Annotated in this window: 54 protein-coding genes, 2 rRNA genes and 1 riboswitch (1 of these 57 running past the window's edge); of the genes, 50 read left to right on the forward strand and 6 right to left on the reverse strand. The window is 28.2% G+C overall.

Going from position 1 to position 57671, the window contains the following annotated elements; all coding sequences use genetic code 11:
• From I4U89_RS11335 to I4U89_RS11385, 11 genes are all read left to right on the forward strand, one after another.
• Nucleotides 1-79: ribosomal RNA gene (locus I4U89_RS11335) — 23S ribosomal RNA — on the forward strand; the annotation flags it as partial.
• A gap of 153 nt (nucleotides 80-232) precedes the next feature.
• Nucleotides 233-349: ribosomal RNA gene (rrf, locus tag I4U89_RS11340) — 5S ribosomal RNA — on the forward strand.
• Between the two features lie 347 nt (nucleotides 350-696).
• Complete coding sequence (locus tag I4U89_RS11345; protein ID WP_195940485.1) at nucleotides 697-1824, forward strand: aminopeptidase; 1128 nt, start codon at nucleotides 697-699, stop codon at nucleotides 1822-1824.
• Nucleotides 1825-2077: 253 nt separating this feature from the next.
• Entirely contained in the window at nucleotides 2078-3010 is a 933-nt protein-coding gene (locus I4U89_RS11350) for an AAA family ATPase (protein ID WP_195940486.1), read from the forward strand.
• A gap of 14 nt (nucleotides 3011-3024) precedes the next feature.
• Nucleotides 3025-4797 (forward strand): VWA domain-containing protein, encoded by a 1773-nt coding sequence (locus I4U89_RS11355; RefSeq protein ID WP_195940487.1) that lies wholly within the window; start codon nucleotides 3025-3027, stop codon nucleotides 4795-4797.
• Between the two features lie 136 nt (nucleotides 4798-4933).
• Nucleotides 4934-5114: riboswitch (cobalamin riboswitch) on the forward strand.
• A gap of 487 nt (nucleotides 5115-5601) precedes the next feature.
• The gene (locus I4U89_RS11360; protein WP_195940488.1) at nucleotides 5602-6624 is read left to right on the forward strand and encodes a BMP family lipoprotein; all 1023 of its coding nucleotides are present in this window, start codon (nucleotides 5602-5604) and stop codon (nucleotides 6622-6624) included.
• A 289-nt stretch (nucleotides 6625-6913) separates the two neighbouring features.
• A complete protein-coding gene (locus I4U89_RS11365) occupies nucleotides 6914-9136 on the forward strand; it encodes an ATP-dependent helicase (protein WP_195940489.1) in 2223 nt (740 codons plus the stop codon).
• A gap of 239 nt (nucleotides 9137-9375) precedes the next feature.
• Complete coding sequence (locus tag I4U89_RS11370; RefSeq protein WP_195940490.1) at nucleotides 9376-10674, forward strand: M18 family aminopeptidase; 1299 nt, start codon at nucleotides 9376-9378, stop codon at nucleotides 10672-10674.
• A 16-nt stretch (nucleotides 10675-10690) separates the two neighbouring features.
• The gene (locus I4U89_RS11375) at nucleotides 10691-11440 is read left to right on the forward strand and encodes a patatin-like phospholipase family protein (RefSeq protein ID WP_195940491.1); all 750 of its coding nucleotides are present in this window, start codon (nucleotides 10691-10693) and stop codon (nucleotides 11438-11440) included.
• Nucleotides 11441-11589: 149 nt separating this feature from the next.
• On the forward strand, nucleotides 11590-12183 hold the full coding sequence (locus I4U89_RS11380) for an AAA family ATPase (protein WP_195940492.1): 594 nt from the start codon (nucleotides 11590-11592) through the stop codon (nucleotides 12181-12183).
• Nucleotides 12184-12321: 138 nt separating this feature from the next.
• Nucleotides 12322-12846 (forward strand): peptidylprolyl isomerase, encoded by a 525-nt coding sequence (locus I4U89_RS11385; protein WP_195940493.1) that lies wholly within the window; start codon nucleotides 12322-12324, stop codon nucleotides 12844-12846.
• A 278-nt stretch (nucleotides 12847-13124) separates the two neighbouring features.
• On the opposite strand, the gene I4U89_RS11390 is transcribed toward I4U89_RS11385, so the two are convergent.
• A complete protein-coding gene (locus I4U89_RS11390) occupies nucleotides 13125-14039 on the reverse strand; it encodes a manganese-dependent inorganic pyrophosphatase (protein ID WP_195940494.1) in 915 nt (304 codons plus the stop codon).
• A 594-nt stretch (nucleotides 14040-14633) separates the two neighbouring features.
• On the opposite strand from I4U89_RS11390, the gene adhE reads away from it, so the two are divergent.
• On the forward strand, nucleotides 14634-17270 hold the full coding sequence (adhE, locus tag I4U89_RS11395) for a bifunctional acetaldehyde-CoA/alcohol dehydrogenase (RefSeq protein ID WP_195940495.1): 2637 nt from the start codon (nucleotides 14634-14636) through the stop codon (nucleotides 17268-17270).
• A gap of 94 nt (nucleotides 17271-17364) precedes the next feature.
• Here the strand turns inward: adhE and I4U89_RS11400 are convergent, their stop codons facing one another.
• Together I4U89_RS11400 and I4U89_RS11405 are read right to left on the reverse strand one after the other, a co-directional pair.
• Entirely contained in the window at nucleotides 17365-17700 is a 336-nt protein-coding gene (locus tag I4U89_RS11400) for a hypothetical protein (protein ID WP_195940496.1), read from the reverse strand.
• A gap of 213 nt (nucleotides 17701-17913) precedes the next feature.
• Complete coding sequence (locus I4U89_RS11405; RefSeq protein WP_092923359.1) at nucleotides 17914-18165, reverse strand: hypothetical protein; 252 nt, start codon at nucleotides 18163-18165, stop codon at nucleotides 17914-17916.
• Nucleotides 18166-18308: 143 nt separating this feature from the next.
• On the opposite strand from I4U89_RS11405, the gene I4U89_RS11410 reads away from it, so the two are divergent.
• The 7 genes from I4U89_RS11410 (at nucleotide 18309) to I4U89_RS11440 (ending at nucleotide 23731) form a co-directional block, all read left to right on the forward strand.
• Nucleotides 18309-19037, forward strand: coding sequence for a YkgJ family cysteine cluster protein (locus I4U89_RS11410; protein ID WP_195940497.1), 729 nt, complete (start codon nucleotides 18309-18311; stop codon nucleotides 19035-19037).
• 12 nt (nucleotides 19038-19049) lie between these two features.
• Nucleotides 19050-19961 carry an MBL fold metallo-hydrolase gene (locus I4U89_RS11415; protein ID WP_195940498.1) on the forward strand — a complete coding sequence of 304 codons (912 nt, stop codon included), beginning with the start codon at nucleotides 19050-19052 and terminating at the stop codon, nucleotides 19959-19961.
• Nucleotides 19962-20017: 56 nt separating this feature from the next.
• Nucleotides 20018-20818 (forward strand): GTP pyrophosphokinase, encoded by an 801-nt coding sequence (locus I4U89_RS11420; RefSeq protein ID WP_195940499.1) that lies wholly within the window; start codon nucleotides 20018-20020, stop codon nucleotides 20816-20818.
• A 121-nt stretch (nucleotides 20819-20939) separates the two neighbouring features.
• Nucleotides 20940-21632, forward strand: coding sequence for a metallophosphoesterase (locus I4U89_RS11425; RefSeq protein WP_195940500.1), 693 nt, complete (start codon nucleotides 20940-20942; stop codon nucleotides 21630-21632).
• Between the two features lie 92 nt (nucleotides 21633-21724).
• The gene (locus I4U89_RS11430; protein WP_195940501.1) at nucleotides 21725-22528 is read left to right on the forward strand and encodes a hypothetical protein; all 804 of its coding nucleotides are present in this window, start codon (nucleotides 21725-21727) and stop codon (nucleotides 22526-22528) included.
• 122 nt (nucleotides 22529-22650) lie between these two features.
• Nucleotides 22651-23214, forward strand: a complete 564-nt coding sequence (locus I4U89_RS11435; RefSeq protein ID WP_195940502.1) for a 5' nucleotidase, NT5C type — start codon at nucleotides 22651-22653, stop codon at nucleotides 23212-23214.
• Nucleotides 23215-23245: 31 nt separating this feature from the next.
• The gene (locus I4U89_RS11440; protein WP_195940503.1) at nucleotides 23246-23731 is read left to right on the forward strand and encodes a hypothetical protein; all 486 of its coding nucleotides are present in this window, start codon (nucleotides 23246-23248) and stop codon (nucleotides 23729-23731) included.
• A gap of 90 nt (nucleotides 23732-23821) precedes the next feature.
• Here I4U89_RS11440 and fba read toward each other — a convergent pair whose 3' ends face one another.
• Complete coding sequence (gene fba, locus I4U89_RS11445) at nucleotides 23822-24685, reverse strand: class II fructose-1,6-bisphosphate aldolase (protein WP_195940504.1); 864 nt, start codon at nucleotides 24683-24685, stop codon at nucleotides 23822-23824.
• A 175-nt stretch (nucleotides 24686-24860) separates the two neighbouring features.
• Here fba and I4U89_RS11450 point away from each other — a divergent pair, with 175 nt between their 5' ends.
• The 11 genes from I4U89_RS11450 (at nucleotide 24861) to I4U89_RS11500 (ending at nucleotide 34741) form a co-directional block, all read left to right on the forward strand.
• Nucleotides 24861-25190, forward strand: coding sequence for a DUF1904 domain-containing protein (locus tag I4U89_RS11450; RefSeq protein ID WP_195940505.1), 330 nt, complete (start codon nucleotides 24861-24863; stop codon nucleotides 25188-25190).
• A complete protein-coding gene (locus I4U89_RS11455; RefSeq protein ID WP_195940506.1) occupies nucleotides 25190-25912 on the forward strand; it encodes a pseudouridine synthase in 723 nt (240 codons plus the stop codon). Before I4U89_RS11450 ends, I4U89_RS11455 begins: the two co-directional genes overlap by 1 nt.
• Nucleotides 25913-25934: 22 nt before the next feature.
• A complete protein-coding gene (rlmD, locus tag I4U89_RS11460; protein ID WP_195940507.1) occupies nucleotides 25935-27290 on the forward strand; it encodes a 23S rRNA (uracil(1939)-C(5))-methyltransferase RlmD in 1356 nt (451 codons plus the stop codon).
• A 254-nt stretch (nucleotides 27291-27544) separates the two neighbouring features.
• Complete coding sequence (locus tag I4U89_RS11465) at nucleotides 27545-28249, forward strand: GntR family transcriptional regulator (RefSeq protein ID WP_195940508.1); 705 nt, start codon at nucleotides 27545-27547, stop codon at nucleotides 28247-28249.
• Nucleotides 28250-28358: 109 nt separating this feature from the next.
• Nucleotides 28359-28670, forward strand: coding sequence for a PTS sugar transporter subunit IIB (locus tag I4U89_RS11470; protein ID WP_195940509.1), 312 nt, complete (start codon nucleotides 28359-28361; stop codon nucleotides 28668-28670).
• A 22-nt stretch (nucleotides 28671-28692) separates the two neighbouring features.
• Nucleotides 28693-30009, forward strand: a complete 1317-nt coding sequence (locus I4U89_RS11475; protein WP_195940510.1) for a PTS sugar transporter subunit IIC — start codon at nucleotides 28693-28695, stop codon at nucleotides 30007-30009.
• 33 nt (nucleotides 30010-30042) lie between these two features.
• The gene (locus I4U89_RS11480) at nucleotides 30043-31353 is read left to right on the forward strand and encodes a 6-phospho-beta-glucosidase (protein WP_195940511.1); all 1311 of its coding nucleotides are present in this window, start codon (nucleotides 30043-30045) and stop codon (nucleotides 31351-31353) included.
• 9 nt (nucleotides 31354-31362) lie between these two features.
• Complete coding sequence (gene chbG, locus I4U89_RS11485; RefSeq protein ID WP_195940512.1) at nucleotides 31363-32088, forward strand: chitin disaccharide deacetylase; 726 nt, start codon at nucleotides 31363-31365, stop codon at nucleotides 32086-32088.
• A 12-nt stretch (nucleotides 32089-32100) separates the two neighbouring features.
• Entirely contained in the window at nucleotides 32101-32418 is a 318-nt protein-coding gene (locus I4U89_RS11490) for a PTS lactose/cellobiose transporter subunit IIA (RefSeq protein ID WP_195940513.1), read from the forward strand.
• Between the two features lie 233 nt (nucleotides 32419-32651).
• Nucleotides 32652-33308, forward strand: a complete 657-nt coding sequence (locus I4U89_RS11495; protein ID WP_195940514.1) for a hypothetical protein — start codon at nucleotides 32652-32654, stop codon at nucleotides 33306-33308.
• A gap of 62 nt (nucleotides 33309-33370) precedes the next feature.
• On the forward strand, nucleotides 33371-34741 hold the full coding sequence (locus I4U89_RS11500) for a DUF3298 and DUF4163 domain-containing protein (RefSeq protein WP_195940515.1): 1371 nt from the start codon (nucleotides 33371-33373) through the stop codon (nucleotides 34739-34741).
• A gap of 88 nt (nucleotides 34742-34829) precedes the next feature.
• Here the strand turns inward: I4U89_RS11500 and sleC are convergent, their stop codons facing one another.
• Nucleotides 34830-36104 (reverse strand): spore cortex-lytic germination protein SleC, encoded by a 1275-nt coding sequence (gene sleC, locus I4U89_RS11505; RefSeq protein WP_195940516.1) that lies wholly within the window; start codon nucleotides 36102-36104, stop codon nucleotides 34830-34832.
• Nucleotides 36105-36217: 113 nt separating this feature from the next.
• Here sleC and I4U89_RS11510 point away from each other — a divergent pair, with 113 nt between their 5' ends.
• The 10 genes from I4U89_RS11510 (at nucleotide 36218) to I4U89_RS11555 (ending at nucleotide 45894) form a co-directional block, all read left to right on the forward strand.
• The gene (locus I4U89_RS11510; RefSeq protein ID WP_195940517.1) at nucleotides 36218-36943 is read left to right on the forward strand and encodes a PrsW family intramembrane metalloprotease; all 726 of its coding nucleotides are present in this window, start codon (nucleotides 36218-36220) and stop codon (nucleotides 36941-36943) included.
• On the forward strand, nucleotides 36940-38238 hold the full coding sequence (locus I4U89_RS11515) for an RsmF rRNA methyltransferase first C-terminal domain-containing protein (protein WP_195940518.1): 1299 nt from the start codon (nucleotides 36940-36942) through the stop codon (nucleotides 38236-38238). Before I4U89_RS11510 ends, I4U89_RS11515 begins: the two co-directional genes overlap by 4 nt.
• A 218-nt stretch (nucleotides 38239-38456) precedes the next feature.
• On the forward strand, nucleotides 38457-39257 hold the full coding sequence (locus I4U89_RS11520; protein WP_195940519.1) for a hypothetical protein: 801 nt from the start codon (nucleotides 38457-38459) through the stop codon (nucleotides 39255-39257).
• A 31-nt stretch (nucleotides 39258-39288) separates the two neighbouring features.
• Nucleotides 39289-39822, forward strand: a complete 534-nt coding sequence (lepB, locus tag I4U89_RS11525; RefSeq protein WP_195940520.1) for a signal peptidase I — start codon at nucleotides 39289-39291, stop codon at nucleotides 39820-39822.
• A 9-nt stretch (nucleotides 39823-39831) separates the two neighbouring features.
• A complete protein-coding gene (locus I4U89_RS11530; RefSeq protein ID WP_195940521.1) occupies nucleotides 39832-40593 on the forward strand; it encodes a TIM barrel protein in 762 nt (253 codons plus the stop codon).
• A 36-nt stretch (nucleotides 40594-40629) separates the two neighbouring features.
• Complete coding sequence (locus tag I4U89_RS11535; RefSeq protein ID WP_195940522.1) at nucleotides 40630-42297, forward strand: nucleoside kinase; 1668 nt, start codon at nucleotides 40630-40632, stop codon at nucleotides 42295-42297.
• A gap of 95 nt (nucleotides 42298-42392) precedes the next feature.
• The gene (gene glsA, locus I4U89_RS11540; protein WP_166506030.1) at nucleotides 42393-43310 is read left to right on the forward strand and encodes a glutaminase A; all 918 of its coding nucleotides are present in this window, start codon (nucleotides 42393-42395) and stop codon (nucleotides 43308-43310) included.
• A gap of 82 nt (nucleotides 43311-43392) precedes the next feature.
• The gene (locus I4U89_RS11545) at nucleotides 43393-43944 is read left to right on the forward strand and encodes an ArsR/SmtB family transcription factor (protein ID WP_195940523.1); all 552 of its coding nucleotides are present in this window, start codon (nucleotides 43393-43395) and stop codon (nucleotides 43942-43944) included.
• A gap of 92 nt (nucleotides 43945-44036) precedes the next feature.
• Nucleotides 44037-44873 (forward strand): deoxyribonuclease IV, encoded by an 837-nt coding sequence (locus tag I4U89_RS11550; RefSeq protein WP_195940524.1) that lies wholly within the window; start codon nucleotides 44037-44039, stop codon nucleotides 44871-44873.
• Nucleotides 44874-44898: 25 nt separating this feature from the next.
• A complete protein-coding gene (locus tag I4U89_RS11555; RefSeq protein ID WP_195940525.1) occupies nucleotides 44899-45894 on the forward strand; it encodes an aldo/keto reductase in 996 nt (331 codons plus the stop codon).
• A gap of 106 nt (nucleotides 45895-46000) precedes the next feature.
• Here the strand turns inward: I4U89_RS11555 and I4U89_RS11560 are convergent, their stop codons facing one another.
• On the reverse strand, nucleotides 46001-46411 hold the full coding sequence (locus I4U89_RS11560; protein WP_195940526.1) for a RusA family crossover junction endodeoxyribonuclease: 411 nt from the start codon (nucleotides 46409-46411) through the stop codon (nucleotides 46001-46003).
• Between the two features lie 64 nt (nucleotides 46412-46475).
• On the opposite strand from I4U89_RS11560, the gene queG reads away from it, so the two are divergent.
• The 10 genes from queG to I4U89_RS11610 all read left to right on the forward strand — a co-directional run.
• On the forward strand, nucleotides 46476-47375 hold the full coding sequence (queG, locus tag I4U89_RS11565) for a tRNA epoxyqueuosine(34) reductase QueG (RefSeq protein WP_195940527.1): 900 nt from the start codon (nucleotides 46476-46478) through the stop codon (nucleotides 47373-47375).
• Nucleotides 47376-47469: 94 nt separating this feature from the next.
• Entirely contained in the window at nucleotides 47470-49704 is a 2235-nt protein-coding gene (locus I4U89_RS11570) for a Lon protease family protein (protein WP_195940528.1), read from the forward strand.
• A 209-nt stretch (nucleotides 49705-49913) separates the two neighbouring features.
• Nucleotides 49914-50540, forward strand: coding sequence for an endonuclease III (gene nth, locus I4U89_RS11575; protein ID WP_195940529.1), 627 nt, complete (start codon nucleotides 49914-49916; stop codon nucleotides 50538-50540).
• 199 nt (nucleotides 50541-50739) lie between these two features.
• Nucleotides 50740-51210: a tRNA (uridine(34)/cytosine(34)/5-carboxymethylaminomethyluridine(34)-2'-O)-methyltransferase TrmL gene (gene trmL, locus I4U89_RS11580; RefSeq protein ID WP_092923453.1), complete on the forward strand. Its 471-nt coding sequence runs from the start codon at nucleotides 50740-50742 to the stop codon at nucleotides 51208-51210.
• A gap of 38 nt (nucleotides 51211-51248) precedes the next feature.
• Nucleotides 51249-52097: a DegV family protein gene (locus I4U89_RS11585; protein WP_195940530.1), complete on the forward strand. Its 849-nt coding sequence runs from the start codon at nucleotides 51249-51251 to the stop codon at nucleotides 52095-52097.
• A 318-nt stretch (nucleotides 52098-52415) separates the two neighbouring features.
• Nucleotides 52416-53465: a BMP family lipoprotein gene (locus tag I4U89_RS11590; protein ID WP_195940531.1), complete on the forward strand. Its 1050-nt coding sequence runs from the start codon at nucleotides 52416-52418 to the stop codon at nucleotides 53463-53465.
• Between the two features lie 276 nt (nucleotides 53466-53741).
• Entirely contained in the window at nucleotides 53742-55310 is a 1569-nt protein-coding gene (locus I4U89_RS11595) for an ABC transporter ATP-binding protein (protein WP_195940532.1), read from the forward strand.
• Nucleotides 55303-56394 (forward strand): ABC transporter permease, encoded by a 1092-nt coding sequence (locus tag I4U89_RS11600; protein ID WP_195940533.1) that lies wholly within the window; start codon nucleotides 55303-55305, stop codon nucleotides 56392-56394. The genes I4U89_RS11595 and I4U89_RS11600 overlap by 8 nt, the downstream gene beginning before the upstream one ends.
• Nucleotides 56394-57329: an ABC transporter permease gene (locus I4U89_RS11605; protein WP_195940534.1), complete on the forward strand. Its 936-nt coding sequence runs from the start codon at nucleotides 56394-56396 to the stop codon at nucleotides 57327-57329. Before I4U89_RS11600 ends, I4U89_RS11605 begins: the two co-directional genes overlap by 1 nt.
• Nucleotides 57330-57498: 169 nt before the next feature.
• On the forward strand, nucleotides 57499-57671 hold the start of the coding sequence (locus I4U89_RS11610; protein WP_195940535.1) for a putative sporulation protein YtxC. 601 nt of this gene lie beyond the right edge of the window; the window shows 173 of its 774 coding nt (coding positions 1-173); it begins with the start codon at nucleotides 57499-57501; its stop codon lies off the right edge, out of view.

A 57671-nucleotide genomic window follows, 5' to 3' on the forward strand; every position in this document is an offset into this window, starting at 1 on the left:
TACCTGGTTGATAGGTCGAAGGTGTAAGTGCAGTAATGTATTTAGCTTATCGATACTAATAGGTCGAGGACTTGACCAAAATAAACCTAAAGGTTTATATCGCCAACCAAATCATTATTAAATTTTAATAAGGAAGATTTCGGTTGCTAAAAATAAATGAGTAGCTCTAAATGATATACAGTTTTCAGAGTATTAACTCTAAAACTTAATATATAAGTTAATCGAAAGATTATGTGGTTATTATAGCAAAGAGGATACACCTGTTCCCATACCGAACACAGAAGTTAAGCTCTTTAGCGCTGATGGTACTTGGAGGGCGACCTCCTGGGAGAGTAAGACGTAGCCACGTAATCTTTTTTTATTGTATAAAATATTAGACATATAGAGAGATAGCTATTTGAAGCTATCTATTTTTTGCGCTTAAGGAAATTATGATATTTCAAAAACTATGGATAACTATTGTAGTTAAGTAATGCCAATTAGTTTAGCGAGCGTAAAAAGATACTTTTAGCAAAGGACTAAGTTGTTAAAGACATGAAGTGTAGCGCCCACGCATTGGCTTAAACGAAGCGAATTTTTTTATTTAATAGATTTATTGTCGTGATATTTAAAAAGGTATTTAATTTAAATAAGAGAATATTATTTAAGATATATAAAAATGAAGGTTATGTAAATACATAAGTGGGGGTGTAAACGATGGCAGATAAAAGACTAAATAAATTAGCTAAGTTATTAGTAAACTATTCAGCAGAAGTAAAAGAGGGAGATTTTGTATTTATATGTGCTGATGAAGTAGCAACACCTTGGGCTATAGAAGTATTCAAAGAAGCTACTAAGGCAGGCGCACATGTGGAGTATAGATTAGAATCTGATGAAATTAATGAAGTTAGACTTAAATATAGTAGCGAAGAGCAACTTAAAGAAGAAAACTTTTTATATAAGAATCTATTAAGTAAAGCAGATGTATGGTTAACTGCATGGGGAAGTAGGAATACAAGAATATTATCTAATATAGATCCAGAGAGAATTAAAATAGCTCAGCAAGGAAGTTCATCATGGAGGAAAGTATATTCTGAGAGATGTGGAGATGGAAGTTTAAGATGGTGTGGAACTCAATACCCAACTCATGCAGATGCTCAAGAGGCATGTATGAGTCTAAGTGAGTATGAAGACTTTGTATATGGCGCTGGACTTTTAGATAGTGAAGACCCTGTGGCAGAGTGGAAAAGAATAAGTAAAGAACAAGAGAGATGGATAAGATATCTTGATACTAAGGGTGAATTACATATATTATCAGAGGGTACAGATATAAAGGTAGGTGTGAAAGGTAGAAAATGGATAAATTGTGATGGGAAAGTTAACTTTCCTGATGGAGAAATATTCACATCACCAGTTGAAAATGATATAAATGGTCATATAACATTCTCATTCCCTGGAATATTTGGAGGAAGGCAAATAGAAGGAATAAAATTAGAAGTAAAAAATGGTAAGGTAGTAAATGCAAGTGCTAAAAAAGGAGAAGAGCTATTAAAGCAATTACTAGAAACTGATGAAGGGTCTAGTTTCTTTGGAGAAGTGGCTATAGGTACAAATTATGGTATAAAAAAATTTACTTCAAATATGCTATTTGATGAAAAGATAGGTGGAACTGTTCATATGGCAATAGGAGATTCTATGCCAGAAGCAGGAGGTAAGAATAAATCATCACTACATTGGGATATGTTATGTGATATGAGAAGTTGTGGCAAAATATATGCTGATGGAGAGCTGTTCTATGAAAATGGAAAGTTTATAGATGAAATTTTATGTAAGTACGAATTATAAATAAAAGCAGGTAGAGGTTTAGGTTATATTCTAAGCCTCTTATTTTTTATAAAATTTTATTTCGTTCTAAGAGAGGATTGAGATGATTTATATATTAAGTAATTTAACTTAAAAAATAGTCAAAGTATTTAAAAACAAGGTATTTAAGCAAATATAAGATAAATTAATAATATAGTGTAAGTATAAAATATTATATCGGATTATAGATTATATGCTAATATTATAGTATATAACGAAGACAAGGGGGCTGACTATGGGTATAATAGTAAGTTTATTAAACCAAGGTGTAGATGAAAAATTAATAAATGATGCAATAAAGTTTAAAGAATTTTATAAAATAGAGGATAGTCTTAAGTATAGGATATCAGAGTCAACTAAATATTTTTATGGAAAAGATATATGGAATATGGCTATATCAGCTATATTAGAAGGAGAAAATATACTATTATCTGGCCCAAAGGCGACAGGAAAAAACCTACTAGCAGATAATTTATCAGAGCTATTTGGAAGACCTCAATGGAATACATCCTTCCATATAAATACAGATAGTACAACTTTAATAGGTACGGATACATTTATAGATAATGAAGTTAAGCTAAGAAGAGGTTCAGTATATGAATGTGCTATAAATGGTGGATTTGGTGTATTTGATGAAATAAATATGGCTAAAAATGATGCAATCGCAGTACTACATTCAGCATTAGATTACAGAAGAGTAATAGATGTACCTGGATATGAAAGAATAAATCTTCATGATGCTACAAGGTTTATAGGAACTATGAACTATGAATATGCAGGAACAAAAGAATTAAATGAGGCATTAGTTTCTAGATTTATGGTAATAGATATACCTGCTGTGGAAGAGGAAAAATTAATGTTGATATTAAAAAAAGAATTTGAAGATGCAGATGAAGAAAAATTGATCCAATTTGGAGGTATATTCTTAGACTTACAATTAAAATCACAAAATGGAGAAATATCTAGTAAATCAGTAGATTTGAGAGGATTAATAGGGTCACTAAAGGCTATTAGAAGAGGGTTAAAACCATCGTTAGCGGTTAATATGGGAGTAACAAGTAAAACATTTGATATATATGAGAAAGAGATTGTAGGAGATATTATAAAGACTAGAATACCAGATAAATGGGAAACTAAAGATATATTCCCTAAAATAAATACATATTAAAGTAGGAAATAATTATGAAATGGGTATATGGGGATTATGAATTTGAAAATAGAATTAGCAATCTATCTTGGACTGTAGCAGGAGATTATAGTGATGATATTCAAATATCTAACAATGAATATTCATCTAAGGATATTACCTTGTATTTTGCTACTATGGCAGGAGGAAGACATAAATACATAGATTGGAGTTTAGTAAAAAAATATTTATTAAGTAGAGCTAAAATGGGATATGATATTGATGTTATATCTGATTTATTGCATATAACATTAGATAGGTTAGTTGAAGAAAAGATTATAAAGGAAAGACCAGGTATTGAAGATATAAGATTAAATGCTTACAAAGATATTTTATCAAGTTTTAGTAAAATACATAATGAAGATATTTTACAAAAAATAAAATACTTTTTAGTCTTAGAAAGGATGGGAAAACATCCAGCTATAGACGGACAAAGTAGAAGGATAGTAAATAAAATAAATAGAATTAATCTTAATGAGAATATAGTTAAAATACTTAGAGAAATAGATGAAATTTATATAAGTTATTTTAACGATACTTCAAATAAATATGATAATGAAAACTATGAAAATGAAAGAGTAGTAAATTCAGATATAGATTTTGACACATTTTCAGATTTTATGTATGAAGAACTTTATAATAATGAATACAGTGAAACTATAGAAAATCAAATAAGTGAGATATCATCATCTATGCTAATCGAAAGTGTAGGAGAAGTTGATATTGAAGGTTCAAAACATAGTTCTAATAATATTTTATACGTTGATGAAGAAACCTTAGATAAAATATATAAAAAAATAGAGCATTATTATGGAAAATCATATATAAGTGATTTAGAATTAAAAAAAATAGAAAGTAAAAGTTGTAGAGGAGTTCATGAGGGATGTAGAGTACATTTTACTGATGGCGTATTAAGAAGTGAATGTAGTAATATAGCCCAGATTAAATATGCGACTAGACAAAAAGAAAATAATACTCGTAAATTTAGAGAAAACATAAAAATATATAAAAGAAATATATTAAAATTAAAGGAAACTCTATTGAAAATATTAGTAGAAGAAAATGAGAAAGGTAGAATTTTTTGTGATAGTGGAACCATATATGCAAATAGAGCATGGAGAGCAACTAGAAGTAATAATAACAAAATTTTCTATAAAGATATTGAAAATGAAAAGGGTAGATATGTAATAGATATACTTTTAGATTCTAGTGGGTCTCAAACTAGGAACCAAGCTAATGTAGCTATACAAGCATATATAATATCAACAGCCTTAACTAAAGTTGGTATACCAAATAGAGTTATGGGGTTTTCAAGTCTTATGGATTACACTATACTAAAAAGATTTAGAGATTATGAAGATAAAATAACCAATAACGAGAATATATTTGAATATTTTTGTGCTGGTAATAATAGAGATGGACTAGCTATAAAATCTATTTGTGAAGGTTTATTAGAAAGAGAAGAAGAAAATAAAATATTAATTGTATTAAGTGATGGAAGGCCAAATGATGTAAAGATAGGCAAAGATAGAGAAAGAAGTATAAGAGGAGAAATGTCTTACAAAGGTATGGTTGGAGCAAAGGATACTGCATCAGAAGTAAGAAAAGCTAGGCAAAAGGGAATAATGGTGCTAGGAGTATTTACAGGAAATGAAATAGATTTAGAAATAGAAAAAATCATATATGGTAAGGACTTTATATATACTAAAGACATTCAAAGATTCTCTGATGTGGTTTCCATGTATTTAAAGAAGATAATAAGAAATTAAATAAAATAAAAGTGAATATAAAAGTACGTATAGAATATAATTATATATAGACAAGATTAAATAAGTTAATAATAAGAAAAAATTTAAAAAAATAAAAGGAATATAAAAATATATAACGAATATAATGTAATATAGAAAAAAATATATATTATAGGTTCTTAAAAGAAGATTAATAGGGAAAGAGGTTAAAATCCTCTACAGCCCCCGCTACTGTAATGCTGATGAAATTTCTATAACCACTGTAATATTAGATTACGGGAAGGAGAAAGAGTAAAATGAAGCTAAGTCAGGAGACCTGCCTAATAATATTAAGTGATTTCTTCGGGGATGGAGAATGTCTTTAAGCTACTTATATAGTTATTTATGTAGATAAAGTCTAATCCCTATGGATTAGGCTTTTTAATTGTAAAAAATCTAAAGTTTTATATAAAAAAAGTATATAAGATTAAGATGTATGATATAGTATGCATTTAAAAGAGATTTATAATGTATAAGTCTTAAAAATTAATTTGCCTTAAGCCTAAATTTAATATAAATTTTATATCTAAAGCTTTATGCTTAAAAAGCCCTTATTATATTTAAGGGCTTATTTTTTATATATAATAATTTGATATTAAGGATAAAGCTGTCGATAATTCACACTGATAAAATACATTAATTGGTATGAAAATATAATAAATATTTAAAAAAACACATGAATCATAAGTGAAGTGAATTTTTTATTTAACATAAATAGTTTACATGTGTAAAGACATATAATACAATTTAAATGTAAACATAATTTATCAGGGGGAGATTTAGTATATGTTAAAGTTAAAGAAGAGATTAATATCTACAATAATAGTGGGAATCATGTCACTAGGTATGGTTGGGTGTAGCAATGATTCAAAAGAAGAGGATAAAAATTCTAAAGGTGGTGAAGAAAAGTTTTCTGTAGGAATAGTGCTTGGAGAAGGAGGGGCTAATGACCAAAGCTTTAATCAATCATCATTAGAAGGACTAGAAAAAGCAAAATCAGAACTAGGCATAGATGGCTCATACTTAGAATCCAACCAAGATGCAGATTATGCACCTAATATAGAAACCTTTATAGACCAAGAACGTGATGTAATTATAGGTGTGGGGTATACAACAGCAGAACCAATGTTAAATGCAGCAAAGCTTTATCCAGATAGAAAGTTTGTAATAATTGATCATAATTATGAAGAAGAAGGACAAGAAATACCAGACAATATGATATGTATGACTTTTGATGAAAGAGAAGCGGCATATTTAGTAGGCATAATAGCAGCTAAGATGAGCGAAACTAATAAAGTTGGATTTATAGGTGGTATGGAAATACCAAATATAACTAGATTTGAAGAGGGATTTAAAGCTGGAGTAAAATCGGAAAATAAAGATGCAGAGTATTTATCTCAATATGCAAATTCCTTTGATGATGCTAGCTTAGGTAAATCTATAGCTAATCAAATGTATAATAATAAAGTAGATGTAATATTTTCAGCTGCAGGTGGTGTTGGAACTGGTGCAATAGAGTCAGCTAAAGAAAAAGATAAATATGCTATAGGAGTAGACATGGACCAAAATAATCTAGCTCCTGACAATGTAATAACTTCAGCTATGAAAAGAGTTGATATTGGTGTTTTTGATACAATATCAAAGATAAAAGAAGGAAAATTAGAAGGTGGGAAAGCCGTAGTTTATGGATTAAAAGAAGAGGCAGTTGGAATAGCACCAAGTACTGGTAAGAATGTACCTAAAGAAATAATTGATTATGTTAATAAAAAAGCAGAAGATATAATAGAAGGAAAATTAGAAGTAAAATAATACATAAGATATAAAATGGCTATTTAAAATAATAACTTGCAACTTAAGAAAGCATAATTTGTAAGAATTATTATTTTTAGATAGCCTATTTATTTTAAATAAAATACAAGGATAATATAAAGTATGATATAGTATAAGTTCACTTAATAAATAAATTATATTTTTATAATATCTATTTTAGAATGATTAGATTATGGAGATTATCAAAATATAGGATTGATTTAAAGTTTGAATAAATATTTATTATAGATTAAAATATAGTTATAGGAATAGCGACAGGAGGAAAATTATGAATTTAGATACATTAAATCCTGCCCAGAGAGAAGCTGTAGAAAAAACAGAAGGACCGGTACTTATACTAGCTGGAGCTGGGTCAGGGAAGACTAGAGTTTTAACAACAAGAATAGCACATCTTATAGAAGATAAAGGTGTACAAGCACCAAATATATTAGCAATAACATTTACAAATAAAGCTGCTAATGAAATGAGAGAGAGAGTAGAAGAAACTTTAGGAACGGATACAAAGGAAATGTGGATAAGTACTTTCCACTCTTGCTGTGTACGTATACTAAGAAAAGATATAAATAGAATCGGATACAATAGAAGTTTTGTTATATATGATAGTGCTGACCAAGTTACCTTAGTAAAGGACTGTTTAAAAGAATTAAATTTAAGTGATAAAGTATTTGAACCTAAAGTAATAATAAGTACAATATCAGGGGCTAAAGATAAGCTGTATAGCCCAGCACAATTTAAAGATATGCATAGACACGATAATAGAATGAGTAAGATTGCAGATGTATATGCACTATATCAAGATCGTTTAAAAAGAAATAGTGCCCTAGATTTTGATGATTTAATATATAAGACAGTAGAACTTTTAAAATCTGAAGAAGAAGTTTTAGAATTTTATAGAAGCAGATTTAAATATATAATGGTAGATGAGTATCAAGATACAAGTAAAGCTCAATATGAATTAATAAAATTATTAGCAAGAGAACATCAAAATATATGTGTTGTTGGAGATGATGACCAAAGTATATATGGATGGAGAGGTGCTGATATAAGAAATATACTTGAGTTTGAAAGAGACTACGATGATGTTCATGTTGTTAAGCTAGAACAAAACTATAGATCTACTCAGGTTATACTAGACGCAGCAAACACTGTTATATCTAATAATATAGAAAGAAAAAGAAAGAAACTTTGGAGTGAGAAAAAAGAAGGAGAACTAATAAAGATACAACTATCTGAAAATGAAATAAGTGAGTCTGATTTCGTTGCAGATATGATAGCTAAAATAGCAAGAGAGCAAGGTAGAACTTATAAAGATTTTGCTGTACTTTATAGAGCAAATGCTCAAGCTCGTCCAGTAGAGGATGCACTTAATAGAAGTCAAATACCATATAACATATATGGTGGAACAAAATTCTATGAAAGAAAAGAAATAAAAGATTTACTAGCATACTTAAAGGTTATACAAAACCCTCAAGATGATATATCTTTAAAAAGAATAATAAACGTACCTAGAAGAGGTATAGGTCTTAGAACTATAGAAAAAATAGAAGATAGAGCTAGTTTAAAGCAAGAGAGTATGTACTCTGTACTAATAGACATAGATACAAATTCAGATATATCAACTAAGGCTAAAAATAGCATAAATGGATTTGTCGATACAATAGGAACTCTTAGAACCATAAAAGAAGTATATCCTGTAAGTAAGCTTATAGAAAAAGTATTAGAGACTACAGGGTATATAGATGAGCTATCTAAGGACAAAAGTGAAGAAGCTCAAGATAGAATCGATAACCTAAAAGAGTTTATATCTATAGCATTAGAATTTGAGCAAAGTAGCGAAGAAAAAGATTTACAAACATTCTTAACAGGTGTTGCACTTTCATCTGAATCTAGTGAAGATGAAGAGATAGAAAAAGTATCATTAATGACTATACACACATCAAAAGGATTAGAGTTTCCTGTGGTATTCTTAATTGGTATGGAAGAAGGATTATTCCCAATATCTAGAGCAGTAAGGTCAATGAGTGATTCAGATATAGAAGAAGAAAGAAGACTTTGCTATGTTGGTATAACAAGAGCAAAAGAAGTTCTTTATATGACATTAACTCAAAGAAGAACTTTATATGGAAAGACCAACCCATCAATAGCATCTAGATTTATGGAAGAATTACCAGAACAATGTATCGAGAAACTTAACAAAGTAGAAAAAGAATTAACTTATTCAAAGGCTAATTACAATGTATTAGATAAGTATAAACAAAAATATATGAACAATATGAATAAGTCTACAGTTGCCAAAAAAGTAAATGCAACTATAAAAGATACTAAAAAAGAAACTGATATAGACGATATAAAGCTAGGAGCAAAAGTACATCATCCAAAATTTGGAGAAGGAACTGTTGTTGGTATGATGGGTTCTGATGTTACAATAGCATTTAAAGAACAAGGAATTAAAAAAATAAATAAAGAATACACAACATTAGATGTATTATAGTAAATAAAAATAAAGGGTATATTTATATATCCTTTATTTTTATGTAAATAATATACAGCTAGAAAACTTAAGGTTAACTATATAATACATTAGAACTCACTAAGCTAATGATAAATGTAAATATAGTAAATCTTTACTTTAAAGATTAAAATACTCTGTTTAAGATTGGTAAAATTAGTATTATAATATATTTATAATGTAGAAATACACAAATTTACATTTACTAGGGAGGCTACAAAATGGAACAAAAGAGATTTGCTAAAGATTTAATAGATTTTATTTATAAAAGTCCAACATCATTTCAAGCAGTAGAAACATCTATAAAGCTTTTAGAGGATAATAACTTTAAAGAATTAAAATTAGATGATATATGGAACATAGAGGCAAATGGGAAGTATTATGTAACAAAAAATTCTTCTGCAATAATAGCCTTTGAGGTTAACTCTAATAACATAGAAAAAGAAGGATTTAGAATAATAGGTTCTCATACTGATTCACCTACATTTAGAATAAAGCCAAATGCTGAAATGTGTTCTGAAGGTACATACTTAAAATTAAATACTGAATGCTATGGGGGACCAATATTAAATACTTGGTTAGATAGACCTTTAGCCATAGCTGGAAGAGTTGTATTAAATGGAGAAAGTATATTAAAGCCAGTAGAAAAAATGGTAAATATAAATAAACCAATATGTATAATACCAAATGCAGCTATTCATTTAAATAAAGGGGTAAATGATGGATATGCACTAAATAAGCAAAAGGATATGTTACCTTTAGTAGGTCTTATAAATGAAAGTTTGGAAAAAGATAACTTCTTATTAAATGAAATAAGTAAGTCACTAGAAATAAATAAAGAAGAGATAGTAGACTTTGATTTATTCTTATATGAATATGAAAAAGGTTCTTTAATGGGTCCTAATGAGGAGTTTATATCAACAAGTAGATTAGATAATTTGTCAATGGTACATGCTAGTTTACATGCACTTATAAATGCTAATGGTAAAAATGGCGTAAATGTAGTAGCTGCATTTGATAATGAAGAAGTAGGAAGCTCTACTAAACAAGGTGCAGACTCTAATATGTTATTAAACATACTAGAAAGAATATGTATATCTTTAGGTAAATCAAGAGAAGAATTCTTTACAGCATTATATTCTTCATTTATTATATCAGCTGATTTAGCACATGCAGTGCATCCAAACTTAGGAGAAAAGCATGACCCAACAAACAAACCAGTAATGGGCAAAGGACCAGTTATAAAGATAAATGCAAATCAAGCATATACAAGTGATGCCCAATCGATGTCTATATACAAAGCTATATGCAAAGAGGCTAATGTTAAGTATCAAGAATTTGTAAATAGATCAGATGAAAGAGGAGGAAGTACTATAGGGCCAATTTCATCAACACATATAGATATACCATCTGTTGATGTAGGTTCACCAATACTTGCAATGCACTCTATAAGAGAATTAGGAAGTGTAAAAGATCATTATAGTATATATAAGACATTTAATAAATTTTATGAAATATAAATAGGAGATGAGACAGATGAAAATAGGATTATGCCTTTCTGGAGGAGGAGCTAAAGGAGCTTATCAAGCAGGAGTTATAAAGGCTCTTTATGACAGAGGGTTAGACTTTAGTGCAATGTCGGGAACATCTATAGGAGCAATTAATGGATATTATATATTCACAGGAAATGTTGAAAAGTTAGAGGATATGTGGACAAATATAGAAATAAACCCTGCAAACGATATCAAAATAATAGATAATACTGTGGATAATTCTTATGTGATAGAAGGACTAAAAACTTTAGAAGCAAGCAAAGAAGCTAAAATAGACTTTTATGTTAATTATATAGAAATAAAAAATAAAAATCTAAATGAAAATGTAATAAACATAAAAAATGTAGATAAGTCTAAAGCTTTAGAAAGTGTTAAGTATAGTTCTTTATTACCATGTAACCCAAAAGCAACTTTACCACTAGGACAGCAGTTTATGAAAGATGTAAGTGAAGGATTATATGATGGATTTAATCTTGATGGAGGATTAGTTAATAATACATTAATACAGCCATTAGTAGAACAAGATTTAGATAAAATAATAATAATAGATACACATACAGAATATGAACTACCTGCAGAAATAAGCGATAAATTTGGTGAAGACAATATTTTTATAATAAAGCCTAAAAAACCTTTTGAAAAAAATGCTACATTAAGATTTGAAAAAGAATTTTGTAAAAAAATATACAATGAAGGATATGAAATAGGAAAAAATTTTTCTATGCACATATAAAAAATTTCTTATAATAAGTAAATATTAAAATATGAACATTTCTATGTAAATATATAGAATTGTATCAAAAACATTGAATAAACTGCTAAATATTAGTATAATATAAAAGTTCCTTAAAAAGAATATAAATTATGGAGTTGATATAAATAATGGCAACTAAGAGAATAGCAGTTTTAGGTGGGCCTAGATGTGGTAAAACTACATTAATACAACACCTATACGTTGAAATGAAAATAGCAGGATTAAATGTAGGATATGCTTTAGAATACTCAACGGATTATCTAAAAGATAAGGGTATGATAGAGACTATATCTGAACAATACGGAATATACTTAGGGCAAAAGAGAATAGAAGATGAGTTATCAACATTTGATTACGCTCTAACAGACTATGCTACTTTCGTACCTTACATATATGGAAGATTTATGTTAGGGAATAAGGAAAGAAGTAAAAAAGAAATACAAATACTTAAAGATTTATACTGTCTAGCAATAGAAGATATACAAAACTATGACACTATAATATATGTGCCAAGAGAGTTTGGATATGTACAAGATGGTGTAAGATGGCAAGATGAAGAAATCGCTCTTAAAATAGATGAAGCTATATTAAGTTTCTTAAAAGCTGAGAATGTAAACTTCATAGAAGTTAAAGGATCTACAAAAGAAAGATCTAAGCAAATATTAGAGTTATTAGATATAAAATATCAAGATACTCCACAGTTAGATGGAGAGGAAAAATAAGCTACTATTATATAGTAGCTTATTTTACTTATACAAAAATAATTATTTTATAATTCAAATATGTAGAGAATTATTTCAAAGTTAGTATATAATAATAAATAGAAAATACATAAAGATAAGAAGAAAGGAATTAAAATAATGGAAACTAAAAACCCAATAGTAACTATAGAAATGGAAAATGGAAAGAAAATAGTAGCTGAATTATATCCAAATATAGCTCCTAACACAGTTAAAAACTTTGTAACATTAGTAAATCAAGGATTCTACAACGGAGTAGGATTCCATAGAGTAATAGAAGGGTTTATGATACAAGGTGGATGCCCTAATGGAAATGGAATGGGTGGACCAGGATACTCTATAAAGGGAGAATTCAGAGGAAATGGATTCACTAATAACTTAAAGCATGAAGCTGGAGTATTATCTATGGCTAGAACTATGGCTCCAAACTCAGCTGGATCACAATTTTTCATAATGCATAAAAACTCTCCACATTTAGATGGACAATATGCTGCATTTGGTAGAGTAATAGAAGGAATGGACGTTGTTAATGAAATAGCTACAACTGCGACAGATAGAGCTGATAAGCCTAAGACTCCTCAAGTTATGAAGAATGTAACAGTAGAAACATTTGGAAAAGATTATTCAGATGTTGAAAAGTGCTAGTTAGATTCCAAAAGGTAAAAAATAACTATTTACAATCTAACTAAATTATTTTAAAATATTATAAGGTCTAATCCTGACCAAAACACACAAAACACAAAAATTAAACCATATTATTAATCTACATTATTTATAAGTAGACTATTTAAATTTATAACATATGAAAAAGGAGCTAATCTACATTAAAGATAGCTCCTTTTTCTATATATTAAATATATTGTAGTAAATAAAAAAGTATTTATAAAAGATTATAAAATCATTATAAATACTTTTTTATATTATTATAAATTATTCTTAATAGCAGAAGTTAAATTTGGAACTAATTGTTTCTTTCTAGAAACAACACCCTCAGCAAATACTCCTTGATGAGCTTCAACATTAAATGCTTCAGATATTACTTTATCTTCAGCTTTGTATATTAAGTAAGAACCTTCTTTTATTATGTCAGTTATAGCAAGAACTAACATATCGTAGTCAGTAGAGTTTATATAAGATAAGAACTCATCTTTTTTAGCAAATATAGAATCTATATCTAAAGTGAATACTTGACCTATACCAACTCTTTTTCCACTCATATCAAATTCTTTAAAGTCCATATTAACTATTTCTTCTATGCTGTATTCATCTAATGAAGTACCAGCTTTAAACATATCCATAGCATAGCTTTCCATATCAACATCAGCTATTTTACTTAACTCCTCACAAGCTAACTTATCTTTTTCTGTAGTAGTTGGAGATTTGAATAATAATGTATCTGATAATATAGCAGATAATAAAAGTCCAGCTATATGTTTTGGAACCTCAACATTATTTTCTTTAAACATGTTGTAAACTATAGTACAAGTACATCCAACAGGCATTACTCTAAATGATATAGGTACATCTGTAGTTATACCACCTATCTTATGATGGTCAATTATTTCTACTATATTAGCTTTTTCTATACCGTCTGCACTTTGAGCATATTCATTGTGATCAACTAAAACTACATTTTTATCAGTTAAATCATCTGTATTTAATATTTGAGGAGCTTCAACGTTGAAGTGATTTAAAGCATATTGAGCTTCTTTTCTTACCTCCCCTAAAGCATAAGCAGTAGCTTCTTCACCTAATTGATTTTTTAGGTAAGCTAACGAAATTGAAGAGCATATAGAATCTGTATCTGGATTTTTATGCCCGAAAACTAGTAATGTCATACAAAAAACTCCTTTCACAAAATTATGTATTAATTAAAAAAATAAACCTCTATATAAGAGAATAAAACACTATATCTATAACTAATAGTACTAATGCTTAATGTACTTTATAAATATATTTGTTAATGACAAAGATATTATATCAAAATAACTAAAAAAATTGTTCAAAAAATAAAAAATTTAAAAAAGTATATTATATTATGGCCAATTTTAATAGTAGTGATAACAATCAGAGTATTACAGTAAACATATATGGTAGATTGGAAGAATATTAAAATAAGTAAATTAGAAATTATGATAGTAATATTTTATATAATAGAAAAAGTGAAAATAAATAAATAGTTTGATTAAAAATTAACTATTTGAGAAAAGTAAATTATAAATACTTAAAGTAAGATTTTAAAATAAATTTAACTTTATAAAAAAAGACATAGAAAATTGAAATAAAAAATAAAAACGTTTTCATATGATGGTAAAGATAAAAATTTAACAAAAAATATTGACAGTTTTATTTATGTAATGTATTATCTAATTATAGATAGTTTGTTAAATAACTAACACAGTTTTATATAAATTGCCTGGGGGGAAAACATAATGACTAAAGATTTAAAAAAAGTTAAAAATGTAAAAGAAAAGCAAGAACTGACTGTAGAAAGTATGATAAACGATTTAGTAACAAAAGGAAATAAAGCTAAAGAGGAAATGTTAAAATTAGACCAAGAAGCAGTAGATAAGATTGTAAAAGCTATGGCTAAGGCTGGTCTTGATAAGCATATAGAACTTGCACAAATGGCAGTAGAAGAAACTGAAAGAGGAATATTTGAAGATAAAGTAACTAAAAATATATTCGCTACAGAATATGTTTATAATAGTATAAAATATACAAAAACTGTTGGTGTAGTAGAAGAAAATGATGAAGAAAACTACATGATGGTTGCAGAACCAATAGGAGTTATAGCAGGTGTTACACCTGTTACTAATCCAACTTCAACAACAATGTTTAAATCATTAATAGCTATAAAAGGAAGAAATCCAATAATATTTAGTTTCCATCCATCAGCTCAAAAATGTTCATCAGAAGCTGCTAGAATTTTAAGAGATGCAGCTATAGAAGCTGGAGCTCCAGAAAATTGTATACAATGGATAGAAGAACCATCATTAGAAGCATCAAGTGCTTTAATGAAAAATAACAAAGTAGCATTAATACTAGCTACTGGAGGACCTGGAATGGTTAAGGCAGCTTATTCTTCAGGAAAACCAGCGTTAGGAGTTGGAGCAGGAAATGTACCTTGTTTTATAGAAAAATCAGCAGATACAAAACAAGCTGTTAACGATTTAATATTATCAAAAACATTTGACAATGGAATGATATGTGCTTCAGAGCAAGCAGTTATAATAGAAGAACCAATATACAATGAAGTAGTAGATATAATGAAGGGATACAACTGCTACTTTGTAAACAAAAAAGAAAGAGAATTATTAGAAAAAACAGTTATAAATCCAGAAACTAAAACATTAAATCCTAATATAGTTGGGCAAAGTCCTTACAAGATAGCTCAAATGGCAGGATTTGAAGTGCCTAAAGATGCTAAAATGCTAGTAGCTGAAATAGAAGGGGTAGGTGTGGATTACCCACTATCAAAAGAAAAATTAAGTCCTGTACTTGCTTGCTTAAAAGCTAAAAATGCTGAAGAAGGAATACAAAGATGTGTAGAAATGACTGAATTTGGTGGATTAGGTCACTCAGCAGTTATACATTCAGAAAATGATGATATAATATTAAAGTTTAGCGAAAGAGTAAGAACAGGAAGATTATTAGTAAATGCGCCATCTACTTTCGGAGCAATAGGAGATGTATATAACGTGAATACACCATCATTAACACTAGGATGTGGATCTATGGGTAACAACTCAACTACAGATAATGTATCAGCGGTAAATTTAATAAACCTTAAGAAAGTTACTAAGAGAAGAGTAAATATGCAATGGTTTAAAGTACCTGAAAGAATATATCATGAAGTTGGTTCTATACAATACTTAGAAAAACTACCACAAGTTGAGAGAGTAATGATAGTTACTGATAGAATGATGGTTCAATTAGGATATGTTGAAAAATTACAATATCATTTAAGAAAAAGAAGAAATCCAGTTATGATAGAGGTATTCTCTGATGTAGAGCCAGATCCATCTGTTGATACAGTATTAAATGGTGCTGATGCTATGAGAAAATTCAAGCCAGATACTATAATAGCTTTAGGTGGAGGATCTGCAATGGATGCTGCTAAAGGTATGTGGTTATTCTACGAAAACCCAGAAGCAGATTTTGAAGATTTAAGACTTAAGTTTATGGATATAAGAAAGAGAATATATAAATTCCCTAAATTAGGAAGACAAGCTAAGATGGTGGCTATACCAACTACTTCAGGAACTGGTTCAGAAGTTACGTCTTTCGCAGTTATAACTGATAAAGTTAATAATATTAAATATCCTTTAGCTGACTACGAGTTAACTCCAGATGTAGCTATAATAGATCCTACATTTGTAATGTCTGTACCAGCTGCTGTTACTGCAGATACAGGATTAGACGTATTAACTCATGCTATAGAAGCTTATGTTTCTGTAATGGCAACTGATTATACAGATGCTTTAGCTATGAAAGCTATACAAATGGTATTTGAATATTTACCAAAATCATATAAAGGTGCAGATACTCAAGAAGGTAAAGAAGCTAGAGAAAAAATGCACAATGCATCTTGTATGGCAGGGATGGCATTTGCTAATGCATTCTTAGGAATTAACCATTCATTAGCTCATAAGTTAGGATCAGAATTCCATATACCTCATGGTAGAGCAAATGCTATATTATTACCATATGTAATAGAGTACAATGCATCTATGCCAACTAAGTTTGCTGCATTCCCAAGATACAAATCTTTCGTAGCAGACAAGAAATATGCTGAAATAGCTAAGATGTTAGGATTGAAAGCTAACACTACAGAAGAAGGAGTTAAGAGCTTAGTAGAAGCTATAAGAAACTTAATGAAAGAATTAAATATGCCAATGACTATAAGAGAATGTGGCATAGAAGAAAAAATATATATGGGAGCTATAGAAAAGTTAGCATTAGATGCTTTTGATGACCAATGTACTCCAGCTAACCCAAGACAACCACTAGTATCAGAGTTAGTAGAAATATATAAGACAATATATGGAGATAAGAAAATTAAATAAATAGTTTGAGAATTCAGAAAATATATTGACTATTAAAATATATAATAATACAATTGAAATATAAAATAAAGAGGGGCCTATTAAGGCCCCCTCTTTATTTTATAGACTTGTACATAAGAACTTTTTCATATTCATTTTTTATACTTATTATAGAATTAGAAATATTAATTTCAAAATTGGCAAAAGCAGAGAATAAATCAATGTCTCTCATTAAATGAATAGTAATAATATCGCTCTCTTTGTTTAATCTTAATATAATAGACCTAACAAATGGAAATTGTACTCTTGAATTAAAGAAATTTGTATCTTCTAGTTTAATATCTAAGCTACGATAGTTTAAGTCTATAAATAAGTCTAAATCATTTTCTTCTTCTCTTATGACTCTGTACTCAAAGTCTGTATCTAAGTTTAATTTACCGAAAGTTACCATTTTACAACCTCTTCTGCGAAAGTTTTTTTATATATTATACAGCATAGAATGATGGCTAACTACATATTTGTTAAATGTTTTGAAAAACAAAAAGCCTTCGTTGGGGGAACGAAGACTTAATTTGGGGGAGATTGAGTTAAATATTTAATTTTATATTACTATTATGGACAGATAAATTTAATCTATACATAGATTTATAAAATATTTTTAAATCTATCTCTTCTTATTTATAAACTTAGGGCCAAGGTATTTTCTTATATCATCATCAGATGAAAAATCATCTATAAGAATTTCTCTACCACTTTCTTCTAGTACAACTAGAACTTCACAGTCACCTTGTAAGAAGAATTTTCTAACTGTTTCTTCTCTAACTTCCCTAACTTTAGTTATATTTTTCTTTTGTTTTTCATAATCCTTTGTATAATAACTATCCATCATGTTTATTATTTTTGTATATCTAGTCATGATTACCTCCTGTATATTAAATTGAAAATTTATTTCTTAAGTAAATATGTTTCTTCACTTAACTAATTCGTATCACACTAATAAAAAGTGTGATATAATAAGTTTTTGTATTAACCTAATAATTATAACAAGGAGTAATAATAATGGCTAGTATAAATAGAAATGATATTTTAAATTGTATAAATTATTGTAAGGAAAATAAACTGTTTGATAAGTTAAATGATACTTACAAATCACTACCAAGTGGAGATTGTACTGGCTGTGGTAATTGCTGTATGGAATCAGTAGGTATAAATCTAATTGAATTTATTAATATATATAACTACTTATTAGACAAAGATGAATTAAGAAAGACAAGTTTAAGTAAAATTATAGACTACTATTTTTTAGAATTTACTAAAAAAAGTGCATGTCCATTTAAAGATGAAAATAACAGATGTTTAATATATGAAGTTAGACCACTAAATTGTAGAATTTTTGGCCATTGGAAAAAAGAGGATTATAATAAAAACTTATCAAATATAACTACAAGGAATAGAGAATATAGTGAGCTTATGAAATCAAAGTATGGGTTTGATATAAGTGAAGAAGTTGTTAATTACAAAATTAAATACTGTGAGGATTTTAAACCTCAAAACGGATATTTAAATAAATCGACTAGATTAAGCTTTGCAGATGAGCTAATGATACTAGACTCTAAGTTATATTCTAAAGGAATTATAGATATAGATTTTAAAGATAGAGGTATAGTTGAATATTTTATAGAAGCTTTATTAAAAGATGATACTGCTTACAATATAAAAATAAGATTATCAAAAGATGAAGATGTAAGAGAGATAGCGTTAAAAAGATTAAAAAAGATACTATTATAATTAGGTGATTACATGGAGCTTAAAAAAATAAAAGGAAACACATTTTATATAAAGGGCGGAACCAATACTGGTGTTTATATTTTTGATGATAATAAAGCTTTGGTAATAGATCCTGGGCTAGTTGGTTCAAGACCTAAGAGAATTATAAATATGCTAGAAGAAAAAAGTATTAAGGTAGATTTTATAATAAATACACATGAGCATGATGACCATTATGGGGCGTGTAACCAATTCAAAGAGTATTATAATGATATTTGTATATTATCATCAGAGGAAGCTAAATTATATATAGAAAAGCCTTATCTATTTGGTAAATATATAATGGGTGGTAAATATAATAGATTTTTTGTAGATAAATTAAAAAATAAATCATTAGATGAAATAAAAGTAGATAAAATAGCAAAAGAAGGAAATCTGTTATTAAATAATGAAGAATTTGAAATAATAGATTTAAAGGGACATACTGAAGGAAGTATAGGAATATTAACTAAAGATAAAGTTTTATTTATTGGTGACCTTCTGATAGGATTAGATATGCTCAAAAAGTATGATTTCTTATTTTTGTATGATATAAAGAAAGAAATAGACTCAATAATGAAATTAAAAGATATAGATTTTGATTATTTAGTCTTAGGTCATAGTAAAGAAGTAATAAGTAAAAAAGATTCTGAGTTTATAATAGAAATGCATTTAAATGCTATTGATAAGTATTTAAATAAAGTAAGAGAAGATTTAAATACACCAATAAAACTAGAAGAATTATTAAAAAAAATTATAATGGATAATAATTTAAAGTGTAATTATAAAGAATATCATTTTTTTAAGTCATCTCTAGTTTCGATGATAAGCTATTTAGCTGATCTAGATGAAATAGACTATATATTAAATGATGGAGAATTGCTTTATTGTACCAAAAAAAAATAAATTATGCTAAAATAGATATGTTAAAAAGACTCAAAATAAGATAAAGGGTGAGTACGATGGAATTTGAAAAATGGGATGAAATACTAACACCTTATGACCATGCCGTAGAAGAATTAAAAGTTAAATTTAAGAATATAAGAAAAGAATTCTTAGCAAAAGGAGAATACTGTCCTATAGAGTTTGTAACAGGAAGGACTAAAAAAATAGCTTCTATAATATCTAAATCAAAGCGTCTAGGAATTGAAGATATAGAAGACGAGATGGAAGATATTGCAGGTATAAGAATAATGTGTAAATTCGTAGAAGATATATATACAGTAGTAGAACTTATACAAAATAGATGTGATATGAGTATAGTATATGCAAAAGATTATATAAAGAACTTTAAGGATAGTGGATATAGAAGTTATCATGTTATAATAAAATATCCTATAAATACAATAGCAGGTTCAAAAGAAATATTATGTGAAATACAAATAAGAACTTTAGCTATGAACTTTTGGGCAACTATAGAACATTCTTTAAAATATAAATATGAACATTACATACCAGAAGAATTAGCAGTTAGATTAAGAAGAGCATCTGATGCAGCATTCTTACTAGACCAAGAAATGAGCGAGATAAGAGAAGATATAATGAAAGCTCAAGTTATGTGCCAGGTAAAATCGGTTACAGTAAGGGATGTACTTAGTAAGATTCAAGAATTATACAATCTAGGAGAAACACATAAAGCACTTGTATATCAAAGAAGACTAGATAAAATAGACAATGAACAAGACATAGAAGAGATATTACATCTTCAAAGTGAGATAGATAATTTATTAGAATTTTACAATAACAATAATAAAGTGAGATAGAGGTTATCCATATTCATGGATAACTTTCTTTATATAATAGTATAGTAATTGAATTTAAATTTAAACTATAGATATTAATATAGAATATATAAGAAAAGTTACATAAGAAAGGAAAATAGACATGAACTTATATGCAATAGGAGATTTACACTTTTCAACATCAGTAGATAAGCCTATGGATGTTTTCGGAAAGAATTGGATAGGTCATGAGGAAAAGATAATAGAAGACTGGAAAGAGAAAGTAAGTGATGAAGATTTAGTATTAGTGTTAGGAGATACTTCTTGGGGAATAAATCTAGACGAGGCAAGAAGTGATTTAGATATAATAGATAATTTACCGGGGGAAAAAATATTTATAAAAGGTAACCATGATTATTGGTGGACTACTGTAACAGCATTAAATAAGCAGTATGATAATATGAACTTTTTACAAACTAATTTCTATGAATACAAAGATTATGCTATTTGTGGAGGAAGAGGATGGATATGTCCTAATGATTTTAAGTTTGATGAAAATGATGCCAAAATATATAAGAGAGAAGAAAATAGGATAAGAATATCTTTAGAAGCTGCTAAGAAGAAAGGGCATACTAAGTTTATAGTTATAACCCACTATCCTCCTACTAATGATAAACTTGAAGAATCATTATTCACTAAATTATATGAAGAATATAAAGTTGAAAAAGTTATATATGGACACTTGCATGGAAAAGAATCATTTAAGATGGGATTAAGAGGTATAAGAAATGGAATTGAATATATATTAGCATCTTGTGATTACACTGATTTTAAATTAATCAAAATATTAGATTAAGAATCTTAAAATTGTAAATACTATTATATATGGTTAGAACTTGAAAATTGGGGGATTTTTGTTTAAATATACAAAAGAAGGAGATGTTAATAATGAGATGGATATTAGTTTTCTTATTTTTGTATCTTATCCCCTTGATAATATTATTTAGAAATTACAAAAATTTGAGAAGAGCGTATATATATAGTAGTATTTATGTTGTACTAGTTACGATGATAGTAGCAACAAATCTTTATATGAGTGGGTTAAATAAAATCAGAGAAGCTATATACTATTACAGTTATGTTAATGATGAGCCATACGAATATAAGGATAATGAAGATAAAGAAGAGAATATGGATAAAGTTTATGAGGTAGATAAGCAAGACAGTGAAATATATGAAAGCAAAGAAGAGAAATCAAAAGAAGTATCATTAGAGCCAAAAGAAATAGAATTAGAGGAAGATAAAGAAGCAGAGGTTATTAAAAAAACTGATAAAGAAATAGTAAGTGATTTCAAAAAAGAAATTTATAATATAGAAAGAAAAGCATTAATTCCTATGAGGGATTGTATGCCTTATACAAAAAATATATCTGAAAGTATAAAAAAATTACCAACTATAGAAAATGATTTAAAATATGCTAGCAAAAAATGTAAAGAAGTTATAGAAATTTATGAAAATATGGATATCCCTAGTCTTTCAGACGAACAATACACTATGGTATTAAGCAACGCAAGAGATGATGTTAAAAAGGCTTATGAGCTAAGGGAAAAGGCTATGAATGAATCTATAAACTTAGTAGAAAGTAAGAATCCAAAATATATTGGAAAAATAACAGAGTATTTAAACTTATCCGATGAGCATATAGCAAATTTTAAGGAGAGAATAGATAACCTAAATCTAAATATTAAATAAGAAAAGCTTATCTTTTATGATAAGCTTTTGTTACTATATAAATATACTATAATGTATAAATTTTGATTTATAATATAACATATGATATAATTTTCGATTATAACGTTAACCAGGAGGTATGTATGGGAAGATTAAATATATGTATAGATATAGATGGAACTATAACAAGTCCATATCATTTTATTCCGTACTTAAATGAAATATACAATAAAAATATAAAAGAAGAAGAATGTGTAACTTATAATTGGGAACAACTATATGGTGACACTATGGACGAAATATTAAATAAATTCCATAGTAGCTGTATGCATTCTTATGAAGAAGCAGAAATAGTAGAATATGCTAAGGATGTTATAGAGAAGTGGTTAGCTAATAGTCACAACTTATATTTTGTAACAGCAAGAGATAAAAGTCTTACAGAGATAACTACAAGATGGTTAAACAATAAAGGATTTTCTGATATAGATGTTCATTTATTAGGTAGTCACGATAAAATAGCTAAGGCTAAAGAATTAGAATGCAATATATTTATAGAAGATAATCCATCAAATGCAATGCAGCTTGCAAATGAAGGTATGAAAATATTACTAATAAATACCAACTACAATCAAGGTGTTGAACATGATAATATAACAAGAGTAGACACTTGGAAAGACATAGATAAATTCATAGAATTGTATAAGTAAACATAGCAATTCTATAGGGGGAGGTGGTCTTATGGTCGAATTAAAAGTAGAAAATCGAAAAGGCAATATAAGTATAAATAGCAATGATGTTAAAGAAATCATCAAAATAAGACCAGATATAGAATATATAAGAGATATATCAAACACAATTAATCAAGATAATATAATGGCATTTGACTGCAAACTATCTCAAGATGTATTTAATATGCAAGACATAGAAGATGTGTTAGATGAAATAGGAGAAGACTTAGACGAAAGTTATTTCCAAGTATTATTTGAAGATGTAAGAGCATATTTAAAGGATGCTACAGATGAGATTGAAGAAGAACTTCAGGATAAATATTTATTTGATAATGTAAGATGTTTCTTTGATATTTATAATATAGACGAATCTTTTACAGATTTTAAATTTGTATTTTTAGTTAGCTTTAAGGATATAAAAATAGCATCATTAGCTAACCTATCTAAAATAGTAGGAAAAAGACAGTTAGTGGGAGCATCAAAATTCTATAGCTAAAAATTATAAATAATATAAAAGGCTAATATAGAAATAAAAAAGAGCATCTTTATATAAAGATGCTCTTTTTTATTTAATTTTTAAAAGGAATTAAGCTTTATTTATTGATCCGAATAATTCCATTTTTTCTTTAACAGTAGTTTTTATAGCTTCAAACCCTGGAGCTAAAAGCTTACGAGGGTCAAATCCTTTACCTTCTAAGTCTTTACCAGCTTCTATATACTTACGAGTAGCATCAGCAAATGCTAATTGGCACTCAGTATTAACGTTTATTTTAGAAACACCTAATGATATAGCTTTTTGTATCATTTCAGCAGGTATACCAGTTCCTCCGTGTAATACTAATGGCATGTTTCCTGTAGCATTATTTATAGCAGCTAAAGCATCAAAGTTTAATCCAGCCCAATTTTCTGGATATTTACCATGTATATTACCTATACCAGCAGCTAGCATATCTATTCCTAAATCTGCTATTAATTTACATTCAGCTGGATCTGCAACTTCACCAGCACCAACAACACCATCTTCTTCTCCACCTATAGAACCAACTTCTGCTTCTAAAGAAAGACCTTTAGCATGAGCTAATTCAACCATTTCTTTAGTCTTAGCTATATTTTCTTCGATTGGATAGTGAGAACCATCAAACATTATTGAAGAGAAACCAGCTTCCATAGCTTTTTTAGCTCCATCGTAGCTTCCGTGGTCTAAATGAACAGCAACTGGAACAGTTATATTTAATTCTTCCATCATTCCTTCAACCATATTAACTATAGTTTTAAAACCACACATATATTTAGCAGCACCTTCAGATACTCCTAATATAACTGGAGAATTGTTTTCCTGAGCAGTTAATAATATTGCCTTAGTCCATTCTAAGTTATTTATGTTAAATTGACCTACTGCGTATTTTCCTTCTCTAGCTTTTTGTAACATGTCTTTAGCTGAAACTAACATATATAAACCCTCCATACAATTAATTATTAAAAATAATCAAATATAAAATTTACCCATCAATTAATATTATAACCCTAATACAAAAAAAGTACATAGTAAATTGTAATAACTAGCAATTAAAAGTATAATAATATCTATAACTAAATAAATTTTAAAGAAAAGAGAGGAATTATATATGCCACAAATAAAAGTAAGAGGTATAAATGAAAATGATATATGTAAAATAAGTGAAAATATGATAGATAAATTAGTGGAAGCAGTAAAATGCCCTAGAGATTACTTTGAAATAGAATGTATAAAATCTGTAGCTATAAGAGATGGAAAAATAGCAGATGTATATCCATTTGTGGAAGTAGCTTGGTTTGATAGAGGACAAGAAGTTCAAGACACAGTAGCTAAAATAATAACAAATAGTATAAGAGATGGATTAAAAGTAGAAAGTATGGATTTAGCATTTACTGTTTTTGAAAAGGAAAAATACTATGAAAATGGAGAACATTTTTAATGGCTAAAAAATTACGTATAGATAAAATACTTTCTAATATTGGATATGGTAGTAGAGCGGAAATAAAAAAATACTGTAAGCAAGGTATGATATCTGTAAATGGAAAAAATATAAATAATCCAGGGATTCAAGTTGACCCAGAAAATGATAAAATACTTTTTAATGGAGAAGAAGTAAACTATAGAGAATTTGTGTACATAATGTTAAATAAACCAGACGGATATATATCGGCAACTTTTGATAAGCATGACCCAATAGTATTAGACTTAATAGATTCATCATACTATGTTTTTGAACCATTTCCAGTAGGTAGATTAGATAAAGATACGGAAGGGCTATTGGTATTAACAAATGATGGACAACTTGCACATAGGGTATTATCACCAAAAAAGCATGTACCAAAAACTTACTATGCTAAAATAGAAGGAATTGTAACAGAAGAAGATATAGTTGCTTTCTCAAAAGGAGTTATGCTTGATGATGGATATGAAACTATGCCGTCACAACTTAAAATATTAAAGAGTGGTGAAATATCAGAAATAGAACTTACTATACATGAAGGAAAATTCCACCAAGTTAAAAGAATGTTTGAGAGTGTAGGTAAAAAAGTAGTATACTTAAAAAGACTGTCTATGGGAAAATTAGTGCTAGATAAAAATCTAGAGCTAGGAGAGTATAGAGAATTAACAGAAGAGGAAATAAAATTATTAGAAGAAAGATAATAATTGAGCGGAGGTAGTTTTAGTGAAAAGAAGAGACATAATAGAATTTGAAATAGATAAAATGGAGTTCGGTGGAACTTCTGTAAGTTTATATGATGGTAAAGATGTATATATGAAGGGCGGAATAACTGGACAAAAAGTTAAAGCAATAGTTCAAAAAGCTAGAAGCAAAAAAGCTGAAGTTAAAATGCTAGAACTTCTAGAAAACTCACCGCTAGAAACAGAAGAGCCATGTAAACATTTCAATCAATGTGGGGGATGTAGTATATTATCAGTTCCTTATGAAAAGCAACTTCAAATAAAAGAAAGACAAGTAATGGATTTATTCTTACAACAAGAGTTATTTGGATTTAAATTCTTAGGAATACAAGGAAGTCCTGAGCAAAGAATGTACAGAAATAAAATGGAGTATACTTTCGGTGATGAAATGAAAGATGGTCCACTATCTTTAGGACTTCATAAAAAAGGAAAGCATATAGACATAATAACTGTTGATGGATGTTACTTAGTAGATCAAGATTTCATAAAGATACTAACTTCAACAGTAGAGTACTTCAATGAAAAGCAAATACCATACTACAGAACATTCAACCACAAAGGATATTTAAGAAACCTTGTAGTTAGAAAAGGTATAAACACCAAAGAAATGATGGTGAATATAGTTACATCTTCTCAATTAGACTTTGATATGACTGAGTATAAAAACATGCTTTTAAATTTAGGTTTAGACGCAGAATTAGTAAGTATATTACACACTATAAATGATGGACTAGCAGATGCAGTAAACTGTGATGAATTAAGAGTTCTTCATGGAAGAGATTATATACAAGAAGAAATATTAGGGTTAAAATTCAAAATATCTCCATTCTCATTCTTCCAAACAAATACTAAAGGAGCAGAAGAACTTTACTCTATAGCTAGAGAATTTGTTGGAGACCATAGCGATAAAGTAGTATTTGATTTATATAGTGGTACTGGTACTATAGGACAAGTTATGGCAGGAGCTGCTAAGAAAGTTTATGGTATAGAAATAATAGAAGAAGCTGTAGTAGCTGCTAATCAAAATGCAAAATTAAACGGTTTAACAAACTGTGAATTTATAGCAGGAGATGTTGCTAAAACAGTAAATAAATTAAAAGAAAAGCCAGATTTAATAATAGTTGATCCACCAAGACCAGGTGTACACAAGGATGCTATAAGAGATATATGTGGATTTGACTCTAAAGAAATAATATATATATCTTGTAATCCAAAAACTTTAGTACTAGATTTAGTTGAATTTAAAAACTACGGATATGAAGTAGAATTAGTTAAATGTATGGATATGTTCCCAAATACACCACATGTTGAAACTGTTGTTAAGTTAAAAAAAGCTTAATATAGATTATATAATAAGGCTACCTATAAATTTAGGTGGTCTTATTTTGAGTGTAAAGAAATTAAAAATTTTGTATACTTTGGATAATTTGACTTTAAATATTAATCAAAGACTATATAAAAGATATAATAAAGGAGTATTATCATAAAAATTACCTCAAAGGAGTTTATAAAAATTACAAATTAATATATTATTAAATGTATATACAACTAAATAGGTAACAAATTCAGGCTTAATGTCAAAGGAGGAAAATTATGGGTCAACCTATATATAAAGTAATAGAGAACTATGTAAAAGAATTAATTAATTCAGGAAAATTAAATCAAGGAGATTTAATACCATCAGAACATCAATTATGCGAAGAGTTTAATGTAACAAGAATGACTGTTAGATCAGCACTTAATAATTTAGTTAAGGAAGGATATATAGCAAGGAGGAGGGGAATAGGCAGTATAGTTTTAGGAAGTAAGGTATATGACAATATATCTTCTATAAGTGGGTTTACAAAAGAGATGAATAGCAAAGGGTATAAAGTGTCAAGTATATTGGTTAGTTTAGAAAAAATAGAATCAGATGATGAAATATCTGAAAAGCTAAATATAAATGAAGGTGATTATGTTTGGGAGATAAAGAGAGTTAGATTAGCAAATGATAAAAGATTATCGTATATGATTACATATATGCCAGATAAACTATTTCCAAATATAAATGAAACTCATTGCATGGGTTCCTTATATGAATATGTTGAGGAAGTTAGTGGCCGTAAGATAGCTATATCAGAAAGAGAAGTAGAGGCTGTTATATCTAATGATGAGTTAGAAGAAAATCTAAAATTAGATAGAAAAGAACCATTATTATATATAAAGCAAGTTTGCAGACTTGATAACGGTGAAGCATTTGAATACTCTCATACATATCATTATGGTTATACTTTAACCGTTAATGCTATATCTAAATAAAAATACATAGGATGTGAAAATGTTTTCTTGAAATGTCTATACATTTAATATATAATAAATGTATAGACATTTAAAATTTAATAAAATATATTTTGGGGAGGTACAAAAAATGATAAAAATAATGTTAGCTTGTTCAGCGGGGATGTCAACTAGTTTATTAGTTACAAAAATGGAGGCTGCAGCGAAGGAAAAAGATATAGAAGCAGAAATATGGGCTATATCAGAAGTCAACTTAGACAAAGAAATAGGAAATTGTGACGTTTTATTATTAGGACCACAGGTTAGATATATATTAGGTAAAGCGACAGAGATGGCTAAACCACACAATGTACCAGTAGAGGTTATAAATATGATGCACTATGGAACATGTAATGGTAAAGCCGTATTAGATAGAGCAATGGAATTATATAATTCAAAGTAAATTAAAAAGGGGGATAATCAAAATGGAAGTATTAATGAACTTTATGGAAAGACATTTAGTTCCAATAGCATCTAAGGTTGGCTCACAAAGACACTTAGTAGCAATAAGAGATGGTTTCATTGCTATGATACCAGTAACTATGGTTGGAGCATTTGGATCACTTATAAAGAACTTACCATTAAAACCTTACCAAGATATGTTAGCTAACACTACAGTTGGTCAACAAATATTTACATTGGGAGGTGACTTATGGTGGGGGTCACTTGCAATGATGTCATTATTTTTAGCTGTATCAGTAGCATATTCCTTAGCAAAATCATATGAAGCAAATGGTTTACAAGCAGGACTTCTAGCATTATGTGGATTTTTAGTGTTATCTCCTCAAACTGCAGACATAGTAACTGAAGCAGGAGAGGCAGTTTCAGGATGGGGGTTTGTACCTTGGGGTTATGTGTCAACTAATGCACTATTTACTGCTATGGTAGTAGCAATAGTAACAACAGAAATTTATGTAAGATTATCTAAAGTAACTTGGTTAACTATAAAGATGCCAGATGGTGTACCACCAGCAGTTTCTAGATCATTTGCAAAATTATTACCAGGAGTAATAGCGTTATTTGTAATAGGTATAATAGGTATAATAGTAAAACTTTTATCAAACGGATTATTTATAAATGATTTATTATCAACATATTTAGCGAAACCTTTAACTGGTATGGCTGACTCTTTAGGAGGGGCTGTGTTTACAGTATTGTTTATCCATGTTCTATGGATATTTGGATTACATGGTGCAAACATAGCACTTCCTGCAGTAGAGCCAATATTAATGGAATTAGGAGGTAAAAATGCTGAGTTAGCGTCAGCAGGAGCAACAGAAGGTTACCATGTATTTGCAGGAGCATTTTTAGATGCATTTGTATACTTAGGTGGTTCGGGGATGATACTTGGGTTAATAATAGCATTAATAATAGCGGGTAGAAGACGTAAAGAAATGATAGCTTTAGGTGGACCACCAGCATGTTTCAATATAAGTGAGCCTATGATATTTGGTATGCCAATAGTATTAAATCCAATATACATGATTCCATTTGTACTAGCGCCAGTATTATGTACAATAACTTCATACTTAGCTATATCGAGCGGAATGGTAGCACCAGTTTTAATGGCAAAAATTCCTTGGATAACTCCTCCAATATTTAGTGGAATAATGGCTACGGGGCATTGGACTGGTGGAGCATTAGCAGCAGTTAACTTAATAATATCTATTGTTGTATATTTACCATTTGTAGTTGCAGATGAAAGAATGGCAAAAAAAAGATTAGCAAAACAACAAGGTTAGTTAAGAATCATAGAGATTGGGTGGTAGAAAATTATGAAAAAAGGTCTTAAGATAGTTACAATAGGGGGAGGGTCAAGTTATACTCCTGAATTAATAGAAGGATTTATAAAAAGATATAGTGAGCTACCAGTTAAAGAACTATGGCTTGTAGATATAGAGGCAGGGAAAGAAAAGTTAGAAATAGTAGGTAATCTTGCCAAGAGAATGATTAAAAAATCTGGATTAGACATTAAAATTAATCTTACATTAAATAGAAGAGAAGCTTTAAAAGGTGCAGATTTTGTGACAACTCAGTTAAGAGTTGGATTATTAGATGCTAGAATAAAAGATGAAAGTATCCCTTTATCACATGGAGTAATAGGTCAAGAAACTAATGGTGCAGGAGGGCTATTTAAAGCCCTTCGAACTGTACCAGTTATACTAGATATAATAAAAGATATAGAAGAATTATGCCCAAATGCATGGTTAATAAATTTTACAAATCCAACAGGTGTAATAAGTGAAGCAGTATTTAAATACACAAACTTCAAAAATTATATAGGATTATGTAATGTTCCTATAGGTGTTAGAAATGGAGTTGCAAAGCTATTTGGAGTAGAAAATGATAGAATATATATGGATTTTGCTGGACTTAATCATATGGTATATGGGCTTAATGTTATTCTGGATGGCAAAGATGTTACAAAGGAAGCAATAGATAAGTTTGTAAGTTCTAAAATAAGTATGGAAAATATAAAGGCAATAGATTTTAATTCAGAGTTTGTTAAAGCATTAGGTGCTATACCTTGTCCATACCATAGATATTATTATAAAACTAAAGAAATGTTAGATGAAGAATTAGAAGAATTTAAAAAGGGTAAGGCAAGAGGTCAAGTTGTTAAAGAATTGGAAGAGCAATTATTTGAACTTTATAAAGATAAAAGCTTAGATGTAAAACCACCTCAACTTGAGAAAAGGGGAGGAGCATATTATAGTGATGCAGCTTGTAACTTAATAAGTTCTATATACAATGATAAAAGAGATATACAAGTAGTTAATACATTAAATAATGGAGCTATAAGAAACTTTAGAGATGATCAAGCTGTTGAAGTTAGTAGTGTAATAACTAGCGAAGGACCAAAACCTTTATCAATGGGATATCTTCCGCAGTGTACTGATGGTTTAGTAAGTGATATAAAAACTTTTGAAATACTAGCAGCCAAAGCAGCTGTATATGGAGATTATGAAAGTGCATTATTAGCACTTTGTATAAATCCATTAATACCTTCAGATGATTTAGCAAAAATTATATTAGATGAGATGTTAGAGGCTCATAAAGAGTACTTACCTCAATTTAATAAGTAGGTGAAATTTATGACTAAACTTATAGTAAATGCAGATGATTTTGGATATTGTAAAGCTGTAAATTATGGGATAATATCAGCATATAAAGAAGGTGTAGTAAAATCTACAACAGTTATGGCTAATATGCCAGGATTTGAACATGCTATGAAACTTTTAAAGGAAAATCCAGGTTTAGCATGTGGAGTCCATATGACTATTAGTTGTAATAAACCAGTACTTTCTAATTTGGAAAGCCTAGTAGATGAAAATGGAAAATTTTTTAAGCGAATCACTAATGATGTAATAGATAAGATGAATTTAGATGAAATTTATGAAGAACTTTGTGCTCAGATAGAAAAAGTAAAGAAATACACTGAAATTTCTCATCTTGATAGTCATCACCATGTTCATACTTTAAAGAAATTACAGCCAGTTATTGAAAGAATAATAGAAAAATACAATCTACCAATAAGAGGTGGATTTGAATATAATCTAGAATACTCAAAAGTAGTACCTATGTTAGATACTTTTTATAGTGATAATGTAGAAATTGATTACTTTAAGAAGAATATAAATACTTTAAAAGAATATGACACTTTAGATATAATGACTCATCCAGCATATTTAGATGAATATATTTTAAACTCTACATCTTATGCGATGCAAAGAACAAGAGAGCATGAGATATTGACATCAGAGGAAGTTAAAAAGTATTTAAATGATAACTTTGAGTTAAGTAGTTATAGGGACATTTAGGAGGTTTTTAAAATGGATGAAAAAATATTTGAAATATCATTTGGCATAATAGGATATGCAGGGGATGCAAAAGGATTAGCTTTTGAAGCAATATCTGAAGCTAAAAAGGGGAATATAGAAGCAGCAAGAGAAACTATGAAAAATTCTAAGGAAGTAATAACTAAGGCTCATAGATTCCAAACAGAGCTTATACAAGGTGAGGCTAGTGGAAATAAAACAGAAGTAAGTGTTTTATTAGTTCATGCACAAGACCACTTAATGAATGCCATGAATTTTCAGCAGTTAGCAGAAGAGTTTATAGATTTATACGAAAAATTAGAAAGTAAGTAAAATATTTTTTAATACAAAAGAGTATTGAATTTAATTCAATACTCTTTTGTATTTTATAAAAAGTATACTGCTTATATTATTTAAGATAGTTTGTCATAAATTTTTAAATATATATTAATTTGTATTAATATACTCAAATTATGATATAGCAAATTGTGTAAATTAAAGGAGTATTAATACTTAATGAAGAAAATATACTAAGTAAATGTAAAGTATATCAAGGGGGGACATTAATGAAAAAAGGGGATTTTATATGGGGAGGAATTCTTATTATCTGGATACTTATATTAGTTATACCAGTTAGTAGGGATTTATTCATTACTGTAACAGGAGAGTATCCATATATAAGTGGATTTATTAAATTTGCGGTCTTAGCTACAATGGGAGAGTTACTAGGTATAAGAATAAGTTATGGGTACTGGAAGCAGCCAAATGGAATTATGTTTAGAGCGATAGTTTGGGGTGTAATAGGCATTGTTATAACATTAGGATTGCCAGTATTCTCTAAGGGTGTAGAAGCTGCTCAAGAGGTAGGAAAGCTTCCTTTTAAAGAGTCTATTTTTGCACATGCATTTTTGACAAGTGCGATTATGAATATATTACAATCACCAGCAGTATTTTTATTTCATAAGTGTACAGATACGTACATAGATATAAGACATTATAAAAATGGAGGAAGAGTAAGTCTTAGAGATATAACAAATAAAATTGACTGGTATACATATATTGATTTTACAGTATTAAAAACCATACCATTTTTCTGGATACCTTGCCATACGATTGTATTTTTATTTGAACCACAATATCAAGTTATAGTGTCTGCATTTGCATCTATAGCACTAGGACTTATACTCGCGATGGCAAATAAATCAAAATTAAAAAGTTTTTAGTAGAATAAAAATATAATAAATTCAAAACATAGTAATGCAATTATGTTTTGGAGGAATTATAAATGAATAAAAGAAGAAATATAAGAGTATTTGTAGCATCAATATGTATAACAGTACTATCTTTAATACTTTTATATAATACTGAGTTAGTAAATATATCAAGTAAAGTAAAAGCTAACATAGTAGATAGTATAAAAACAGTGAAAGTTACTGAAGAAAGAAGTAAAATAGAATATAAAAATTTATCAATAATAGTTAGAATGCCTAAATTATATTGTGATAATAAAAATGCTGAAAGATACATTAATTCTTTTATCAGAAATAATATAAATAGTTATATAAATCATAAAAGGCAAGATATAGAATTACAAAATGATAAACAAAAAACTAGTATATTATTAGAATATAATTTAGCGTTTCAAAGTAAAGATGTAATCAATATAGTTATAGTGAAAGAAACTAAAATTGGAAAAAATAAATTTTCGACTAACAAAGAAAGTTATATTTTTGACTTAAAGACAGGGCAAAGAATATATATAGATAATCTTTTAGGAGAAAATGAAAACTATAAAGAATTAATAAAATCTTATATAAATAAGACTATAGATGAAAAGAAAATAGATATAGACAAAAACCTAGTAATTATAGACAAGGAAACTAATTTTATAATTGTAGACGGAGGATTATCAATAATATTGGACCAAAATAAAAATGGTAAGACAAGAGAGTATGAATTTAAAGTCCCATATGATGTTTTTAATAACAAGGTAAAGTCAATAAATACAAAAAATATAATTGCAAATGTAGATACACAAACTATTACTCAAAATAATAAATATATAAATAGTATATTAAATATCCCTATAATAATATCTTCAAATAAAGATATAGACAAAAAAATAAATTACAAAATAAGAAAAGATATAATGGACTTTTATAATAAAGTTTATGAGAGTGCTAAAAACTATCTAGATAATGTTGATGTATCAGAAGATAAATTTGTAGCAAATGTGGATTATGAAGTTAAAAAAAATAGTGATAATATACTAAGTATAAAAGTAACTTACAATCAATATAGTGGAGGAGCTCATGAAGACTATGAAGATATAAGTTATAATATAGACATGAGAAATGGAAAAATATTAAAATTAAGCGATTTATTTAAGCCAAAATCAGATTATATAAAAGTAATAAACAATGAAATTAGAAGGCAAATAGAAGAGTTAGTTAAAAATAATAAGGAGTATGAAGGTGTATATCAATTTGAATCAATAGAAAAAGACAATAAGTTTTATATAGATGACAATAATATAGTTGTTTATTTTGATTTATATAAAATTGCACCATTTGCAGCAGGTATACCAGAGTTTAAAATAAATAATAGTATAATAAGTCACATGTTAAAAGAAGAATACTTAGAGATACTAAAATAAATAATACTAAAAAGCTTTACTATTTATATCTAATAAAAATTAGATTATAAGCAGTAAAGCTTTTGTTATTTGGAAATATATTTTATATCTATATTGTAGGATTTAAAGAAGCTATTTTAGTTACAGCTACATATATTCTAGAAATTTCGTACCATGTCTTAAAATCAACAATACCACTTTTAGGTAGGCCAAAAATTCCTTGAAATACTTTAACAGCCTCGGCAGTAGATTCTCCAAAAATACCATCCTCTTTAACTTTAGGTATTAGAGGGTATGAATTAGAGATTGCATTAAGTTGGTTTTGAATAGTTTTAACATAGTTATTATTAGAACCTATTTGTAAAATTTCACCAGGGAAAGATACAGGAACACCACTTACGATAGGTGCTTTTTCAAATATTATTTGCTCACCATAAAATGATCTTAATATACTTTCATAGTCTTTACCTTCATCTCCAAGATATTTACTTCCCCATTGAGTCATTTGATTTGGGCATTGAGATTTTACACCATCACAATATTGAGCTAAAAGAGGCTGTCTAGAGGTAGGTGGTCTTTTTATAAAAGTATTAAATACATCATCAACTACAACATTAATAGTGTCAAAGAAGTTTCTATTATTAATAAATTTATGATCAAAAGCAGTAGTAGAGGTAATAGTATAGCTATAGCCTTTATTTCTGTACCATTCAGTAAATACTCTATTTAAAGTGAATGAAACTATAGCTATTACATTAGCATAAATAGTTTGTTCAGGCCACGTAGAATATATTTCAGAAGAAGCTACATTTTTTATATAGTCTTTAAATGGTATCCAATAGTTAGGAGCTGAAGTATCTTCGGGCATTCCATCATGAACTACTATAAATTCTGGAACTACTGGATTATCAAGAACAACAAATCCAGTAGGAGGTGGTAGAGGCTTTAAACTACTTTCAGGAATTTTAGGTGGATAATCTCCATATAGAGTATGGTCTGGAATATCAAACACTTGTTCATTTTGTCTTGAATAAGAATTTCTAGATCTAGTTTTTAAAGTAACAGGAACTGTTTGTCGAGCTTCTATAGTGGCTAAGATTTGTGTACCATCTATTAAAATTGTCTCATAACCATCTTTAGATACTTCAACAGTATAAATGCTATATGGTCTTATAGGTGATGAAGGATCTAGTGAATAACTGACATCTGGAGCATTTAGAGCTAAATCTGTAACTTGACCAGAAGAGTCTGTTTTTAAGTTCTCGTAAACTTTAACTGAACTCTGCCCTGAATCAGGAATAGAGTATATATTAACTGTAGCATTTTCTATTGGTTGATTAGTATTGTTGTCTATAACGCTAACCGTTAAGAAACCATCTTGCATGCAATCACCCCTTAAAAATAGTATCTTATTATTTTATAGTATGAATAAACATCTTATTTTGTTAAGGAAAATGGAAATAATATAGATTATATAAAAAAGAAAGAAGTGATTACATGAGTTTAAATATATTTACATTAGCTATAGCACCAACTATAGCTTATATATTTTGGATATACCTAAAAGATAAATATGATAAAGAACCTATAAATAGGTTAGTTAAGTTTTTTTTATTAGGAGTATTTATGGGAGTAATTGCCCTTATTATAGAGTTTATATTATTGAAGTTAAATATATTAACAGGATATACAAGTATCATATACATATCTTTTATAGTAGCAGGTATGACAGAGGAAGGATTAAAGGCATTTGTATTGATTCCAAATCTTTTAAAAGAAAGATATTTTAATGAAGAATTAGATGGAATTATTTATTCTGTGTTTTTGTCATTAGGATTTGCAACATTAGAAAACTTGTTATATATACTAAAAGAAGATCAAAGTACAGTTATACAGGTTGGACTTATTAGAGCAATAATATCCGTACCAGCTCATATGTTATTTGCAATAACTATGGGATATTATATATCTAAATATAAATTTAGTACGGACAAATTTAAAAAAAGAGAATATTTAATACTATCTGTATTAATACCAATTTTAATACATGGAGTTTTTGATTTTATATTGATGATAGAGTATAGATGGTCTATTATATTGTTTGTGGTTTATGTGCTTTTTTTAGGCAAATTAAACCTAGATAAGTTAGACAAATATATAATCAATTCAAAGAATAGATTTAAAAGAAGAAAAAAGAGAATTAGGAAGGACGATAAGAATTGACAAAGTTACCTGAAAGATTTTTAAGTGATATGAAGGAAATACTAAAAGATGAGTATGATGAATTTATAAAAACATATGATGATAAAAAAACTACTGGTCTTAGAGTTAATACATTAAAAATAAGTAAAAATGATTTAGATAAATTAGATTTATTTAAGCTAGAACAAATACCTTGGGTAGATGAAGGATTTTACTATGATGAAGATATAGACAGACCGGGTAAAAATCCTCTACATGAAGCTGGAGCATATTATTTACAAGAACCATCAGCTATGAGCGTAGTACCAAAGTTAGATGTTAAAGAAGGTGAAAAAATTCTAGATATGTGTGCTGCTCCAGGAGGTAAATCAACATACATACTATCAAAATTAAACAATACAGGGTTATTAGTATCAAATGAAATAAACCCAACAAGAATAAAGGCATTAGGAGAGAATTTAGAAAGATTTGGAGCTAAAAACTGTATAATAACAAATACAGACTCAAATAACCTAAAGAAGGTATTTAGAGGATATTTTGATAAAATAGTAATAGATGCTCCTTGTTCTGGGCAAGGAATGTTTAGAAAAGATGAAGTTGCTATAAGTGATTGGAGTTATGCAAAAGTATTAGAATGTCAATCTATCCAAAGAGAAATAATAAGAGATGGATATGAGATGCTTAAAAATGGAGGTACGTTAGTATACTCAACATGTACATTTGCAAAGGAAGAAAATGAAACAGTTATAAATGAGTTTATAGAAGAATATGAAAATGCTAAGCTTATAGATATGGAAAGATTATGGCCTCACAAGATAAAAGGAGAAGGTCATTTTGTAGCCAAGATACAAAAAAATGAAGAAGAAGACACAAATACTAAAGAACTAAAAGTTAAAAGATTAGATAAAGAATTAAAAGATTATAGAGAATTTGAAAAGAAATTTTTAAATGAGTCATTAGGAAATAAATTTGACATAAGAGGAGAAAACTTATATTTATTGCCAGAAGAAAGCCCGGAAACTAAAAAATTAAAAGTTTTAAGATATGGACTTCATTTGGGAACACTAAAGAAAAATAGGTTTGAACCATCACATGCATTATCTCATTATTTAAAACCAAATCAAGTTAAGTATACAGAAAATTTATCAATACAAGATGAAGAAGTATTAAATTATTTAAGAGGAAATACTATAAATACAGGACAAAGTAGAGGATGGGTATTAGTAACAGTAGAAAATATACCACTAGGATGGGGAAAAGAATCTAATGGAGTATTAAAGAACCACTATCCAAAAGGGCTTAGAATAAAATACTAAAATAACTATAAAAAGGTACTAAGTTATAACTTAGTACCTTTTTATAGTACATATGTAGATAAACTTATATTAAATTTATAGTTAGATATAATTTTTATATATGTGCTTCAAAAAAGTCTTCATATATATTTAATATGAGCTTTTTTACATAATATAAACCTTCTAGTTTAATAATAAACATATGTGTATTAAAAAAGAGATACAACTAGGAGGAAAATATGAATCCATTAGATAAAAGTAAAGAGTATGTTATATATAAATTTTTACAAAGATATGATTATGATGCAGTAATTGATGTTTTAGAAGAAGTTGGTATAGTCGAAGGAGATTTATATCTATTAATGGAATCTTCTAAGTATGCTATAAACTTTGATTTTAAAAAAGCATCGATTAGTTTAAATAATATGAGCAGTGAGATGTTAGGTAGAAGAGAAATAAAAAGATTAATTTCTAACCTAGAAAATCTAGAAAATGGAGAACCTGAAGACATATTATCAGAGCTTATAGAAAATATGAAGATACAAATTGTTAATGAAGAGTATATTGATTTTTTGGGGAGGTTATATAGATTAAAAGAAGCATTATTTAAATATATATTTGTAAGCACTAAGGAAAATAAAAAATATAAAGTAAGTATGCACGGTTATATGGTATCTAAGAAAAATATTCTATATACATTAAAAAAGAAGTATAATATATATAATGGAAATCTAATAACTGGGGTGACTAACTATATAAATAGGTATATTAAAAAAACAAAAAGAATGGAAAAGGTCGTTGATATATTAAATGGAGAAAGACTAGAAAATTTAATTAAGCTTAGAAATGAAAGCCCAGTTGGACATGGATTTAAAGGGGTTAGCAAAGAAGATATTGAAGAGCTATATGGAAACCCTATGGAAGTAGTGCAGGACTTAGTCAAAGCATGTGAATTACTAGACTTAGGTATAAAAATGAATAAATATGATAATATAAATGAGATGGCTATACAAATGATAGGAAGTTACACCAATTATTAACTAAATTAAAATTTAGGAGGAGATTATTAGGATGAATGAAAAATTAAAAAAAGAATCAATAGAGTGGATTAAGGTAATAGCTACTGCTCTTATTTTTGCATTTATAATAACTCAATTTATAAGACCTACTTTAGTTAAGGGAGAATCTATGTATCCTACTTTAAAGGAAAATGATTATCTAATAATTAATAGAATGGCTTACAAATTAGGAGAACCAGAAAAGGGAGATATAATAGTATTCCATACGAACTTGCTTCAAGATAATGGAAAACCTAAAGATTTAGTAAAGAGAGTTATAGCAACTGGAGGGGATCATATTAAAATAGAAAATTCTAAAGTATATGTAAATGGAAAGCTATTAGACGAACCATATATACATGATAATTATACAGATGGATATATAGACATGACAGTTCCAAAGGGTGAAGTATTTGCAATGGGAGATAATAGAGAAAAGAGTTTAGATAGTAGATATGAAGATGTTGGATTAGTAAATGAAAAAAACATAATGGGTAAGGTAATGATAAGGTTATATCCATTTAATAAAATAGGAACTGTAAAATAGGTGAATTATATGAAAATTGGTATATCGGCATTATTATATAATATAGATGAAGCAATAAATTTATGTGAAGAAATAAATGAAATAAAACATATAGAACTTGGTATAGATAATTTATATGAGTGTGATGAGATATACAAATACATAGACAAGCTTAAAGAATTAAATGTATCTCTAAGTATTCATTTACCTATGGAGTTAAACTTGTGTGAAAATATAGAATTTATTAGAAAATCTTGGGTGAGATTTGTAGAAGAAATGAACTATAAATTAAAAGATTTAAATATTTGTTACTACAATCTTCACTTAGGGTATGTTATATCTGATAGACTAAATAAAAATAGAGAAAAATATTTAGATATATCGTGTAGTATGTTAGATAACATTATAAATAAGACGAAAGCTAATATATCCATAGAAAATACTTATTCTAATAATGGTGATTTATCAAATGTAGGTAACAAAGTATATGATTTTGAATATATATTTAATAAAGTAGAAAATGAGAAATTGTGGTTTTGTTATGATACAGGCCATAATCTAATCAATAGAGATAATTATATAGACAAATTACATAACAAGATGAGAATAGTTCATTTAAGTGACAATGATGGAAATAAAGATATCCATATAGGGATAAATAAAGGTATATTAGATAAAAAAGAAGTTAAAACTATCATTGACTTAGAACCAGACTTCTTAATATTAGAGATAAATTATCATGATATAAAAGAAAGTATAGAATATATAAAAGATATTAAAAAAGAGGTTTAAATACCTCTTTTTAAGTATAAGAGAAAGGAGATTACTATGGAAAATATAACTATTAATATAGAAGGAAATGAAAAAGTTTATAAAATAGAAAAAGGTTCTCCAGGAGTAAAATTAGAAAGTATAGTAAAGGAAATAGATAAAGACTATAAAGGATACATAACATTAGGAATTATAGACAACAAATTAAGAGAATTAAATTATAGTATAGATAAAGACTGTAAATTAAGTTTTTTAGATACAACTAGTGAAGATGGATTAAGGGTGTACTTTAGAACTGTGTCATTTATATTTATAATGGCTTGTAACGAAGTATTTAAAGATAGTCGAGTAGTAATAGAACATTCTCTATCAAAGGGATTATATTGTGAAGTTCATAAAGATGGAGAATTGGTTGAAGAAGATTTAGAAGCTATAAATAAAAAAATGAAAGAAATAATAGAATCTAATTATAAAATAGAAAGAATAGACACTAACAAAGAAGAAGCAATAAACATATTTAAAGATAATAAAATGTATGAGAAAGCAGAACTTCTTAAATACAAGGAACATGATGATGTAAAGATATATAAGTGTAACAATCATATAAATCATTTCTATGGATATATGCTACCATCTACAGGATATATAAAGACATTTGATTTAAAACCATATAAAAATGGAATAATAGTATTAGGTCCAAGTGAAGAAAATAAAAATACACCAACTAAATTTAAAGAACAACCTAAATTATCGAGTGTATATCATGAGGCAGAGAATTGGTCAAAGCTTATGGGTGTAAGTAAAGTAACTACACTTAATGAAGTAATAGAAAAAAATGAATATGGAGAAATTATAAGAACAGTAGAAGCTCTACATGAGAAAAAACTATCTCAAATAGCAGATATTATAAAAGAAAAAAATAAGAGAGTTATATTAATAGCAGCTCCTTCATCATCAGGTAAAACAAGTTTTGCTCATAGACTATCAATACATCTTAGAGTTAATAATCTAAATCCTGTATCAATATCTTTAGATGATTACTTTGTTAATAGAGAACATACTCCACTAGATGAATTTGGAAATTATGATTTTGAGTCTATATATGCAATAGATTTAGAAAGATTTAATAAAGACTTAAGAGATTTATTAGAAGGAAAGGAAATAAGTCTACCTAAGTTTAATTTTAAATTAGGAATAAGAGAAGAAAAAGGAAAGAAGTTAAAAATAAAAGAAAATCAGCCAATAATATTAGAAGGAATACATGGATTAAATCCTATGCTAACATCATCAATACCAGATGAAGATAAATTTAAAATTTATATAAGTGCCTTAACTCAAATTAATCTAGATGATCATAATAGAATACCTACAACGGATTTAAGATTAATAAGAAGAATGGTTAGAGATTATAATTTTAGAGGTTATAGCGCAGAAAAGACAATAATGCAGTGGCAATCAGTAAGACGTGGAGAAAAGAAAAATATATTCCCATATCAAGAAGAAGCAGATATAATATTTAACTCTGCATGTATTTATGAATTAGCAGTATTGAAAAAGTATGCAAAACCATTACTAGAGGAAATTGATAAGGAAAATAGTTCGTATATAGAAGCTAATAGACTTTTAAAGTTTCTTCAATATTTTGTTGAATTATCAGATATATCAGATATACCACCAACATCAATATTGAGAGAGTTTGTAGGTGGAAGTAAAATAGTTGATTAATACTACAAAACCCCTGATGTTGACAGAATATCAGGGGTTTCTGTATTATATATTTATTAGACATTTGGAAACGTAATTAAATTAGGAGGAGAAGTATGGAAAAGATTCTTGAAGAAGTATTAAATTCAAATAGAAAATATACAAATTATGGACAGGTAGCAGGATACATACCAGAACTAAAGAAAGCGAAAAGAGATGATTTAGGTATATGTGTAATAGATAAAGACAACAACATATATAAAGCTGGAAACTGGGATACTAAGTTTACTATTCAAAGTGTATCTAAAATAGTTGTTCTTGCAATGGCATTGATGGATAATGACTGGCAATATGTTTTTTCTAAAGTGGGTAAAGAACCTAGTGGTGATCCATTTAACTCAATAATGAAATTAGAAACAAATGATACTAAAAAGCCAAGTAATCCAATGATAAATGCAGGTGCTATAGTAACTACATCTTTAATAAAAGGTGCTAGTTTAGAAGAAAAAGAAGAAAGGATGTTAAAGTTCTTTAGAAAATTAGCTAAAAATGATAATTTGGGAATAAATTATGATGTGTATAAGTCAGAGAAAATGACCGGAGATAGAAATAGAGCGATGGCTTATCTTTTAAGAAATGATGGTTTTATACAAGGAGACGTAGAAGAATTATTAGATTTATACTTTAAACAATGTTCGATAGAAGTTGACACCCTAGATTTAGCAAGAATAGGAGTTAATCTTGCATCTTATGGTGTAGATATAGAAACTGGTGAAAGAATAATAGATGAAAAAGTGTCAAGGATAGTTAAGACATTTATGGTTACATGTGGAATGTATGACGCATCAGGAGAGTTTGCTATAAAGGTTGGGATACCTGCAAAATCGGGAGTTGGTGGAGGAATACTAGCATCTGTTCCAAATACTATGGGTATTGGAGTATATGGACCAGCCCTAGATAAAAAAGGAAACAGTATAGCTGGTATAAAAATACTGGAAGAATTATCTCAAAAGCTAGAACTTAACATATTTTAAATTATAGAATTTTTTGACAACTACAAGTCCTTAATATATAATTATCTTATAAATAAAATAATTTTTTTATAGGGGTGGGGGAATGAAGGAAGTACTAGTACTTAGGGACTTAGAATGTATAAAAGCAATTGCACATCCTAGAAGAATAGACATTTTAAAAACATTTGATAAATTACCGCTATCAGCAAAGCAATTATCACAATTATTAGATGAACCTCATGCAAAAATTAACTATCATATAAAAACTCTTTATAAGGTAGGAATTTTGGAGTTAGTAGAAGAAAAGATAAAATCTGGAATAGTAGAAAAATACTATTATCCGAGTGCAAAAAATATAGTTATTGGGCAAAAAATTCTTAATTTTTCACTAACAGATGAAGAACAACTTAGTATATCTAAGTTTGAAAATATGAGCGAGTTATTTTATAGTGCAGCAGAGGGAAATAAATTGCTTGATGAAAGTATAGTTGAATATCAAAATATATCACTTACGGAAAGTGAACTTATAGAGTTAAACAATGCAATTAAGATAAAAATACAAGAGATCGTAGATTCTAGAAATACTGATGAAAGTGAAATAGGATATAACATATCAGTATTGGCAATACCAGTAGAAGAAGCGATTAGCATATAATAAGTATCGACTTTTGTTGATACTTATTTTTTTGGGTATAATTAAAGTATAAAATAAATCAAAATATGATAAACGACATAAGGAGAGTAAATATGATTATAATAGGACCACATATATCTATAGCAAAAGGATATGCAAAAGCTGCAAAGACAGCAGTAGAAATAGGAGCTAACACATTTCAATTTTTTAGTAGAAATCCAAGAGGAGGAAATGCAAAAGAATTTGATGCAAAAGATATAGCAAACTTTCAAAAAATAAGAAAAGAAAATAACTTTGGACCTTTATTAGCACATGCACCATATACTATGAACTTGGCGGCTGCTAAGGATGATGTATATGAATTTGGAAGAAAAGTTATAAAAGAAGATATAGAAAGAATGGATTCTTTAGGAATAGAGTATATATGTTTCCATCCAGGGAGCCATGTTGGTGGAGGTATTGATGTTGGAATAGATAAGATAATAGCAGCGCTAAATGAAGCCTTAACAGGAAATGAAAATATAACAGTCCTTTTAGAAACTATGTCTGGAAAAGGAACTGAAATAGGATTTGAATTTGAACAAATAAAAAGAATTATAGATGGTGTAGAACATAATGAAAAACTAGGGGTATGTTTAGATACTTGTCATATATTTTCAGCAGGATATGATATAGTAAATAATTTAGATGAAGTTTTAAATCAATTTGATGAAATCATAGGATTAGATAGATTGAAAACAATACATTTAAATGATAGTATGATGGGATTTGGAGAAAAGAAAGATAGACATTCAGTAATAGGAGAGGGTAAAATAGGACTAGATGCTATTATTAATTTTATGACACATCCAAAGATAAAGGATTTACCATTCTTCTTAGAAACACCTCTTGAAGATGAAGGTCATAAAAAAGAAATAAAAATGCTAAGGGACATAATAGAAACTAAATAGTAAAGTTTAAGTGGAGGGAAGTAAATTGAGAGAATTAGGTAAAACTAATATGAAAATTAAAAGAGTAGGATTTGGGGGAATACCTATACAAAGAATTACCCAAGAAGAGACTAATAAAGTAATAAATGAGCTTGAAGTACAAGGAATAAACTTTATAGATACAGCTAGAGGATATACAATTAGTGAAGAGTATATAGGAAATGCAATCGAGGGAAAAAGAGGAAAATTCTTTATAGCCACAAAGAGTATGTCTAGAGACTATGAGGCTATGAAAAATGATATAGAAATAAGTCTTAAGAATTTAAAAATAGATTATATAGATTTATATCAACTACACAATGTAAAAAGTGAAGAATATGATGAAATATTTGCAGATAATAAAGCATACAGAGCTTTATTAGAAGCTAAAAAAGAAGGAAAAATAAAACATATAGGAATAACTAGTCATAGCTTAGAAACTATAGAAAAGGTAGTTGAAAATGATAAATTTGAAACTATACAGTTTCCTTATAATATAGTTGAGAATCAAGCAGATGAAGTATTCAAAAAAGCAAATGAGAAGGGCACAGGAATAATAGTAATGAAACCTTTAGCAGGAGGAGCATTAGATGATGCAACTTTAGCTATTAAGTATATATTATCAAAAGATTATATTGATGTTGCTATACCAGGTATGGAAAGTATAGACCAGGTAAAACAAAATAGTGCAGTTCTTAATAATCTAGAATTAAATGAAGAGGACAATAAAAAAATAGAAGAAATAAAAAGCACACTAGGCAAAAGATTCTGTAGAAGATGTGAATATTGCTTACCATGTCCAGTAGGAGTAAATATTCCAGCCAATTTTTTACTAGAAGGATATTATACTAGATATAACCTTAAAGAGTGGGCAAAAGAAAGATATGCATCTACAGTTGGTAAAGCTAATGAATGTGTAAACTGCGGGTTATGTGAAACTAAATGTCCATATAATTTACCAATAAGGGAAATGCTAAAAGAAGTATGCGCTAAACTTGGTTAATAAAAGAGAACTTAATCTATATTAAGTTCTCTTTTTAGATATAAAACCTTATAGCTTATATAATTTTAAAAAAATAATCAAAGTTAAAAACAAAAATTTTATATTATTATTTATTTTTTTTTAAAATGCTATAAGAAACATCATATTCAGAAGTAGGATAAAGTTCTATTTCAACACGAGGATTTTCTTTATCTATAAAATCAAATAATAATACAGGTTTTAACTGTTTATCATTTTTTATTATTCCGCTTTTTTCTATTCCATCACATATACTTTTAGGATAGTTATGCAAATCACCCATACGTTTATTAGGGAAATATAATTTTAAAATAGTTATTAAATCTTCTTCTATAGTTTCTCCATCATATTGTTGGTTTATATAACCTGCTATCATATTCTCATAGGCTAAATATTTAGAGTGTTTACCTTTTGATGGCATCCATGCTTGACCATGGACATTGTGAAGTTTAAAATTAGACTTACTTATTGGTCTACCTGGGATTGTTAATTTAATCAATTTATCACCATCCTTACATCTTAAATATTATAAAGCTAATAAAAAATTAATGGAAGGGAATTTTATGAATAAAGAAAAATTAAAAGAGTACTTTAAATCATTGGGCTTAGATACAGTAGGCATAACAGGAGTTAATGTAAATTATGAATTAGAAAAAAAATTAAAAGAAAGAATAGAAAAAGACCATATTACTGGAATGGAAGAACCTATTTTAGAAAATAGAATTAATCCTAAAAATATAATGAAAGATGCTAAATCTATAATAGTATGTGCATTTCCATACCATATAGATGATGAAAAAGAGTCAAATTTATCTAGATACTGTAGAGGTTTAGACTATCACATAGTAGCGAAGGAATTATTGCAGAAAGTATGCAATTTTTTAGATGAGAATATAGAAGGATTTGAATATAAAATATTTGTAGATAATGGTCCATTGGTAGATAGAGAATTAGCTTATTTGTCTGGAATAGGGTATTTTGGAATAAATAATAATATAATAACAGATAAATATGGTTCTTATGTATTTATTGGTTATATTATAAATAATTATGAATTTTCTTTAGATAAGCCGTTAGGTAAAGAATGTATGAAATGTGGAAAATGTGTAAAATATTGTCCGGGAAATGCTCTTTTAGGAAATTATGATATGAATCCTAGGAAGTGTTTATCATATATAACTCAGAAGAAAGAAGAATTATCTTTAGAAGAAGTTAAAGCAATTAAAAGTAGTGGGAAAATATTTGGGTGTGATATATGCCAGGAAGTATGCCCTCACAATAAAAATATAACAGAAACTAATATAGAAGAATTTATGAAAGATTTAATATTAAACTTAGACTATGAAGAAATTGATGAAATATCAAACAAAGAGTTTAAAAGGAGATATGGGAATAGAGCTTTTAGTTGGAGAGGTAAAAAAATAATAAAAAGAAATATAGAAATAGTATTAGAAAAGTCTTAGTCTTTTAGATTAAGACTTTTTTTGCAAATATATCTACGAAACTTTTACAAGCTATACAACATAAAATGTATAAAAGAGTTTAGGAGGTATACATATGCTAGTGTATAAAAATACATCAGAAATAGAACCTCTAGAAAGTATATTGGGGCAAGAAAGAGCTATTGAAGCTATGGAGATAGGTCTAAAAATAAACAACCCTGCATATAATATATATTTAGCTGGAGAACCAGGAACAGGAAAAACTACTTATGCAATGAAGGCTCTTAAAAAATATTCATTAGAAAAAGATACACATAAGGATTGGTGCTATGTGTATAATTTTGAGCATCCAAGAGAGCCAATAGCTATAGGATTAACAAAGGGATCTGGAAAAATATTTAAAAAGGATATAGAGAAATTAATTGAGACTTTACTAGATGAATTAATAGAAGCTTTTGAAAGTGAAGATTTTGAATTAAGTAAAAATCAACTTGTAGAAGAATATGAAATAGAAAAAGATGCCTTGCTTAAGCAAATAAAGAAATATGGTGAAGAAAAAGGATTTAAGCTAAAAAGTAGCAAAGTTGGAATGGTATTTATGCCTATAGAGGAAAATGGAGAAGAAGTAGATGATGATGAATTCTATAAGTTAAAAAGAGAGTTAGAAAATATGGCAATACAAGTTGCATATAAAATAAGGGATTTAGAAGATGCTGCAAAAGAGGCGTTACTTGATTTAGAAGAGGAAATTGCAAAGTATATTATTGACCCACATATAGATAACCTTAAAGAAAAGTATAAAGAGTATGAAAAGGTAAAATTATATCTAGATAATATGAGGAAAGATATATTAGAGTATGTTTACTTATTCTATATGACTGAAGAAGAATTAAAAGATAAATATGATAAAGAACATTTTATAAAATATAAAGTAAACTTATTTGTAGATAATGGTGGAGATAAAGAAAATGAATCAGCACCCATAATAACAGAAATAAATCCTAGCGTATCTAATTTATTTGGAAAAGCAGAATATGATTATAATAATGGAAGTATAAAAACTGATTTCACAAAACTCATACCAGGTGCAATACATAAAGCCAATGGAGGATATCTAGTATTATACACAGACCAATTGCTTAGATATGGGTTATCCTGGGATATTCTAAAGAAAACTATTCAAACTAGAAAAATAAGTATAGACACGCAAACGTCTATAACTCCAGAAAGTATACCTATAGATGTAAAAGTAATTCTTATAGGTGACAATTATATGTATAATATTTTATATCATTATGATAAAGATTTTAGTAAGTATTTTAAGATATTAGTTGATTTTGATAATGAAATGGATGAAAGTGAAATTAATAGAGATGGAATAGCTAGATTTATAGCATTACAATGTGAAAAAAATAAATTAAAACATTTTACTTATGAAGCAGTAGAAGAGGTTATAAAGTTTTCTATAAGACTATCAGGTGATAGTTTTAAAATATCTACTCAGTTTAACAAGATACTAGAGATTATAATTGAAGGTGATGCTTATGCCACAATTAGAAATGCAGAGTTTGTAGATAAAGATGATGTAAAAAAAGCAATAAATGAAAGAAGGAAAAGACTTAGCAGGATAGAAAGTAAAATGGATGAATCCTTAGAAAATGGATTCACTTTAATAGAAACAGAAGGACGTAGGGTAGGAGTTATAAATGGGCTTTCTGTATTAAATATGGGTGAGTATTCATTTGGTAGACCATCTAGAATAACAGTAACTACTAGTCCTGGAAATAAAGGTATAGTAAATATAGAAAGAGAAGTAAATATGAGTGGTCCAATTCATAATAAAGGTGTATTAATATTAGGTGGATATTTATCTGAAAACTTTGCAACAGACTTTTTATTATCTCTAAATGCATATATATGTTTTGAACAAAATTATGGTGGAATAGATGGTGATAGTGCTACAGGAGCAGAATTATATGCACTTATATCTTCTATAAGTAAAATTCCTTTAAAACAAAATATTGCAGTCACTGGCTCTATGAACCAAAAAGGAGAAATACAAGTTGTAGGAGGAATAACTGAAAAGGTAGAGGGATTTTATTATACTTGCAAGAAAAAAGGTTTAAGTGGGGAACAAGGAGTTATAATACCTAAGAATAATAGAAGAAATTTAGTTTTATGTGATGAAGTTAGTGATGCTATAAGAGACAATAAATTTAAAATATATGAAGTAGAAAATGTAAAAGAAGCTATAGAGATTTTAACGGATATGAATTATGAAGATGTTAAGAAAAAAACAATAGATAGGCTTAAAGAATTTAGCAATATAAATAAGAAGTTAAAAGAGTAGTTTTATTATAAGTTTCATGGGTAAAATATAAAAGGGAGTAAAATTATTTAAAATTTTACTTCCTTTTATAGAATATCAAAATACTGCAACTTATATAAATTAACATATAGATTTAAATTTTAGATATAGATTAATAATTAAAATTTTATACATATATATAGAAATAATATAAATAATAAAGAATATACAAGATTATGAGGGAGTGTAAGATGAAAAATATAAATAAGATTTTAGATATATTAGAAGAAACTTATCCTGATGCTAAATGTGAATTAAATTATACTACGGCATTCGAACTTTTAATTGCTACAATATTATCAGCTCAATGCACAGATGTTAGAGTAAATAAGGTAACAGAAGAGATGTTTAAAAAATATAATACGCCAGAAGCTTTTGCTAAACTAAGTGTAGAAGAAATTAGTGAAGAAATAAAAAGTTGTGGACTATACAAGAGTAAAGCTCAAAAAATAAAAGAAACATCAAGTAAAATTTGTGAGCTTTATAATGGACAAGTTCCAGATAGCCTAGATGAATTAATTAAGTTGCCAGGTGTGGGAAGAAAAACAGCTAATGTTGTACTTAGTAATGCCTTTGGAGAAGATGCTTTAGCCGTAGATACTCATGTATTTAGAGTTGCTAATAGAATAGGTATGGTAAATACAACAACTCCAGAAAAAACAGAATTTCCGTTAATGAAAGTTATACCTAAGAAGAGATGGTCTCATTCTCATCATTTATTAATTTTTCATGGAAGAAGAATATGCAAGGCAAGAAAGCCAGAGTGTGAAATATGTCCTATACAAAAATATTGTAAGTACTATAAAGAAAATAAATAGGACCTCTTGTTTTAAAGGCAAGAGGTTTTTATATTTTTATGAAGAATTAAATTAGAGGACTGTATTGTTGTTATAAACATAATTTCTGTTATAATATAATTTAGAATATTATAGTTTTAAGTGATAAGGCATAATACAATTGAACGTACTTTAATATAGGTAAGTATAGTTGTTATTTAAATAAGTAAGGAGGGAAAATATGTCATTAAATATAGTTTTAGTAGAGCCAGAGATACCTCAAAATACTGGAAATATAATAAGAACATGTGCAGCAACAGGCACAAACTTACATTTAGTTAAACCTTTAGGGTTTTCTCTAGAAGATAAGTATTTAAAAAGAAGTGGACTTGACTATTGGGATATAGCCAATATAAAGTATTATGATAGCTTTGAAGAAGTTGTAGAAAAAAACCCTGAAGGTAAGTTTTTCTTTGCAACTACTAAAGTAAATCAAGCTCACTCAGATGTTGACTATGTAGATAATTCATTTATAGTTTTTGGAAAAGAAACAAAAGGATTACCAAAAGAATTAATAGAAGCTAATTTAGAAACGTGTATAAGAATACCAATGTTAGACATTGAGAAAGCAAGGTCGTTAAATTTATCTAACTCAGTTGCTATAGTTGTTTATGAAGCATTAAGACAATTAGATTATCCAAAAATGAGATAATAAACTAACCTTACTATAAATTAATAAGGGGGAAGTACATGAAAGATATAAAAATAATATGTGATAGTTTATCAGATATACCGAATGAATTAATAGAAAAATATGATATAGAAGTAGTACCATTAACTGTAATCTTAAATGAAAAAGAATATAAAGATGGTGTAGATATATCAAATGATGAGTTTTATAAAACTCTTAGAGAAGAGAATGTATACCCAAAAACATCTCAAGCTACATACGCTCAATTTAAAGAAGTATTTGAAAAATACGTTAATCAAGGAAAAAGAGTACTATATATAGCAGGTTCATCAGTTGCAACAGGAACTTATCAAAGTGCAGTTATGGCTAAAAATGATATAGATGGAGAAATATATACATATGATTCTCAAGCATTTTCTTATGTTATAGGAATACTAGTAGTTGAAGCTGCAAGAATGGCATCAGAAGGATATGACATAAATGAGATAATGAAAGCTATAGAAGAGTTAAGAGATAAGACTTATGTTTTATTCTCAGTAGATACATTAGAATATCTACAAAAAGGTGGAAGAATATCTTCAACTAAAGCTGCCATAGGAAGTATATTAAATATTAAGCCAATATTAGATATAAAAAATGGTCTAGTTGCGCCAGTTTGCCAAGTTAGAGGTAAAAAGAATGTTATATCTAAGATGATAGAATTAGTAAAAGATAATTGTGGAGAAAATTTACAAGATCAAACGATATGTATTGGATATAGTGATGATTTTAAAGAAAGAGAAAGATTAACTGAAGCTGTTAAAGCTGAGTTTAATCCAAAAGACATATTATATTTCCAAATAGGATCTTGTGTTGGTTCTCATGCAGGACCAGGATTAACTGGAATAGTATGTATTAAAAATAAATAGTATAACATAAAAAAGAGTCTTAAGTTTAAGACTCTTTTTTATTTTTTGACTTGTTAATAATTTGATAAAATAAAATGGCTTAAAACTAACATTTAGAAATTGAATAATAATATTTACTGTAAAATAATCTATAAATTATATTTTACATATATATTTAAATTAACTAATAAATTATTGCGTTTAAAGTAAGTCTTAAATACAAATTTTAAAAAAATAATATAATTTGACATAAAAACAAATTTTTATATAGAAAAATTTTTCGAAATAGTGTACAATATAAATAAATAGTACACTATATTTAAATTTGGGAGGAAATACATGAAACTTAAAAAGTTATTAACTTTAGGGTTAACTGTAGTTATGAGTGCTAGTATGTTAGTTGGATGCTCATCTAGCAAGAATGCAGACTCTTCAGAGGCTGCTGAGGGGAATGAAAAAGTAATTAGAGTAGGTATGGTTACTGATGTTGGTGGAGTAAATGATGAATCATTCAACCAATCTGCATGGGCAGGCCTTGAGAAAGCTAAGAAAGAGTACGGAGATAAAATAGAAGTTAAGTACCTAGAATCTAAACAAGATGCTGACTATGTTCCAAATATAGAAACATTTGTAGATCAAGATATGGATTTAATAATAGGGGTAGGATATAAATTAGCAGATGCTATAGAAGAAGCAGCTAAAAATTATCCAGAAAGTCAATTTGCTCTTATAGATGCTTCTTATGAAAAGCAACCAAAAAATGTTACATCTTTATTATTTGAAGACAATGTTTCAGCTTATTTAACAGGATTAGTAGCTGGAAAAATGACTGAAACTAATAAAGTTGGTTTCATAGGTGGTATAGAAGGAGAAGTTATAAATAGATTTGATTACGGATTTAGAGCTGGTGTTAAAGCTGCTAATCCAGATGCTAAAGTAATGGTTCAATATGCAAATAGCTTTACTGATTCAGCATTAGGAAAGTCTATAGCTAACCAAATGCACAAAGATAATGTAGATATAATATTCTCTGCTGCAGGTGCTGTTGGTATAGGAGCTATAGAAGCTGCTAAAGAAAACAACAAAAAAGCTATAGGTGTTGACCAAGACCAAAATAAGTTAGCTCCAGACAATGTAATAACTTCAGCTATGAAGAATATAGATAATGCAGTATTTAACTTAGTTAAGTCTATGATGGATGGTACTTATGAAGGTGGAAAAGTTATAATAAACACATTAGATATGGATGGTGTTGGAATAGCTCCAACTAGTGATAAGAATGTTCCACCAGATGTTTTAGAATATGTTCAAAAAGAAGTAGAAAAAATAAAATCTGGTGAAATAAAAGTTCCACAAAATGAAAAAGAATATAAAGAATTAAATAAATAACATCAAAGGCTATCCTGTAAGAATAGGATAGCCTTTAATATTTAAAAATAAATTATATATAAATTGGAAAGAATAGAAATATATAATAAATCGTATTTTTCATACAATTAGATAAATATGATGTATAAATAAGTTTTAATTCTTATATAATGTACAACAAAAATCGATAAAAAATGACTTTTTTATCAAAAATAGTTAAAATAGTTTGTTATATATACGATATTTTAGTATAATAAAAATGCTAGAAATTTAAATTAAGGAGGGTAAGAAAGAGCGATGAATAATAGTAATATTAACTACAGTCAAAAAGTTGTAGAAATGAAAAATGTAACAAAAAAATTCGGAAACTTTGTCGCAAATGATAATATAAATTTGACTGTACATAAAGGGGAAGTACATGCTCTTTTAGGTGAGAACGGAGCGGGTAAATCTACTTTAATGAACATATTATATGGATTATACCAACCAACATCAGGAGAAATATATATAAATGGCAAATTAGTTGAAATGGATAATCCAAATGTTGCTATAGCAAATGGTATAGGGATGGTTCATCAACATTTCATGTTAGTACAACCATTTACAGTAGCTCAGAACATAATATTAGGTACTGAGCCTACAAAGGGACTTGGAGCTGTAGATATAAAAAAGGCTATAGATGATGTAAAAGCTATATCTGAAAAATATGGCCTATATGTTGACCCAAATGCAAAGATAGAAGATATATCAGTTGGGATGCAACAAAGAGTAGAAATACTAAAAGCATTATATAGAGGTGCAGAAATATTAATACTAGATGAACCAACGGCGGTTTTAACACCACAAGAAATACAAGAACTTATACAAATCATAAGAAACTTAACAAAAGAAGGTAAGTCAGTAATAATAATAACTCATAAATTAAAAGAGATAAAAGCAGCTGCAGACCATTGTACAATAATCAGAAGAGGGAAATACATAGATACGGTAAAAGTATCAGATGTTACAGAAGATGATTTAGCAGCTATGATGGTTGGTAGAGAAGTTAACTTTAAAGTAGACAAGAAAGAAGCTAAGCCAAGTAATGTTGTTTTAGAGATAAATAACTTGACTGTTAAAGATAATAGAAAAATATCAGTAGTAGATGAATTATCATTAGAAGTAAAAGCTGGTGAAATATTAGGAATAGCTGGTATAGATGGAAATGGACAATCAGAATTAGTTGAGGCTTTAACAGGTCTTAGAAAAGCTGAATCTGGAAGTATAAAAATAAATGGAAAAGAATTATTAAATAAAAATCCAAAAGAAATGTTTAATAATGGTATTAAAAATATACCAGAAGATAGACATAAGAGAGGTTTAATACTAGACTTCACAGTAGCAGAAAATACAGTTTTACAAAACTATAAAGATAAGAGATTCTCTAAAAATGGAATATTAAATAAAGCTGCAATAGAAAAATATGCAGATGAAATAATAGAAAGATTTGACGTAAGACCTACAGATCATACTGTTAAATCAAGAGCTTTATCTGGAGGTAACCAACAAAAGGTTATAATAGGTAGAGAGGTTGACAATATAGAGGTAGCAAGAGCTACTACTAAAGAGGCACAATTATTAATAGCAACTCAACCAACAAGAGGTCTAGATGTTGGAGCTATAGAGTTCGTTCATCAAGCATTAGTTAAGCAAAGAGATGAAGGAAATGCAGTACTGTTAGTATCATTAGAACTAGATGAAGTTATGAATGTATCAGACAGAATAGCTGTAATATATGAAGGAAAAATAGTTGGAATCGTCGATGCAAAAGATGCAGATGAAAATACATTAGGATTAATGATGGCTGGAGGTGAAGATAATGAGTAGTAAGATAAATAAGAAAAAACTATCTTTAGCTGATAATACTATTTTATTCTCTCTTATCTCAATAGTTTTAGGACTATTAGTAGGGGCAATAGCATTAATAATAGCAGGATTTAATCCAATAGAAGCTTATTCAGCTATGATAGATGGTGTATTTGGAAAACCAAAATTTATAGCTTGGGCTATAATAAGATCAACGCCACTTATATTAACAGGTCTATCTATTGCGTTTGCATTTAGAACAGGACTATTCAACATAGGAGCTGAAGGGCAGTTTATAGTAGGTTCTTTAGTAGCAACTATGGTAGGAGCTGGGATACAGTTACCAGCAATAATACATGTACCACTTACTCTTTTAGCAGCAGCATTGGCTGGAGCTGTTTGGGGAGGATTTGCTGGTTGGTTAAAATCTAAGTTTGGAATAAATGAAGTTATATCAACGATAATGCTTAACTGGTTAGCATTCTATCTAAGTAACTATATGATAAAAAACACTTGGTTAGCTAGACCAAATAGTGAAGCGTCAGTTAGTATACATGACTCAGCTAGTATAGGTATAAGTTGGTTAAATGGATTAGTAGGACCAGCTACTAAAGTTAACTGGGGTATAGTTATATCGATAATACTTGTTTTAATAATAGCATTCATATTATTTAAAACTACTTTAGGATTTGAATTAAGAGGAGTTGGATACAACAAATATGGTGCTGAATATGCAGGTATAAACGTTAACTCAGCAATATTAAAATCAATGGCAATAGCAGGTTTACTTGCTGGTATAGCTGGAGCTATACAAGTTATGGGTGTATCAAACAATATAACAATATTAGCAGCTCAAGAAGGTTATGGATTTGATGGTATAGCAGTTGCTCTAATCGCAAATAGTAATCCAATTGGAGTTATATTCTCAGGATTATTATTCGGAGGGCTTAAGTATGGATCAACTAAGATGCAAGCTATAGGAGCTCCTTCAGAAGTAGTAAATATAGTTATAGGATCTATAGTATTCTTTATAGCATTAAGTACTGTATTAAGAAACTTATATATAAAAATGAGAGATAAAAAAAATAAAGGGGGAATTGCATAATGGAAGATTTAGCTTTAATCATTAGTACCACTTTAATGTACTCTACGCCCCTTATATTTGCAGCATTAGGTGGAGTATTTTCAGAGAATTCAGGTATAGTTAATATAGGACTAGAAGGAATGATGACAATAGGAGCATTCTCAGCAGCAGCAGCAGGTGTTCTTGTAGGAAATCCTTGGATAGCATTTTTAATTGGTGGATTAGCAGGTGGATTATTTGCTTTAATACATGCATTTGCAACAATAACTTGTAATGCAGACCACACAATATCAGGGGTTGCAATAAACTTATTAGCTCCTGGGGTAGCATTATTTACATCTAAGATAATGTTTGATGGTGCAACAATGACACCAACAATACCAATGGAAAATAAAATACCAAGACCTTTACATGGTCTATTTGAACCAGGAAGTATATTAGATACAATATTTAACTCATATGCAACAGTATTTTTAGCATTTATATTAGTTGCAGTAGTTTATTATGTACTATATAAAACTAAATTTGGTTTAAGAGTTAGAGCAGTTGGAGAACATCCAGGTGCAGCAGATACATTAGGTATAAATGTTGCTAAAACAAGATATGCAGCAGTTATAATATCTGGTATATTAGCAGGTTTAGGAGGAGCATCAATGAGTTTAGCTGTTGTTTCTTCATTCAGACCTACATTAATATCAGGTCAAGGGTATATAGCATTAGCAGCAGTTATATTTGGTAAGTGGAGACCTCAATGGGCAATGGTAGCTTGTCTATTATTTGGATTCTCTACAGCACTATCAGTATTCTTTGGTAATCCGTCATTACCATTTAGCATAAATGAAAACTTATTATCTATGATACCATATGTTGTAACATTAATAGTTTTAGTTATATTCGTTAAGAGTTCTAAAGCACCAGCAGCACTTGGTAACCCTTATAAAAAGGGTGAAAGATAGCCAAAAAAATGATAGCTTTAAGCTATCATTTTTTTTGTGAATTAATATAATATGAATTAAAAATATAAAAAGACATATAATAAAATCTATAAGATATATTGATATAAACAACTATCTTTAAACAATTAGCGAGGTTCCTCTTAAATGAAGAAAGGATCACAAGTTAGATATGAAGACAATAAAAGTGAGTTTATTATCAGAAGAAAGACTTTATGCTAAAAATATTTTTCCTAAAAGTAAAAATATATTAGATGATAATGAAATTATAGAAATTGAATTTGATATTAATGAAAATAACAAATCCACTATAAATGGGATATCTAGTATAGTAATGGAAATTAT

The sequence above is a fragment of the Romboutsia sp. 1001713B170131_170501_G6 genome, assembly GCF_015668195.1.
GTDB lineage: Bacteria > Bacillota > Clostridia > Peptostreptococcales > Peptostreptococcaceae > Romboutsia_C.

What these genes read in the sequence shown, in the direction of transcription:
- I4U89_RS11345 (WP_195940485.1), top strand. Translation starts at nt 697, where the DNA reads ATGGCAGATAAAAGACTAAATAAATTAGCTAAGTTATTAGTAAACTAT.
- I4U89_RS11350 (WP_195940486.1), top strand. Translation starts at nt 2,078, where the DNA reads ATGGGTATAATAGTAAGTTTATTAAACCAAGGTGTAGATGAAAAATTA.
- I4U89_RS11355 (WP_195940487.1), top strand. Translation starts at nt 3,025, where the DNA reads ATGAAATGGGTATATGGGGATTATGAATTTGAAAATAGAATTAGCAAT.
- I4U89_RS11360 (WP_195940488.1), top strand. Translation starts at nt 5,602, where the DNA reads ATGTTAAAGTTAAAGAAGAGATTAATATCTACAATAATAGTGGGAATC.
- I4U89_RS11365 (WP_195940489.1), top strand. Translation starts at nt 6,914, where the DNA reads ATGAATTTAGATACATTAAATCCTGCCCAGAGAGAAGCTGTAGAAAAA.
- I4U89_RS11370 (WP_195940490.1), top strand. Translation starts at nt 9,376, where the DNA reads ATGGAACAAAAGAGATTTGCTAAAGATTTAATAGATTTTATTTATAAA.
- I4U89_RS11375 (WP_195940491.1), top strand. Translation starts at nt 10,691, where the DNA reads ATGAAAATAGGATTATGCCTTTCTGGAGGAGGAGCTAAAGGAGCTTAT.
- I4U89_RS11380 (WP_195940492.1), top strand. Translation starts at nt 11,590, where the DNA reads ATGGCAACTAAGAGAATAGCAGTTTTAGGTGGGCCTAGATGTGGTAAA.
- I4U89_RS11385 (WP_195940493.1), top strand. Translation starts at nt 12,322, where the DNA reads ATGGAAACTAAAAACCCAATAGTAACTATAGAAATGGAAAATGGAAAG.
- I4U89_RS11390 (WP_195940494.1), bottom strand. Translation starts at nt 14,039, where the DNA reads ATGACATTACTAGTTTTCGGGCATAAAAATCCAGATACAGATTCTATA.
- adhE (WP_195940495.1), top strand. Translation starts at nt 14,634, where the DNA reads ATGACTAAAGATTTAAAAAAAGTTAAAAATGTAAAAGAAAAGCAAGAA.
- I4U89_RS11400 (WP_195940496.1), bottom strand. Translation starts at nt 17,700, where the DNA reads ATGGTAACTTTCGGTAAATTAAACTTAGATACAGACTTTGAGTACAGA.
- I4U89_RS11405 (WP_092923359.1), bottom strand. Translation starts at nt 18,165, where the DNA reads ATGACTAGATATACAAAAATAATAAACATGATGGATAGTTATTATACA.
- I4U89_RS11410 (WP_195940497.1), top strand. Translation starts at nt 18,309, where the DNA reads ATGGCTAGTATAAATAGAAATGATATTTTAAATTGTATAAATTATTGT.
- I4U89_RS11415 (WP_195940498.1), top strand. Translation starts at nt 19,050, where the DNA reads ATGGAGCTTAAAAAAATAAAAGGAAACACATTTTATATAAAGGGCGGA.
- I4U89_RS11420 (WP_195940499.1), top strand. Translation starts at nt 20,018, where the DNA reads ATGGAATTTGAAAAATGGGATGAAATACTAACACCTTATGACCATGCC.
- I4U89_RS11425 (WP_195940500.1), top strand. Translation starts at nt 20,940, where the DNA reads ATGAACTTATATGCAATAGGAGATTTACACTTTTCAACATCAGTAGAT.
- I4U89_RS11430 (WP_195940501.1), top strand. Translation starts at nt 21,725, where the DNA reads ATGAGATGGATATTAGTTTTCTTATTTTTGTATCTTATCCCCTTGATA.
- I4U89_RS11435 (WP_195940502.1), top strand. Translation starts at nt 22,651, where the DNA reads ATGGGAAGATTAAATATATGTATAGATATAGATGGAACTATAACAAGT.
- I4U89_RS11440 (WP_195940503.1), top strand. Translation starts at nt 23,246, where the DNA reads ATGGTCGAATTAAAAGTAGAAAATCGAAAAGGCAATATAAGTATAAAT.
- fba (WP_195940504.1), bottom strand. Translation starts at nt 24,685, where the DNA reads ATGTTAGTTTCAGCTAAAGACATGTTACAAAAAGCTAGAGAAGGAAAA.
- I4U89_RS11450 (WP_195940505.1), top strand. Translation starts at nt 24,861, where the DNA reads ATGCCACAAATAAAAGTAAGAGGTATAAATGAAAATGATATATGTAAA.
- I4U89_RS11455 (WP_195940506.1), top strand. Translation starts at nt 25,190, where the DNA reads ATGGCTAAAAAATTACGTATAGATAAAATACTTTCTAATATTGGATAT.
- I4U89_RS11465 (WP_195940508.1), top strand. Translation starts at nt 27,545, where the DNA reads ATGGGTCAACCTATATATAAAGTAATAGAGAACTATGTAAAAGAATTA.
- I4U89_RS11470 (WP_195940509.1), top strand. Translation starts at nt 28,359, where the DNA reads ATGATAAAAATAATGTTAGCTTGTTCAGCGGGGATGTCAACTAGTTTA.
- I4U89_RS11475 (WP_195940510.1), top strand. Translation starts at nt 28,693, where the DNA reads ATGGAAGTATTAATGAACTTTATGGAAAGACATTTAGTTCCAATAGCA.
- I4U89_RS11480 (WP_195940511.1), top strand. Translation starts at nt 30,043, where the DNA reads ATGAAAAAAGGTCTTAAGATAGTTACAATAGGGGGAGGGTCAAGTTAT.
- chbG (WP_195940512.1), top strand. Translation starts at nt 31,363, where the DNA reads ATGACTAAACTTATAGTAAATGCAGATGATTTTGGATATTGTAAAGCT.
- I4U89_RS11490 (WP_195940513.1), top strand. Translation starts at nt 32,101, where the DNA reads ATGGATGAAAAAATATTTGAAATATCATTTGGCATAATAGGATATGCA.
- I4U89_RS11495 (WP_195940514.1), top strand. Translation starts at nt 32,652, where the DNA reads ATGAAAAAAGGGGATTTTATATGGGGAGGAATTCTTATTATCTGGATA.
- I4U89_RS11500 (WP_195940515.1), top strand. Translation starts at nt 33,371, where the DNA reads ATGAATAAAAGAAGAAATATAAGAGTATTTGTAGCATCAATATGTATA.
- sleC (WP_195940516.1), bottom strand. Translation starts at nt 36,104, where the DNA reads ATGCAAGATGGTTTCTTAACGGTTAGCGTTATAGACAACAATACTAAT.
- I4U89_RS11510 (WP_195940517.1), top strand. Translation starts at nt 36,218, where the DNA reads ATGAGTTTAAATATATTTACATTAGCTATAGCACCAACTATAGCTTAT.
- I4U89_RS11520 (WP_195940519.1), top strand. Translation starts at nt 38,457, where the DNA reads ATGAATCCATTAGATAAAAGTAAAGAGTATGTTATATATAAATTTTTA.
- lepB (WP_195940520.1), top strand. Translation starts at nt 39,289, where the DNA reads ATGAATGAAAAATTAAAAAAAGAATCAATAGAGTGGATTAAGGTAATA.
- I4U89_RS11530 (WP_195940521.1), top strand. Translation starts at nt 39,832, where the DNA reads ATGAAAATTGGTATATCGGCATTATTATATAATATAGATGAAGCAATA.
- I4U89_RS11535 (WP_195940522.1), top strand. Translation starts at nt 40,630, where the DNA reads ATGGAAAATATAACTATTAATATAGAAGGAAATGAAAAAGTTTATAAA.
- glsA (WP_166506030.1), top strand. Translation starts at nt 42,393, where the DNA reads ATGGAAAAGATTCTTGAAGAAGTATTAAATTCAAATAGAAAATATACA.
- I4U89_RS11545 (WP_195940523.1), top strand. Translation starts at nt 43,393, where the DNA reads ATGAAGGAAGTACTAGTACTTAGGGACTTAGAATGTATAAAAGCAATT.
- I4U89_RS11550 (WP_195940524.1), top strand. Translation starts at nt 44,037, where the DNA reads ATGATTATAATAGGACCACATATATCTATAGCAAAAGGATATGCAAAA.
- queG (WP_195940527.1), top strand. Translation starts at nt 46,476, where the DNA reads ATGAATAAAGAAAAATTAAAAGAGTACTTTAAATCATTGGGCTTAGAT.
- I4U89_RS11570 (WP_195940528.1), top strand. Translation starts at nt 47,470, where the DNA reads ATGCTAGTGTATAAAAATACATCAGAAATAGAACCTCTAGAAAGTATA.
- nth (WP_195940529.1), top strand. Translation starts at nt 49,914, where the DNA reads ATGAAAAATATAAATAAGATTTTAGATATATTAGAAGAAACTTATCCT.
- trmL (WP_092923453.1), top strand. Translation starts at nt 50,740, where the DNA reads ATGTCATTAAATATAGTTTTAGTAGAGCCAGAGATACCTCAAAATACT.
- I4U89_RS11585 (WP_195940530.1), top strand. Translation starts at nt 51,249, where the DNA reads ATGAAAGATATAAAAATAATATGTGATAGTTTATCAGATATACCGAAT.
- I4U89_RS11590 (WP_195940531.1), top strand. Translation starts at nt 52,416, where the DNA reads ATGAAACTTAAAAAGTTATTAACTTTAGGGTTAACTGTAGTTATGAGT.
- I4U89_RS11595 (WP_195940532.1), top strand. Translation starts at nt 53,742, where the DNA reads ATGAATAATAGTAATATTAACTACAGTCAAAAAGTTGTAGAAATGAAA.
- I4U89_RS11600 (WP_195940533.1), top strand. Translation starts at nt 55,303, where the DNA reads ATGAGTAGTAAGATAAATAAGAAAAAACTATCTTTAGCTGATAATACT.
- I4U89_RS11605 (WP_195940534.1), top strand. Translation starts at nt 56,394, where the DNA reads ATGGAAGATTTAGCTTTAATCATTAGTACCACTTTAATGTACTCTACG.